48 protein-coding genes and 1 pseudogene (2 of these 49 running past the window's edge) are annotated in these 57671 nt (G+C 73.6%); 25 read left to right on the forward strand and 24 right to left on the reverse strand.

Features of this window, described 5'->3' with window-relative positions:
* The 5 genes from IO20_RS0129020 to IO20_RS0129040 all read left to right on the forward strand — a co-directional run.
* Window positions 1-1028, forward strand: partial view of a pre-peptidase C-terminal domain-containing protein gene (locus IO20_RS0129020; protein WP_030555158.1) — the 3' portion only. The gene continues 403 nt to the left of window position 1, outside the view; the window shows 1028 of its 1431 coding nt (coding positions 404-1431); its start codon lies off the left edge, out of view; the stop codon is at window positions 1026-1028.
* A gap of 130 nt (window positions 1029-1158) precedes the next feature.
* Window positions 1159-2397, forward strand: coding sequence for an MFS transporter (locus IO20_RS0129025; protein WP_030555160.1), 1239 nt, complete (start codon window positions 1159-1161; stop codon window positions 2395-2397).
* 67 nt (window positions 2398-2464) lie between these two features.
* The gene (locus IO20_RS0129030) at window positions 2465-2884 is read left to right on the forward strand and encodes a GlcG/HbpS family heme-binding protein (protein WP_030555162.1); all 420 of its coding nucleotides are present in this window, start codon (window positions 2465-2467) and stop codon (window positions 2882-2884) included.
* 131 nt (window positions 2885-3015) lie between these two features.
* On the forward strand, window positions 3016-3891 hold the full coding sequence (gene bdeA, locus IO20_RS0129035) for a bis(hydroxyethyl) terephthalate hydrolase (RefSeq protein WP_030555164.1): 876 nt from the start codon (window positions 3016-3018) through the stop codon (window positions 3889-3891).
* A 127-nt stretch (window positions 3892-4018) separates the two neighbouring features.
* Entirely contained in the window at window positions 4019-6700 is a 2682-nt protein-coding gene (locus IO20_RS0129040; protein WP_051874779.1) for a helix-turn-helix transcriptional regulator, read from the forward strand.
* A 34-nt stretch (window positions 6701-6734) separates the two neighbouring features.
* Here the strand turns inward: IO20_RS0129040 and IO20_RS0129045 are convergent, their stop codons facing one another.
* The 10 genes from IO20_RS0129045 to IO20_RS0129090 all read right to left on the reverse strand — a co-directional run bounded on the left by IO20_RS0129045 (window position 6735) and on the right by IO20_RS0129090 (window position 18675).
* Window positions 6735-7844: a hypothetical protein gene (locus tag IO20_RS0129045; RefSeq protein WP_030555169.1), complete on the reverse strand. Its 1110-nt coding sequence runs from the start codon at window positions 7842-7844 to the stop codon at window positions 6735-6737.
* 95 nt (window positions 7845-7939) lie between these two features.
* Window positions 7940-10006: a pectinesterase family protein gene (locus IO20_RS0129050; RefSeq protein ID WP_030555171.1), complete on the reverse strand. Its 2067-nt coding sequence runs from the start codon at window positions 10004-10006 to the stop codon at window positions 7940-7942.
* A 110-nt stretch (window positions 10007-10116) separates the two neighbouring features.
* Window positions 10117-11382 carry an alpha/beta fold hydrolase gene (locus tag IO20_RS0129055; protein WP_030555174.1) on the reverse strand — a complete coding sequence of 422 codons (1266 nt, stop codon included), beginning with the start codon at window positions 11380-11382 and terminating at the stop codon, window positions 10117-10119.
* Window positions 11383-11486: 104 nt separating this feature from the next.
* Window positions 11487-12170: a GntR family transcriptional regulator gene (locus IO20_RS0129060; RefSeq protein WP_037636470.1), complete on the reverse strand. Its 684-nt coding sequence runs from the start codon at window positions 12168-12170 to the stop codon at window positions 11487-11489.
* Between the two features lie 47 nt (window positions 12171-12217).
* Window positions 12218-13603, reverse strand: coding sequence for an aldehyde dehydrogenase family protein (locus tag IO20_RS0129065; protein WP_030555178.1), 1386 nt, complete (start codon window positions 13601-13603; stop codon window positions 12218-12220).
* Complete coding sequence (locus IO20_RS0129070) at window positions 13600-14604, reverse strand: proline racemase family protein (protein WP_030555180.1); 1005 nt, start codon at window positions 14602-14604, stop codon at window positions 13600-13602. The genes IO20_RS0129065 and IO20_RS0129070 overlap by 4 nt, the downstream gene beginning before the upstream one ends.
* 60 nt (window positions 14605-14664) lie before the next feature.
* Window positions 14665-15573 (reverse strand): dihydrodipicolinate synthase family protein, encoded by a 909-nt coding sequence (locus IO20_RS0129075; RefSeq protein ID WP_030555182.1) that lies wholly within the window; start codon window positions 15571-15573, stop codon window positions 14665-14667.
* Between the two features lie 100 nt (window positions 15574-15673).
* Window positions 15674-17170 (reverse strand): NAD(P)/FAD-dependent oxidoreductase, encoded by a 1497-nt coding sequence (locus tag IO20_RS0129080; protein ID WP_037636472.1) that lies wholly within the window; start codon window positions 17168-17170, stop codon window positions 15674-15676.
* On the reverse strand, window positions 17151-17465 hold the full coding sequence (locus IO20_RS0129085) for a (2Fe-2S)-binding protein (protein WP_030555187.1): 315 nt from the start codon (window positions 17463-17465) through the stop codon (window positions 17151-17153). The genes IO20_RS0129080 and IO20_RS0129085 overlap by 20 nt, the downstream gene beginning before the upstream one ends.
* A gap of 52 nt (window positions 17466-17517) precedes the next feature.
* Complete coding sequence (locus IO20_RS0129090; protein WP_030555189.1) at window positions 17518-18675, reverse strand: NAD(P)/FAD-dependent oxidoreductase; 1158 nt, start codon at window positions 18673-18675, stop codon at window positions 17518-17520.
* 200 nt (window positions 18676-18875) lie between these two features.
* On the opposite strand from IO20_RS0129090, the gene IO20_RS0129095 reads away from it, so the two are divergent.
* From IO20_RS0129095 to IO20_RS0129115, 5 genes are read left to right on the forward strand one after another with little or no spacing between them, the layout of a single operon-like run.
* On the forward strand, window positions 18876-20621 hold the full coding sequence (locus IO20_RS0129095; RefSeq protein WP_030555191.1) for an ABC transporter substrate-binding protein: 1746 nt from the start codon (window positions 18876-18878) through the stop codon (window positions 20619-20621).
* A gap of 29 nt (window positions 20622-20650) precedes the next feature.
* On the forward strand, window positions 20651-21613 hold the full coding sequence (locus IO20_RS0129100) for an ABC transporter permease (RefSeq protein ID WP_030555193.1): 963 nt from the start codon (window positions 20651-20653) through the stop codon (window positions 21611-21613).
* Window positions 21610-22596 carry an ABC transporter permease gene (locus IO20_RS0129105; RefSeq protein ID WP_030555195.1) on the forward strand — a complete coding sequence of 329 codons (987 nt, stop codon included), beginning with the start codon at window positions 21610-21612 and terminating at the stop codon, window positions 22594-22596. The genes IO20_RS0129100 and IO20_RS0129105 overlap by 4 nt, the downstream gene beginning before the upstream one ends.
* Window positions 22596-23600 carry an ABC transporter ATP-binding protein gene (locus IO20_RS0129110; protein ID WP_030555197.1) on the forward strand — a complete coding sequence of 335 codons (1005 nt, stop codon included), beginning with the start codon at window positions 22596-22598 and terminating at the stop codon, window positions 23598-23600. The genes IO20_RS0129105 and IO20_RS0129110 overlap by 1 nt, the downstream gene beginning before the upstream one ends.
* Window positions 23597-24613 carry an ABC transporter ATP-binding protein gene (locus IO20_RS0129115; protein WP_030555199.1) on the forward strand — a complete coding sequence of 339 codons (1017 nt, stop codon included), beginning with the start codon at window positions 23597-23599 and terminating at the stop codon, window positions 24611-24613. Before IO20_RS0129110 ends, IO20_RS0129115 begins: the two co-directional genes overlap by 4 nt.
* 56 nt (window positions 24614-24669) lie before the next feature.
* On the opposite strand, the gene IO20_RS0129120 is transcribed toward IO20_RS0129115, so the two are convergent.
* The 4 genes from IO20_RS0129120 to IO20_RS0129135 all read right to left on the reverse strand — a co-directional run bounded on the left by IO20_RS0129120 (window position 24670) and on the right by IO20_RS0129135 (window position 30022).
* Window positions 24670-25572 (reverse strand): ornithine cyclodeaminase family protein, encoded by a 903-nt coding sequence (locus tag IO20_RS0129120; RefSeq protein ID WP_051874796.1) that lies wholly within the window; start codon window positions 25570-25572, stop codon window positions 24670-24672.
* Between the two features lie 41 nt (window positions 25573-25613).
* Window positions 25614-26573, reverse strand: coding sequence for a proline racemase family protein (locus IO20_RS0129125; protein ID WP_030555203.1), 960 nt, complete (start codon window positions 26571-26573; stop codon window positions 25614-25616).
* Window positions 26574-26657: 84 nt separating this feature from the next.
* Window positions 26658-29054 (reverse strand): collagenase, encoded by a 2397-nt coding sequence (locus IO20_RS0129130; protein WP_030555205.1) that lies wholly within the window; start codon window positions 29052-29054, stop codon window positions 26658-26660.
* 200 nt (window positions 29055-29254) lie between these two features.
* Window positions 29255-30022, reverse strand: a complete 768-nt coding sequence (locus IO20_RS0129135) for an NPP1 family protein (protein WP_030555206.1) — start codon at window positions 30020-30022, stop codon at window positions 29255-29257.
* A 78-nt stretch (window positions 30023-30100) separates the two neighbouring features.
* On the opposite strand from IO20_RS0129135, the pseudogene mgt reads away from it, so the two are divergent.
* Window positions 30101-31367 (forward strand): annotated as a pseudogene (gene mgt, locus IO20_RS0129140) (macrolide-inactivating glycosyltransferase).
* Between the two features lie 93 nt (window positions 31368-31460).
* On the opposite strand, the gene secD reads toward mgt, so the two are convergent.
* Together secD and IO20_RS0129150 are read right to left on the reverse strand one after the other, a co-directional pair.
* Complete coding sequence (gene secD, locus IO20_RS0129145) at window positions 31461-33797, reverse strand: protein translocase subunit SecD (RefSeq protein ID WP_030555210.1); 2337 nt, start codon at window positions 33795-33797, stop codon at window positions 31461-31463.
* Between the two features lie 146 nt (window positions 33798-33943).
* A complete protein-coding gene (locus tag IO20_RS0129150; RefSeq protein WP_030555212.1) occupies window positions 33944-34372 on the reverse strand; it encodes a hypothetical protein in 429 nt (142 codons plus the stop codon).
* Window positions 34373-34559: 187 nt separating this feature from the next.
* Here IO20_RS0129150 and IO20_RS0129155 point away from each other — a divergent pair, with 187 nt between their 5' ends.
* From IO20_RS0129155 to IO20_RS0129190, 8 genes are all read left to right on the forward strand, one after another.
* The gene (locus tag IO20_RS0129155; protein WP_030555214.1) at window positions 34560-35222 is read left to right on the forward strand and encodes a lysophospholipid acyltransferase family protein; all 663 of its coding nucleotides are present in this window, start codon (window positions 34560-34562) and stop codon (window positions 35220-35222) included.
* Between the two features lie 184 nt (window positions 35223-35406).
* Window positions 35407-36144, forward strand: coding sequence for a cupin domain-containing protein (locus IO20_RS0129160; protein ID WP_030555217.1), 738 nt, complete (start codon window positions 35407-35409; stop codon window positions 36142-36144).
* Complete coding sequence (locus tag IO20_RS0129165; protein ID WP_030555219.1) at window positions 36141-37193, forward strand: hypothetical protein; 1053 nt, start codon at window positions 36141-36143, stop codon at window positions 37191-37193. The genes IO20_RS0129160 and IO20_RS0129165 overlap by 4 nt, the downstream gene beginning before the upstream one ends.
* Window positions 37194-37243: 50 nt before the next feature.
* Complete coding sequence (locus tag IO20_RS0129170) at window positions 37244-38293, forward strand: hypothetical protein (RefSeq protein ID WP_030555220.1); 1050 nt, start codon at window positions 37244-37246, stop codon at window positions 38291-38293.
* The gene (locus IO20_RS0129175) at window positions 38290-39192 is read left to right on the forward strand and encodes a hypothetical protein (RefSeq protein WP_078946206.1); all 903 of its coding nucleotides are present in this window, start codon (window positions 38290-38292) and stop codon (window positions 39190-39192) included. Before IO20_RS0129170 ends, IO20_RS0129175 begins: the two co-directional genes overlap by 4 nt.
* Window positions 39193-39235: 43 nt before the next feature.
* Window positions 39236-39781 carry a hypothetical protein gene (locus tag IO20_RS0129180; RefSeq protein ID WP_030555223.1) on the forward strand — a complete coding sequence of 182 codons (546 nt, stop codon included), beginning with the start codon at window positions 39236-39238 and terminating at the stop codon, window positions 39779-39781.
* 50 nt (window positions 39782-39831) lie between these two features.
* Entirely contained in the window at window positions 39832-41607 is a 1776-nt protein-coding gene (locus IO20_RS0129185; protein WP_030555226.1) for an asparagine synthetase B family protein, read from the forward strand.
* Between the two features lie 91 nt (window positions 41608-41698).
* Window positions 41699-43084 (forward strand): aldehyde dehydrogenase family protein, encoded by a 1386-nt coding sequence (locus tag IO20_RS0129190; protein WP_030555228.1) that lies wholly within the window; start codon window positions 41699-41701, stop codon window positions 43082-43084.
* On the opposite strand, the gene IO20_RS36995 is transcribed toward IO20_RS0129190, so the two are convergent.
* Window positions 43044-44021: a phosphotransferase family protein gene (locus IO20_RS36995; protein WP_051874781.1), complete on the reverse strand. Its 978-nt coding sequence runs from the start codon at window positions 44019-44021 to the stop codon at window positions 43044-43046. The two genes, IO20_RS0129190 and IO20_RS36995, sit on opposite strands and share 41 nt — an antisense overlap.
* Before the next feature lie 137 nt (window positions 44022-44158).
* Between IO20_RS36995 and IO20_RS0129200 the strand changes: the two genes are divergently transcribed.
* Window positions 44159-45256 carry a MerR family transcriptional regulator gene (locus IO20_RS0129200; protein WP_030555232.1) on the forward strand — a complete coding sequence of 366 codons (1098 nt, stop codon included), beginning with the start codon at window positions 44159-44161 and terminating at the stop codon, window positions 45254-45256.
* Window positions 45257-45306: 50 nt separating this feature from the next.
* Here IO20_RS0129200 and IO20_RS0129205 read toward each other — a convergent pair whose 3' ends face one another.
* The 6 genes from IO20_RS0129205 to IO20_RS0129230 all read right to left on the reverse strand — a co-directional run bounded on the left by IO20_RS0129205 (window position 45307) and on the right by IO20_RS0129230 (window position 51571).
* Window positions 45307-46230 (reverse strand): glutaminase, encoded by a 924-nt coding sequence (locus IO20_RS0129205; protein WP_030555234.1) that lies wholly within the window; start codon window positions 46228-46230, stop codon window positions 45307-45309.
* Window positions 46227-47321: an enoyl-CoA hydratase/isomerase family protein gene (locus IO20_RS0129210; RefSeq protein ID WP_030555237.1), complete on the reverse strand. Its 1095-nt coding sequence runs from the start codon at window positions 47319-47321 to the stop codon at window positions 46227-46229. The genes IO20_RS0129205 and IO20_RS0129210 overlap by 4 nt, the downstream gene beginning before the upstream one ends.
* 370 nt (window positions 47322-47691) lie before the next feature.
* Window positions 47692-48375, reverse strand: a complete 684-nt coding sequence (locus IO20_RS0129215) for a GNAT family N-acetyltransferase (RefSeq protein ID WP_030555239.1) — start codon at window positions 48373-48375, stop codon at window positions 47692-47694.
* Between the two features lie 286 nt (window positions 48376-48661).
* Window positions 48662-49369 (reverse strand): ribonuclease H family protein, encoded by a 708-nt coding sequence (locus IO20_RS0129220; RefSeq protein WP_030555241.1) that lies wholly within the window; start codon window positions 49367-49369, stop codon window positions 48662-48664.
* A 67-nt stretch (window positions 49370-49436) separates the two neighbouring features.
* On the reverse strand, window positions 49437-50360 hold the full coding sequence (locus tag IO20_RS0129225; RefSeq protein WP_078946208.1) for a phosphatase domain-containing protein: 924 nt from the start codon (window positions 50358-50360) through the stop codon (window positions 49437-49439).
* 2 nt (window positions 50361-50362) lie between these two features.
* Window positions 50363-51571: an RNA ligase gene (locus tag IO20_RS0129230; protein WP_030555245.1), complete on the reverse strand. Its 1209-nt coding sequence runs from the start codon at window positions 51569-51571 to the stop codon at window positions 50363-50365.
* 190 nt (window positions 51572-51761) lie between these two features.
* Here IO20_RS0129230 and IO20_RS37795 point away from each other — a divergent pair, with 190 nt between their 5' ends.
* The 4 genes from IO20_RS37795 (at window position 51762) to IO20_RS0129250 (ending at window position 55741) form a co-directional block, all read left to right on the forward strand.
* Window positions 51762-52055 (forward strand): hypothetical protein, encoded by a 294-nt coding sequence (locus IO20_RS37795; RefSeq protein ID WP_030555248.1) that lies wholly within the window; start codon window positions 51762-51764, stop codon window positions 52053-52055.
* Between the two features lie 163 nt (window positions 52056-52218).
* A complete protein-coding gene (locus IO20_RS0129240) occupies window positions 52219-52800 on the forward strand; it encodes a dienelactone hydrolase family protein (protein ID WP_030555250.1) in 582 nt (193 codons plus the stop codon).
* A gap of 240 nt (window positions 52801-53040) precedes the next feature.
* Window positions 53041-54213, forward strand: a complete 1173-nt coding sequence (locus IO20_RS0129245) for a YncE family protein (protein ID WP_030555252.1) — start codon at window positions 53041-53043, stop codon at window positions 54211-54213.
* A 145-nt stretch (window positions 54214-54358) separates the two neighbouring features.
* Window positions 54359-55741: an NAD(P)/FAD-dependent oxidoreductase gene (locus IO20_RS0129250; protein ID WP_030555253.1), complete on the forward strand. Its 1383-nt coding sequence runs from the start codon at window positions 54359-54361 to the stop codon at window positions 55739-55741.
* Window positions 55742-55782: 41 nt separating this feature from the next.
* Here IO20_RS0129250 and IO20_RS0129255 read toward each other — a convergent pair whose 3' ends face one another.
* A complete protein-coding gene (locus tag IO20_RS0129255; protein WP_030555255.1) occupies window positions 55783-56595 on the reverse strand; it encodes a L,D-transpeptidase family protein in 813 nt (270 codons plus the stop codon).
* A 229-nt stretch (window positions 56596-56824) separates the two neighbouring features.
* On the opposite strand from IO20_RS0129255, the gene IO20_RS0129260 reads away from it, so the two are divergent.
* On the forward strand, window positions 56825-57671 hold the 5' portion of the coding sequence (locus tag IO20_RS0129260) for an NAD(P)H-dependent amine dehydrogenase family protein (protein ID WP_030555261.1). 233 nt of this gene lie beyond the right edge of the window; the window shows 847 of its 1080 coding nt (coding positions 1-847); it begins with the start codon at window positions 56825-56827; its stop codon lies off the right edge, out of view.

The following is a 57671-nucleotide window of genomic DNA, read 5'->3' on the forward strand; positions in this document are numbered from 1 at the left end:
ACGCCGAGTTCGTGTACTTCGCCGGGGGCGACCAGTGCCGGTACGCCACCTGGAAGGGAACCGCCCTCGAAGCCTCCGTGGAGTCCGTGGTGGCCAAGGGCGGCGGATCGGGCGGGGGCAGCGCGGGCCACCACATCAACAGCCCCCTCGTGTACGACGCCTGCAACGGCAGCGTCACGAGCGGCGAGGCATTGGCGAATCCCTACGACCGCCACATCAGCTTCACCACCGGCATGTTCCAGTGGGCCCACTACGGCGGGGTCGTCAACGACTCGCACTTCGTGACGCGCGACCGCATGGGCCGCAGCATGGCGTTCGTCGCCCGGGCGGTGAAGGACGGACTCACCACGGGTGGCGCCGCCTGGGCCGTCGGGGTCGAGGAGGGCGGCGGCTCGCTGTTCATCGACCGCAACGGCATGGCGACCGAGTACGGCAAGGACGCCTACGTCATCCTCGCCGACCATCAGCCCGAGCAGGCCGTGGACCGCAAGCCGCTGACGTACTCCGACTTCAAGATCTGGCGCCTCACGCCGGGATCGACGTTCGATTTCAGGAACCGCCCCACGTGCGGCTACTACCTGCGCAGCGTCACCAACGGGGTCACCGACGCCAACCCCTACAACGGCACCCCCGTCACCGACTGCGGCCACCCGTCCGGCGACAGCCTGACGGAGACCGAACCGAACGACACCCGCGACACCGCGAACGATGCCACCGGCCTCTCCTCCCCCACCGCTCTGAACGGCAGCATGAAGTCGACCAGCGACCGCGACCACTTCAAGGTCACCTTGGCTTCAGGACAGAACGCGTCGGTGCAGTGCGCCGTCCCGGGCGCCTACGACGCCGACCTCTACTGGCTCGACTCCTCCGGCAGCACACTGGAGCGCTCCGTCAACGACGGCGCCGGCACCGACGAAGCCCTCACCTTCACGAGGACCGCATCCGGTTCGGGTACGTACTACGTGGACATCGAGGCCTACCGCGGCTCCGGCTCCTCCACCTACACCTGCGCTCTGACCAAGAGCTGACGAGCTTCCATCCCGCCCGGCACCCAGAACTCACATGAGCACGCTACCCGCGTTTGCGTTTATGGCGCGTCTGCAATTATTGTTGCAGCTCGTAAACAGCTTGCTCAAGCACATGCGGAAAGGTGGAGCCATGCCGCTCGCGCTCCTCGCTCTAGCCGTCGGGGCCTTCGGGGTCGGAACAACTGAGTTCGTCGTCATGGGGCTGCTGCCCGACATCGCCGCCGACTACGGCGTCTCCATCCCCACCGCCGGGCTGCTGGTCACCGGCTACGCGCTCGGCGTCGTCGTCGGCGCGCCGCTGCTGACCGTTCTCGGCGGCAGGGTGAGCCGCAAGCGGATGCTCATGCTGCTCATGGGACTGTTCGTGGTCGGCAACGTGCTGTCCGCCCTCGCCCCGAGCTTCGGGACGATGCTGGCCGGCCGTGTGGTCGCCTCGCTCGCCCACGGGTCGTTCTTCGGCATCGGGTCCCTCGTCGCCGCCGGCCTCGTGGCCCCGGACAAGAAGGCCGGCGCCATCGCCACCATGTTCACCGGCCTGACCGTCGCCAACATCATCGGCGTACCGCTCGGCACCTTCATCGGGCAGGCCGTCGGCTGGCGCACCACCTTCGCGGTCGTCGCCGCGCTCGGTGTCGTCGGGCTGCTCGGCATCGCCCGGCTCGTACCCGCCATGCCCCGCCCCGAGGGCGCCCGCCTGGACCGGGAGCTCAGGGCGTTCCGCAACCCGCAGGTGCTGCTCGCCATGGCGATGACCGTGCTCGGCTTCGGAGGCGTCTTCGCCGCCATCACCTACATCGCACCGATGATGACCGAGGTCGCCGGCTACTCCGAAGGCGCGGTCACCTGGCTGCTCGTCCTCTTCGGCGTCGGCATGTTCCTCGGCAACCTCATCGGCGGCCGGTACGCCGACCGCGCCCTGATGCCCCTCCTCTACGCCACCCTCGGCGGGCTCGCGATCGTCCTCGCGCTGTTCACCGTCCTCGCCCACGACAAGGTCCTCGCCGCGGTCGCCGTCCTGCTCGTCGGCGCGCTCGGCTTCGCCACGGTGCCGCCGCTGCAGAAGCGCGTCCTCGACCAGGCGCACGGCGCGCCGACCCTGGCCTCCGCCGTCAACATCGGCGCCTTCAACCTCGGGAACGCGCTCGCCGCCTGGCTCGGCGGCGTCGTCATCGCCGCCGGCTACGGCTACACCGCCCCGAACTGGGTCGGTGCCGCCCTCGCCGCGGCCGCCCTCGGCCTCGCCTTCTGGTCCGCCGCGCTGGAGCGCCGGACCCCGGCGGCCGGCGTTCCTGGCGCGGAGCCCGTCGCCGCGGACGCCGTCCGCGCCGGTGGCACCGGCGCCGAGGCCCGTACCCCCGTGCACCACTGACGCCCCTCTTTCCCCCACCGCAGTACACCGCCGTACACCGCCGTATCCCGCCCCGAGGAGAAGCACCATGAGCACCACCGCCGTCACCCCGCTGACGACCGCCGACGCGGACCGCCTTGTCGCGACCGCCCGCCGCGCCGCCGAAAGCACCGGGGTCACCGTCAGCGTCACCGTGCTGGACGCCGGCGGGCACCCGCTCGCCTTCCGCCGTGACGACCGCGCGGTGCTGATCTCGGGCGAGACCAGCACCCGCAAGGCGTACACCGCCCTCCAGCTCGACGCACCCACGGCCGACCTGGTCGACCTCGTCAAGCCCGACGGCCCCTTCCACTCGCTCACCACCGCCCTCGACCGGCCGCTGCTCTTCATCGCCGGCGGCGTGCCCATCCACCGCGACGGCCGGCTCATCGGCGCCATCGGCGTCGGCGGCGGCGCCCCCGAGCAGGACCACGCCTTCGCTCTCACCGCCGTCGAGGCCCTCGTCTGAGCGGAGACCGGTGGTTCTGCCGATGCCGTCGTGTCGTGCCGCGCCGACAGTGACCGGGCCAGTGCAGGACGCGCCGCCCTCCGGTTCCCCCGGGGGGCGGCCGTCACACGACACGAGAGGACGACTCCGTCGTGAAACGACACATCGCCGCAGCCGCCACCACCGCCGCCGCCTGCCTCACCCTGCTCCTCACCCCGAGCGCCGGCGCCGCCGGCACCGCCGCCAACCCGTACGAGCGGGGCCCCGCCCCGAGCCAGTCGAGCATCGAGGCCCTGCGCGGCCCGTACGCCGTCTCCCAGACCTCCGTCTCCTCCCTCGCCGCCACCGGCTTCGGCGGCGGCACCATCTACTACCCGACGTCCACCAGCGACGGAACGTTCGGCGCGGTGGTGATCTCCCCCGGCTTCACCGCCTACGAGTCCTCGATCGCCTGGCTCGGGCCGCGCCTGGCCTCGCAGGGCTTCGTGGTGTTCACCATCGACACCCTCACCACCCTCGACCAGCCGGACAGCCGCGGACGTCAGCTCCTGGCAGCGCTCGACCACCTGACCGAGCGCAGCTCCGTGCGGGGCCGGATCGACTCGACCCGCCTCGGTGTGATGGGCCACTCCATGGGCGGCGGAGGAACGCTCGAAGCCGCCAAGAGCCGGCCCTCGCTGCAGGCCGCGATCCCCCTGACCGGGTGGAACACGGACAAGAGCTGGCCCGAGATCACCACGCCCACGCTGGTCATCGGCGCGGACGGCGACACCGTCGCCCCGGTCGCCAGCCATTCGGAGCCCTTCTACCAGAGCCTGCCGAGCTCGCTCGACAAGGCGTACCTGGAGCTGAACGGCGCCACGCACTTCACCCCGAACACGTCGAACACGACGATCGCGAAGTACAGCATCTCCTGGCTCAAGCGCTTCATCGACAACGACACCCGCTACGAGCAGTTCCTCTGCCCGCTGCCGCGGCCGAGCCTGACGATCGAGGAGTACCGGGGCACCTGCCCGCACGATTCCTGACGATCGACCGGTCCTGCGGCGGCGCCCTGTGCGCCGTCACAGGACACGGCTCCCGGGTCTGGGCCACGGCCCACGCCCATGCCCGGGAGCCTTCCGCCGTTCCCTACGGGTCGGTAACGTCACCGCCGTGAGCGGATCGACGCAAGCCGCCGCGACCGGCCCGCGGCTGTACGACCGTCCGGCCGAACTCGCCGCGGTGACCAGGCTCTCGGCCCGTGCCGGCGCCGGAGCCGGCGGCGTCCTGTTCGTCACCGGCGACCCCGGCGAGGGGCGCACCGCGCTCCTCGCGCGGGCGGCCCACGACTTCCCCGGCACGGCCCACCGGATCGCCGCGCCCGCGCACCGGGGCGCCTGGAGCGGGGTGCGGGCCCTGTGCGCCGCCCTCGCGCCCCACCCGTCCGCCGGTCGTCGGGCGCTGCGGCTCGCGCGGGGCGAGGACGGTGTGACCGCGGCCGTCGACGGTCTGACCGGTGGTCTTCCGGTACTGATCTGCCTGGACGACCTGCACCTCTGGGACGCCCACTCGCGGGCCGCTCTCACCACGGCCTGGCGGGAGCCCGGCCCCCGGTCGGGCAGGACGGCCTGGCTGGTGTCGGCGGCCCGTCACCACCGCCTTCCCGAGGTGCCCGAGGCGGAGACCGTACGCCTCGGGCGGCTCTCCCGGGACGGTGCGCGGGCGCTCCTGGGCGATCTGTGCGCGGTGCCGCCGCCGGCCGCGGTCGCGGAGCGGCTGCTCGACGAGGCCGCCGGGCACCCCGGTGTGCTGGCCTCGGCGGTACGGCGCCTCGCGACCGGTCCCGCGCACGGCTCCGTACCCCCGTCCGGGCCGCTCGTCGACGGCACCGTCCTCGCCGAGGTGTACGGCGGTCTGGTGGACGGTCTTCCGGTGGACTCCCGCCGGCTGCTCGCGGTGGTGGCCCTGGCGGGCCGGGGCGACGAGGGGTCGCAGGCCTTCGCGGCAGGTCCCGAGGTGTTCCAGGCGTACGAGGTCACGCTCGGCGCCGTTCTCGCCACCGCGCGGGCGACCCGCACCTCCGTCGAGCCGCTGGACGGTCTGATCACGGACGGTCTGCTGTGCCGCAGGGGCGACGCGCTCCGCTTTGAAGACCCGTTCCTCGGCCGGGCAGCACTCGCGTCCGCCCCCGCGTCCTGGTACGCGGGGCACGAGCGCGCCGCCGCCTGCGACCGGACCACGCCGGCATCCGCGCAGCCCGCGCCGGCCGCGCCGGCGCCGCACTCCGTGCCCGTCGCGCGTCCCTCCGCACCGGTCGACCCCGCGCTCGCCCGCGGCGAGGGGCACCGCGCCGACCGGCTCGGCCCGCCGGCCGCCGTACGCGCCCTCGCTCCGGTGGTCCGCGGCCGTTCCCAGCTCGTCCGCGGTCTCGCGGCGCTCGGCGGCGGCCCCGTCATGGAGGCGCACGAAGTACTGCTGCAGGCCGCCGAGTTGCTCGACGACCGGGAGCCCGCGGAGGCGTCCGACGCCCGGTTCCTCGCGATGGAGGCCGCCTGGGCGGGCGGCGACGTCGCCGCGTGCCTGGCCGCCCTCGGCTCGGGGGCCACGCCCCGGGGCACCGAGCGCGACTTCGTCGAGGGGCTGCGCGCCGCCCTCACCGTACGGCTCGACCAGGCCCGTTCCGCCCTGGCGCGGGTGGTCGCCCGGGACGGCGCCCTGGACGATCCCCGGCTGCTGCTGCGGGCGGGTTCGGCCGCGCTCGTGCTCGGCGACACCGTGGCGGCCTCCCGGATCCACGCCCGTGCGCTGGCCCGCGCGCGGGCCGAGCACCGTACCGCCCTGGTGCCACGGGCCCTGGAGCACCTCGCCTACGCGGAGCTGCGCGCCGGCCGGTACAGCGGGGCCGCGCGGGCCGCCCGGGAGGGGCTGCGGGCGGCCGAGCTGACCGGCCAGTGCAACATCGCCGCCCATCAGCACGCCGTCCTCGCCCTGGTGGCCTCGGTGGCCGGTGACGGGCCGACCGTCACGGAGCACGCCGGGCGGGCCCTCGACACGGCGCTCCCGCACGGGCTCGTCCAGGCCGCGACGCTCGCCGAATGGGCTTTGTCCCGGGCCGAGTTCGGGCGGGGTCTGGCGGCGCAGGCGGCGTCGCGCCTCGCGCCGCTCGTCCGGCCGGGTCCGCGGGGCGGCCACTTCGCGCTGCGGATGCTGGTGATCCCCTGTTTCGTGGAGGCGGCCGTCGCGTCCGGGCGGCGCGCGGAGGCGCGGGTGGCGGCCGAGGAGTACGCGGTCTGGGCCGTCCAGGGCATCGACGGCTCGGCACCTGCCCAGCTGGCCCGCTGCCGGGCGCTGCTCGCGCGGGGCGAGGAGTCGGCGTACTGGTTCGGTGAGGCCGTGCGCCGTCACGACAGCTGCGGCAACGACTTCGAGCGTGCCCGTACCCTCCTCGCCTACGGCACGTGGCTGAGGCGCCGTCGGCGGCCGGGCGACGCGCGTGGTCCGTTGAGCGACGCCCTGGTCACCTTCGAACGCGCCGCGGCGGACGGCTGGGCCGAGCACGCCCGTTCGGAACTGCGCGCCACCGGGGGCACCACGGGCGGGGTCACGGATCCGGCGGCGCTGGGGCGGCTGACGCCGCAACAGCAGCGGATCGCCCGCCTCGTCGCCGGGGGCGCCACCAACCGGGAGGTCGCCGACCGGCTCACCCTGAGCCCCCGGACCGTCGACCATCACCTCCGGAGCGTCTTCGCCCGGCTCGGCATCCGCTCCCGGGTCGAACTCCCCGCGGTGGTCGGACTGTGGGACGCCCAGCGGGAACCCGACACCGGCGTTCCCGCCCGGCACGCGCGCGCGTGAGCCGGGTCCTCAGGCAGGACTTCCGGACACGGCCTTACGAGCGCGTCGCCGTCCTGCAGCCGCCGTCGGGGGACTGCGGGCCCTCGTCCATCGACGTGCTGCGGTCGTACGGGTCGACGGTGGCGCCGCCGGCCGTGCCGGTGTCCTGGCCTCCCTCGCCGAACTCCGGGGTGAAGTAGCCGGTGTGGGTGTCGCAGCCGCCGTTGGTCATGTCGACCTTGTACGAGACGAGGGAGAAGGTCCCCGGCGCGGTGACGACCTTCGAGGGGTCGTGCCAGTCCAGGACCACCTCGCGCCGCGCGATCGTGCGCACGATCTCGTCGCCCCCGCCGGCCGCGGCCGCCCGTACGACGGGATACACGTAGGTGACGTCGGTGGTCACCCGGAGGGCGCCGTTCGCGCCTTCGCCGTAGGTGATCCGGCCGCGGGTCCTGACCACGTCGCCGACCACGCGCGCGTGCGTCGTGTCGAACCGGCTGAAGAGCAGCAGCGGGTCGTTCTCCGCGGTCGGCGTGCGGAACGCGGCGGCGAGGAAGTCCTTGACGTCCCGCTGGTGCGGGTTGATCAGGGCGATCGCCTTCGTGGGGCGTTCCCCGGCCAGCACGGCCGGGTCGAGGTTGGACGCGGCGAGGAAGTCCCGGGTCTGCCGGAGGGCCTTCTCCACCTGCGCGGTGCTCATCCATCCGGTGGCACGGGCCGCCGGGACCGTGATCCCGGCGGTTCCGTCCGCCCAGCGCGCGGCGGGTGAGCCCTTGAACGGCTGGTCGAGCGTGGGCCGCCCGGCCGGTTCGACGGGCGGGGCGCCGTCCGGGCGCTCCGACTCCTGGGCGAGCGGCGGCCCGGGCGGCCCGTCGCCGTCGGTCGAGCCGATCATCCGCCACGGGTCGAACGCCACGACCAGGAGGGCCACGGCGGCAAGCAGCCCGACCACGTACCAGCCCTTCTTCCGCCGGGGCGGGGGCGGGGTGTGCGTACGCCATCCCCCGCTGCCCGCGGGCTCGTCGCGCAGGCGTTCCGTGACGAGCCGGGCGCGCGCCGACGGTTCCTTGGGCGCGTCGGCCACGCCGTCCACCGACTCCCGGAGGAACCGCTCCCACACGTCGTCCGGCACGGACGAACCGTCCTGGTCCCCACCCGCGTTCACACCGCACTCCTTCTACACCGAGTATCTGTTCGACCCCACCCCTGGGCTCCCGCATGATCGCACAGCCACGGCGGGCCCCCTGGGGCGGTTCGGCGTCAGCCCGCCGTCGGCGTCCAGCCGTCGAGCCAGTGCGCGGTGTCCTGGCCGGCGGCCTGTGCGTCCGTCAGGTGGGGGCGGTCCGGGTGGGAGGGGCCCGAGCCGGGGCCCGTGTTGCGGTACTCGGCGAAGCGGTCGTCCTTCCAGGAGAAGCCGCTCATGTCGGTCCAGGGGGTGGGCTTGACGGCGGCGCTGAGGACGCTGTCCCGGACGGTCGTCTGCGGGTCGAGGGTGGCGTCGCCGCCCGCGTGCCAGGGGCGTCCGAGGTAGAAGGTGCCCGGGCTGACGTCGCCGTTGACGGTGGAGCGCGTGATGAGGAATCCCTTGCGGCCGGCGGGGGTGCTGGGCGCCGTCACGTATCCGGCGGACGTGCCGTCCCAGCGCTTCTTCAGGGCGAGGACGGACCTGTCGATCACGGCCGTGGCCCGGCCGAAGACGAAGTCGACGTTGCCGATCACGTACGAGTTGGTGACGTACACCCGGCCGGTCCTGTCCTTCGCGGCGGTGTCGAGGAGCAGGGTGTCCTGGTCTCCGGTGATGATGACGCCGTCGAGGAACACCCGGTCGGCGGCGGTGCGCAGGGCCACGGCCTGGTGGCCGTTCAGGTTCCTGTTCGCCGCCTCGTCGAAGTCGTTGGAGAGGGTGAGGTTGCGCGCCTGGAAGTCGTCGGCCTCGACGGCGACGGTGGCGCTGCCGCCCGTTCCGTACGTGCCCGAGCCGTCGGGCCTCGTCATGCCGGAGGCGTGGCCCTCGACGATGACGGTGTCCTTGCGGCTTCCGCCGGTGCCCTCGATCGTGACGTGGGGCTTGTTCGAGGGGACCTTGACCGTCTCGCGGTAGACGCCGGGGGCGACCCGGATCACGACGCGGGAGGTGCTGCCGGCCGGTACGGCGTCGACGGCCTTCTGCACGCTGGTGAACCGGCCGCTGCCGTCCTTCGCCACGGTCAGGACGGTGGCGGCGGCGGTCGGGGCCGGAGTGGTGCCGAGGGTGGAGCGCGGGCCGGCGCCGGACCTGAGCAGGTCGGGCACGGCGGCCGTCGGGTCGGGGGTGTACGGGTAGTACGCCCTCGGGTCGAACGCCGTTCCGCCGCTCTCGTTGCGGCCGGTGGTGCCGGAGAAGACGTTGCCGCGCTGGACGAGCGCGGCGGTGGCGTCCTTGATGACGGGGTTGTTCACGCCCTGGAAGACGCTGTTCTCCAGGACCATCCGCGTCCTGCCGCGCGCGTAGTTCCCGTAGGACGAGGTGATGCCCGTGCCGGGGTCGTCCTGGAGCAGGTTGTTGTAGAGGTGGGCGTGGGCGACGTTGTCGGTGGAGGGGTTGCGCTGCTCGGTCTCGCGGATCCAGTTGTGGTGGATCGTGAGGTCGGCGGTGGCGTTCTCCGTCCAGCCGATGCCGAAGGTCTTGTTGTTGTGGCCGAGCCTGTTCCAGGAGACCGTGACGTACGTCGTGTCCTTGCGGCTGTCGATGAGCCCGTCGGCCATGTGCCGCAGGTCGTTGTGGTCGATCCAGACGTGGTGGGCGCCGTCCATCTGCACCGCGTCGAAGTCGTGTTCCTTGTCGTTCCAGACGCCCTGGTAGGAGTCCCGGATCGTCAGGTTGCGGATGATGACGTTGTGGACGCCCTGGCCGAGGAAGAAGCCTCCGCCGACGATGTGGCCCGAGGTGCCGGAGCCGATGATCGTCTTGTCGGAGGCGACCCTGATCTCCTTGCCGGTGGGGTTCACGGTGATCGTCCCGGCCACGACGATGACGTACGGCTCCGCGGCCGTCGCGTACTTCTCCAGGTCGGCGAGCGTCCTGACGGTGACCGTCCGCCCGTCGCGTCCGCCGTACGTGCCCTTCTGTCCGAGCGCGTCGACGGACGCGAAACCGTCGGCGACGGCGCTCGCCCACGCGGGGGCTGCGGCGCCGGCGGCCTTCGCCTCGGGCCGGGCGTCCGTGCCGAACACGTCGAAGGCCGTGCCGTACGCCAGGACCCCTGCCGCGGTGAGCGCCGCCGGAGCACCGATCGCCAGAGCCCTTCCGCGCCTGCGGTGCCTCGCCCTGCCTCGCGTCTCGGTCATGTCGTACGTCCTTCCGTCCGTGGGGGGTGCCCGCCGGGAAGGGCGGGCGGACGGTAGTCGCCGCCGGGGCGCGAAAGGTTGCCCCGGGTCTCGGGCGTTCCTCGGCCGGATCAGGCGCGGCCGGCCGCCAGGTCCGTCAGGCGGGCGAGGACGCGGCCGCCCGAGGCGGAGAGTCCGTCGTGCTCCCACTCGTTGGTGACCCAGACGCGGGTGGCTCCGATCTCGCGCGCCGTACGCAGGGAGAGGCCCGCGTCGACGTACATGTCGTCGTGGTGGACGATCGCGGCGAGCGGCACCCTGTTGGCGGCGAGGCGGTGCGGGTCGTACAGGGGCGGCCAGTCGGAGCGGGCGGCGAGCAGATCCGCGGCGTCCGCGAAGGGGCGCAGGCCCGCGATCTCCCGGAACATCCAGGGGTACATCATCTCGCCGGTCAGCAGGAGCGGATCGGCGTCCCCGGCGAACTCGGGGAAGGCCGCCAGGGCGCGGGAGGCGGCCCAGCCGGTGGGTCCCTCGCCCTGCCCGTACAGCGATTCCTGGAGGACGGCGAAGAGCGGGTCGCCGGTGAAGCCGGTCAGGGACATCACCTGATGGAGGAAGGTGTCGCTCAACTCCCCTGCGGCGTCGAAGGCTTCGTCGAGAAGCCAGTGGACGCGCTCGAATCCGTCGCCCATGCCGAGCGCGAGTCCGAGGGTGCGCAGCCGGTGGGGGGTGAGGCGGTCGCCGTTCGGCAGGCGGATGTCGTCGGACGCGAGGAGGTCGGCGATCCTCCGGAGCCGGGCGGCGTCCTCGGGGTAGCGGGCGTAGAGGCCGAGGACCCGGTCGCGGACGCGGGGGTAGGTGCGGGCGTACACGTCGTCGGCGGTGGCGGTCAGGCCGGGGAGGCCTCCGGCGACGTAGCAGGCGCGTAGTCCCGCGGGTGCCTGGGACAGGTAGGTGAGGGTGATGAAGCCGCCGTAGCTCTGCCCGAGCGTCTCCCAGGGGGCGTCGCCGCAGAGGGTGCGGCGGATCAGTTCCGCGTCGGCGACGATCGCGTCGGCGCGGAAGTGGGAGAGGTGCGCGGCGAGTCGGTCGGGCGAGGCGAACCGGGCGGCGGAGCGCGCGGTGACCGGGGTGGAGCGGCCGGTGCCGCGCTGGTCGAGGAGCAGCACCCGGTGGGTCTTCAGCGCGTGGGGCAGCCAGCCGGGCGAACCCGCCGTCGGGCGGGGCGACTTGCCGCCGGGACCGCCCTGGAGGTAGAGCAGCCACGGGAGCCGCTCGCCGGCACGGGACGGGTCGGCGACCTCGCGGGCGAAGACCTCGATGGTGGGCCCTCCGGGGGCCCGGTGGTCCAGGGGGACGGTGAAGGTGTGGTCGACGGTGGCGTACGCGGGGTTCATGGGTTCCTTCCACGGCCGGGGAACGGCCGGTCGGATGTGGCAGGTCATCGGAGGGTGGCCGTCGTCCGCCCGCCGAGAGGAACCCACACCCTCCGCCGGCCGGTCTACCGGCCCCCGGCCGGCCCTTCGCCCTTCGCCCACAGGGAGCGGACGTGGCCGAGGTGCCGGGTCATGCACTTCTCCGCGCCCTTGGCGTCACCGGCGAGCATCAGGTCGAGCAGCTCCAGGTGCTCCTCGGCCGACGGGATGAGGTCGCCGCTCTCGTCCAGGGCGGTGAGCCCGTACAGCCGTGACCGCTTGCGCAGTTCGCCGACGGTCTCGACGAGGCGTTCGTTGCCCGCGAGGCCGAGCAGGGTGAGGTGGAAGAGACGGTCCGCCTCCAGGTAGCCGATGAGGTCGTGCTCGCGGGCGGCGCGGACGATGTCCTCGGCGACGGGCCGGAGTGCTTCGAGGTCCTCGCGGGCGGCGATCCGGGTGACCCTGCCGACCATGGGGATCTCGATGAGCGCGCGGATCTCGGTGTACTGGTCGAGGTCGCGCTCGTCGACCTCGGTGACCCGGAACCCCTTGTTGCGCACGGGCTCGACGAGGCCCTCGCGGGCCAGGTCGAGCATGGCCTCCCGGACCGGGGTGGCCGAGATGCCGAAGTCCTCGGCGAGGGTCGGCGCCGAGTACACCACCCCGGGCCGCAGCTCGCCCGAGATCAGGGCGGCCCGCAGGGCGTGGGCGACCTGGTCGCGCAGCCGCTCCCGGGAGGCGTTGAGGTCGCGGTGGGTCAGGTGCCCCATGACGGTGGTGATCCCTTCGTTCCGGTTGACATCACCACCGTACGATGTCACGCCGCGGGGCCCGCCGGTGCCAGGGTGTAGGTCCGGCCGGAGGTGTAGAACTCCAGGGCCGCCCCGCCCTGCTCGCGCGCCCCCTGGCTGGACTGCTTGGCGCCGCCGAACGGCAGGTGGAAGTCGACGCCGGTGGACGGGGCGTTGATCCGGATCATGCCGGTGTCGAGCAGGTCGAGGCCGGTCAGGGCCGTGTTCAGATCGGCGGTGTGGACCGAGGTGACCAGGCCGTACGGAACGGAGTTGGTGATCCGGACCGCGTGGGCGAGGTCGTCGGCGGCCAGCAGGGAGGCGACGGGTCCGAAGACCTCCTCGCGCAGCAGCCGGTGCCCCGGGTCGACCTTCTCGACGAGGGTCGGGGCCGTGTACCAGCCGGTCCTGTCGGGCACGGTGCCGCCCGCGAGGACGGAGAGTCCCCGGCCGGCCTCGGCGGTCCGGTCGCGGGCCGCCTCGTGGATGAGGGGCCCGCACACGGTGGCCGGGTCGGCCGGGTCGCCGACGGGGAGGGCGCGCAGCGCCTCGGAGAGCGCCTCGCGCAGCGGGTCGAGGGCGGCGCCGACCGCGACGACGCGGCTGGTGGCGGTGCACTTCTGGCCCGCGTACCCGGCGATGGAGGCGGCGATGTGGGCGGCCGCCTGTCCGATGTCCGCGTCCGGCAGGACGAGGGCCGCGTTGAGGCCGCCCATCTCGGCCTGTACGGGGATGCCTCGGGCGGTCGCGGCCCGGACCACGGACCGGCCGACGGGGGTGGAGCCGGTGAAGGAGACGACGTCGGCGGCGGAGACGACCGCGTTGCCTTCGGTCGCCCCGCCGGGCAGGACGGTGAACACCGACGCGGGCAGGGCCTGCCGCACGATCTCCGCCAGGCGCAGGGCGCACGCCGTGGCCTCGGGTGCGGGCTTGAGGACGACCGTGTTCCCCGCGGCGAGGGCCGGGGCGGCCTTCCAGGTGGGGATGGCGAAGGGGAAGTTCCAGGGGGTGACGAGCCCGGCCACGCCGTGGGGTCGCCGGCGGGTCAGGAGCAGTCCGGGTCCCGCCGCGGTCTCGTGGACGGCGCCGGTCGCCTCGAACGGGGCCTGGGCGTAGTACCGCCAGATCGCGACGGTCCTGGCCACCTCCGCCCTCGCCTCGCTGAGCGGCTTGCCCACCTCGCGTACGGCCAGGTCGGCCAGTTCACCGGCGGCGGACTCGATGCCGGCGGCGACGGCGGCCAGGGCGGCCGAGCGGGCGGCGGCGCCGGCGAGCAGCCAGCCCGGCTGCGCCGCCCTGGCCCGTTCGACGGTGTCGACCGCCGCGAAGGCGCCGGGTGCCGGGATCCGCAGGAGGACGTCGGCCGGGTCGGCCGGGTTGTGGGAGGTGACGGTGGGAGCTGCGTCGGTCACAGGAGGAAGCCTCCGGGGAAGGGGTCGTGCGGGTCGAGGAAGTACTGCGCGGTGCCGGTGATCCAGGCGCGGCCGGTGACGGTCGGGACGACCGCCGGGATGCCGCCGACCTCCGTCTCGGCGGTGAGCCGGCCGATGAACCGGGTCCCGATGAAGGACTCGTTGACGAAGTCCCGGCCGAGCGGAAGCTCGCCCCTGGCGTGCAGCTGGGCCATGCGTGCCGAGGTGCCGGTGCCGCACGGGGAGCGGTCGAACCAGCCGGGGTGGATGGCCATCGCGTGCCGTGAGTGCAGGGCGTCCGAGCCGGGCGCGGTGAGGTGGACGTGCTTGAGCCCGGCGATCTCCTGCCGCGTCGGGTGCGCGGGCCGGTCGGGCGAGGCGTTGATGGCGTCCATGACGGCGAGTCCGGCGGCGAGCAGGTCGTCCTTGCGGTCGCGGTCGAAGGGCAGGCCCAGGTCGTCCAGGGAGACGAAGGCGTAGAAGTTGCCGCCGTAGGCCAGGTCGTAGGTGACCGTACCGTATCCCGGGACGACCACCTTCCGGTCGAGACCCACGCAGAACGCGGGCACGTTGGTGAAGGTGGCCGACTTCGCGGCGCCGTCCTCCACCTGGACGTCGACGCTCACGAGTCCCGCCGGGGTGTCGAGCCGGACCGTCGTCACGGGTTCGACCACCGGCACCATGCCGGTCTCGACGAGGACGGTGGCGACGCCGATGGTGCCGTGCCCGCACATCGGCAGGAGCCCGGAGACCTCGATGTAGAGGACGCCGTAGTCGGCGTCGGGGCGGGTGGGCGGCTGCAGGATCGCGCCGCTCATCGCCGCGTGACCGCGCGGCTCGAACATCAGGAGCGTACGGAGGTGGTCCATGTGCTCGATGAAGTGCAGCCGCTTCTCGGCCATCGTGGCACCGGGAACGACCCCGACGCCGCCGGTGATGACCCGCGTGGGCATGCCCTCGGTGTGCGAGTCGACGGCGTGGAAGACATGACGCGTACGCACGGGGTTCCTTTCGGTGGAGGGGGTGCCGTGACCGTCGACGACGGCGGTCGGCGGCGGCGGTCAGCGGTGGCCGTCGGCGACGGCCTTCTCGGTCGCGGTGCGCACACCGCTCTCGATCGCGCCGGTGAGCGGGTGCCTCGGCGGACGGGTGGGACCGCCCCGGCGGCCCGCGATGTCCATGGACAGCTTGATGGACTGGACGAACTCGGTCTTGGAGTCCCAGCGCAGGAGGGAGTGGAGGGACCTGTAGAGCGGCACGGCGGTGGCGAGGTCGCCCGCGACGGCCGCGTGGTAGAGCTGGGCGCAGCTCGCGGGGAAGGCGTTGGGGTAGCCGGCGATCCAGCCGACGGCGCCGGCCACGGCCAGTTCCAGGAGGACGTCGTCGGCGCCGATGAGCAGGTCGAGTTCGGGGGCGAGTTCGGCGATCTCGTACGCCCTGCGGACGTCACCGCTGAACTCCTTGACGGCGACGATGCTGCCGTCGCCGTGCAGGCGGGCGAGGAGGTCGGGGGTGAGGTCGACCTTGGTGTCGATCGGGTTGTTGTACGCGACGACCGGGATGCCCGCGCCCGACACCTCGGAGTAGTGGGCGCGCACGGCCTCCGGGTCGGCGCGGTAGGCGTTGGGCGGCAGGAGCAGGACGGAGCCGCAGCCGGCCTCCGCGGCCTGCTCGGCCCAGCGGCGGGACTCGGCGCTGCCGTAGGCGGCGACGCCGGGCATGACCCGCGCGCCGTCGCCGGCGGCTTCGACGGCGGTACGGACCACCTGGGCGCGTTCCTGGTCGGTGAGGGTCTGGTACTCGCCGAGGGAGCCGTTCGGGACGACGCCGTCGCAGCCCTGGGCGATCAGCCAGGCCACGTGCTCGGCGTAGGCGTCGTGATCGACGGTCAGGTCCTCGCGGAAGGGCAGGGTGGTGGCGACCATGATGCCGCGCCAGGGACGGGTGGGGCTCCAGTTGGTGTCGCTCATGTCGAGGACCTTTCTATAGCGTGTGACATTTCACAAGGGGGGGAGGAAGGGGCCGCTCGGCCCCTTCCTCGAGTTCGGTCTTCGGTCTTCGGTCTTCGGTCTAGGGAGTGCAGGGGCGCGGCGCGGTCGCTCCGGCGGCCTCGGTCTCCGCCCCACCGAGCGCGGCCAGGGTCGCCAGCGGTACGGGGACGGCGAACGGGCGCCGCTCGGCGGGCGGTTCGGCGGTTCGCCCGTCCGCCGCGAGGCAGGCCACGGCCGATCCGCACATCCGGCCCTGGCACCACCCCATCCCGGCCCGGGTCAGGAGCTTCACGGTCCGCGCGTCCCGCGCCCCGAGATCGGCGACCGCCTCGCGCACCCGCCCCGCGGTCACCTCCTCGCACCGGCACACGTCCGTGTCGTCCTCCAGCCAGGCGGACCAGCCGGGGCCCGGGGCGTGCGCGGCGGACATGACGTCCGCGAAGACCCGCATCCGGTCCCGGCGGCGGCGGAGTTCGCCGACCCGGCCGGCGTCCGCCCGGCGGCCCTTCAGCCGTGCGGCCACCGCCCGTCCGGCCAGCTCCCCCTCGGTGCGGGCGAGTTCGGCGCCTCCCACGCCGCCGGTCTCACCCGCCGCCCACAGTCCGGGCACCGAGGTCTCCTGGAGGTCGTCCAGAGCGAGGCCGAGGGTGCCGTCGGGCAGCGGACGGGTGTCGCAGCCGAGGGCGGTGGCCAGCTCGATCTGGGGGACGAGGCCGTGCCCGACGGCCAGTGCGTCGCAGACGATCCGGCGGCCCGTCCCCCGTACGGGCCGCCAGTCGGCGTCGAGGCGGCTGATGGTGACGGCCTCCACCCGGTCGGTGCCGTGCACCTCGGTGACCGCGCTGCGCGGCAGCACCCGCACACGGTGCCTGAGCAGCGCGGCCCCGTGCACCAGGGCCTCGGCGGCCTTCGCCGGGTTGGCGGCGAGCACCCGGGGGCTGCGGGCGTACCGCAGATAGCCCGCGGCCTCGACCACGGCCGGCACCCGCGCGCCGGCCGCGGCGAGCGAGGAGGCGACGGCGAGCAGCAGGGGGCCGCTGCCCGCGACGACGACGCGCCGTCCGGGCAGCACGAGCCCGGACTTGAGCATGGCCTGCGCTCCCCCGGCGCCGACGACGCCGGGCAGGGTCCAGCCGGGGAAGGGCAGTTGACGCTCGTACGCGCCGGTGGCGAGGAGCAGTGTCCGGGCGCGGATCAGGGCGGGCGCCTCGGCCGTCCCGTCGGCGCCGGTGACCGCGTGCACGGACCAGGTCCCGTCGGCCTCGCGCACGGTGGACCACACATGGTGTCCTGAGAGGTGGTCGACGGTGCTCTCGGCGAGGCGTCGCCGCAGGCCGGAGAAGGCGGACCAGGCGTGGTGCAGGGCCTCGGGGCGTACCGCGCCGAGGGCGGGTGCCGGGTGCCGGTAGAACTGCCCGCCGGACTGTGGCGAGGAGTCCAGCAGGGCGACGGAGAGTCCGAGTTCGGCGGCGGTGACGGCACCGGCGAGTCCCGCGGAGCCCGCGCCGACGACCGCGAGGTCGTACGGTGCGCGCGGGTCGCGGCCGGTTTCCGCTTCAGACGGTGAGGCGGTCATGGCCGTGCCCTTCCTGGGTGGTGATCGCGTCGCCGGGACGGGCGGGGACCAGGCAGGCGCGACGGTTGGGTTCGCCGTTGACGGTGGCGAGGCAGTCGTAGCACTGGCCGATGCCGCAGAACGCGCCGCGCGGCCTGCCGCCTTCCCTGGTCGTGCGCCAGGCCAGGATGCCGGCGCCCCAGAGGGCGGCGGCGACCGTCTGGCCGGGCAGCGCGGTGACGCGCCGGCCGTCGAAGGTGATCTCGAACGGCGGATCGGGCTGTGCCCCGACCAGGTCGGCGGGCGTGCGGGCCACGGGCCCTCCTCTCATGACGGTGACGGTACGGACCTGCCCGTGCGGGCGGGCTTCAGGGCGCGGGGGTGGTGAACCGGTCGGGCCGGAACGGACGGATGTCGAGGGGCGGCCGGTCGCCGGTCAGGCAGGCCGCGACGATCAGGCCCGTCACCGGCGCCAGGCCGATGCCCGCTCCCTCGTGACCGCAGGCGTGCAGCAGCCCGTGGACGCGTGGGTCGGGGCCGATCGCGGGCAGGTGGTCCGGCAGATAGGGCCGGAAGCCCAGGTAGGTCCGGATGGCCCGTACGGTGCCGAGGACCGGGAACAGCCCGACCGCCCCGGCGGCCAGGCGGCCGATGACCTCGGTGGAGAGCGTCCGGTCGAAGCCGACCCGTTCGCGGCTCGCGCCGATGAGGACCGGTCCCGCGGGGGTGCCCTCGACGACCGCGGAGGTCTGGAGGGCTGCGGAGTCGCTGGCCACGTCGGCCACGTAGTCGGCGGCGTACACCTTGTGGCGCACCACGCGCGGCAGTGGTTCGGTGACGAGGACGAAGCCTCTGCGGGGCAGCACCGGGAGGTGCACGCCCGCGAGTTCGGCGAGGGCGCCGCCCCAGGTTCCTGCGGCGTTGACCACGTACGGGGCGTGGAGTTCGCCCCTGGCGGTGCGCACTCCGCGGATCTCTCCGGCCGCGCCGGTGAGGAGGCCGGTGACCTCCTCGTCCAGGCGCAGCCGGACGCGGTCGCCGCCCGCCCGCAGCAGCTGGGCGGCGGCGTGGGCGGGCATCACCTGGGCGTCCTGCGGATAGAGGAAGCCGCCGGCGAGCCCGGGAGCGAGGTGGGGCTCCAGGTCGTGGAGCCGGTCCCCGGGGATCTCCCGGGCGGTGACGCCCGCCTTCTCCTGGCGGGCCGCGAACTCCCGCAGGGCCCGTGTCCCGGTCTCGTCCGCCGCGACGACGAGGCCGCCCTTGGTCTCGTACTCGATCCGTGAGGGCAGTACGTCGGCGAGCTCCCGCCACAACGAGGTGGCGAGGAGGGCGAGTTCGAGTTCCGGGCCCGGTTCCTTGTCGGAGACCAGGAGGTTTCCCTCGCCCGCTCCGGTCGTTCCGCCGGCGACGGAACCACGGTCGACGACGGTGACGGAGAGGCCGGCGAGGGCGGCGTAGTAGGCGCAGGCCGCGCCGACGACGCCGGCGCCGACGATGATGACGTCCGAGGGTTTTCTCGTGGGCACAGCAGTAATATTTCACATGGCACTGACGTTGCCAAGACCCCGCGTCGGAGCATTCCAGCCCCCGGACCTCCCCTCACGCACCATCCGGACACGGATGGGTAACGGAGTCCCCGATGCCTTGTCAGTGCAATTTCACATTACTATGTTACAGGTCACATTCCAGCCCTCGGCTGTCCGACCGCTCTCCCGGAGTGACCTTCATGAACAAGCGCACACGCGTCCTCGCCACCGCTCTGGTGACGGCCCTGGCCCTCGGTGCGACCGGCTGCGCCGGCGGCGAGAAGCCCGACGGCTCCCGGGACCGCGGGAAGAATCCCGCCCTCGCCAACAGCGGCGCCGTCCTCGGCGGGACCCCGCAGAAGGGCGGCACGCTGACCATCCTGTCCAACCAGGACTTCACCCACCTCGACCCCGCCCGCAACTGGGTGATGGGCGACATGGACTTCGGCACCCGCCTGCTCTACCGCACCCTCCTCACCTACAAGGCGGAGCCCGGCGCGAAGGGCGGGGAACTCACCACCGACCTCGCCGAGGACCTCGGCGTCTCCTCCAACGGCGCCAAGACCTGGACGTTCACGCTCAAGCCGGGGCTGAAGTACGAGGACGGCACCCCGATCACCGCCCAGGACGTCAAGTACAACGTCGAGCGGTCCTTCTCCCCCGACCTGCCCGGAGGCCCCGACTACGCGGCCCGCTACCTGGTCGGCGCCGAGGGTTACCAGGGCCCCGCGCACGGCAAGCACCTCGACTCCGTGAAGACCCCGGACGACCGCACCATCGTCTTCGAACTCCGCAAGCCCTTCGCCGAGTTCCCCTACGCCACCGTGCTCCCCACCTTCGCGCCCGTCCCCAAGGCGCAGGACAAGGGACCGCAGTACGACAACCGGCCCTTCTCCTCCGGCCCGTACAAGATCGAGTCGTACGCCCGCGACAAGCAGCTCGTCCTCGTGCGCAACACGCACTGGAACGCCTCGACGGACACCGTGCGCAAGGCGTACCCGGACCGGATCGTCGTCACCATGGGCCTCAAGGCCAACCAGATCGACGACCGTCTCATCACCGCCGCCGGCGCCGACGCCTCCGCGGTCTCCTGGGACAAGCTGCGCCCCGAGTCCACCCCCAAGGTGCTCACCAAGCCCGACGTCAAGGCGCGGCTCCTCGCCGAGTCGACCAACTGCACCGAGATGCTCCAGATGCACACCGGCCGCGCGCCCTTCGACGACGTCAGGGTCCGCCGGGCGGTGCAGTACGCCCTGGACCGCGAGGCCGTCCTCACCGCCTCCGGCGGCCCCGCCCTCAACGACCCGGCCACCGCCCTCATGCCCGGCTCCCTCTTCAGCGGCGGCAAGCAGCCCGACACTCTGAAGATCCCCCTCACCGGCGACGTCGAGAAGGCGAAGCAGCTCCTCAAGGAGGCGGGCAAGACCTCCCTCACCACCAGCATCACCGTCTCCAACGGCGACAAGGCCGTCGGCGAGGCCATCCAGCAGTCCCTGGGCCGCGCCGGGATCAAGGTCACCATCGAGACCGTCGACCCCTCCGCCTTCTACGACACGATCGGCGACACGAAGAACCGCACGGACCTCGCCTACACCGGCTGGTGTCCCGACTTCCCCTCCGGCTCGACCTTCCTCCCCTTCGTCTTCGACGGCCGCTACATCAAGGAGAAGGGCAACTCCGGCAACCACTCCCTCTTCCGTGACGACGCCACGATGAAGCGCATGGACGAGATCGCGGCGATGACCGACGCCGAGCAGGCGAACAAGGCCTGGCAGGAGCTCGACGCCCAGATCCTGGCCAAGGCCCCGACGGCGCCCGCCGTCGTCGAGCGCAGGCCCCTCCTGGTCGGCACCAACATCGCCGGTGCCTTCGGCCACACCTCCTTCGGCGGGCAGATCGACTTCGCCACGGTCGGCCTCAAGGACCCCGCGAAGAGCGCGAGCTGAAGGAAGGCGAACCGAAGGAAGCCGCCCCGATGAACACCACGTCCAGCACGTCCACCGCCGCCCCTCCGAAGGCCGCCCCGCCACCCGTGCCGGCGGGCAGCGGTCCCTGGCAGCTCGCCCGCGCGGAGCTGCGCCGTCGTACGTCCGTGAAACTCTCGCTCGCCGTGGTCGCGTTCTTCGCGCTCATGACCGCGGCCGCCCCGCTGATCAGCGCGCTGGGCGGCTGGGGTCCCGAGGAGTTCGACAAGACCGCCGTCGACCCGTACCTGGGCGGCCTCCCGATCGGACCGCTCGGCGGCGTCTCGGCCGAGCACTGGCTCGGCGTCGAACCCGTCACCGGGCGCGACCTGTTCGCCCGGGTCGTGCACGGCGCCCAGGTCTCCCTGCTCATCGCCTTCTCGGCGACGGCCATCGTCGTCGTCGCCGGGACCGCGGCCGGCATCGCCGCCGGCTACTTCGGCGGACGCGTCGACACCGTGCTGTCCCGCCTGATGGACCTCACCATGTCCTTCCCCTCCCTCATCTTCATGATCGCGATGATGTCGGTGGCCCGGGACGTCAACCGGATCGTCCTGATGACCGCCGTCATCGGCCTCTTCGGCTGGCCCGGCATCGCCCGGGTGGTCCGCGGCCAGACCCTCTCCCTGAAACACCGCGAGTACGTCGACGCCGCCCGCGTCGGCGGCTCCGGACCCTGGCGGATCCTCGCCCGTGACATCCTGCCGGGCGTCGCAGGGCCGGTCATCGCGTACACGACGCTGATCGTGCCGGGGATGATCGCCACCGAGGCGGCCCTCAGCTACCTGGGCGTCGGCGTGCGTCCGCCCACCCCCTCCTGGGGTCAGATGATCGCCGAGAGCGTCGCCTATTACGACACGGACCCCATGTACTTCGTCGTGCCGAGCCTCTGCCTCTTCCTCACCGTGCTCGCGTTCACGCTGCTCGGCGACGCGCTGCGCGACATCCTCGACCCGAGAGGCAGCGGCACGTGATCCTCTACCTCGGCCGCCGGCTCCTGGGCGTGCTCGGCGTCCTCGTCGCCATCGCCGCCGTCACCTTCACCATCTTCTACGTCCTCCCCTCCGACCCGGCGGCCGCCGCCTGCGGCAAGTCCTGCAGTGCCGAACGCCTTGAGGCGATCCGCGCCCACATGGGCCTCGACGCGCCCCTGTGGCGGCAGTTCGCCGACTTCGTCACCGGCATCTTCACCGGCCGCACGATGGGCTCCGGCCAGTACGCCCTGCACTGCGACTTCCCGTGCCTGGGCTACTCGTACGAGAACAGCCAGGGCGTCTGGGAGCTGCTCGTGGACCGGCTGCCCGTCTCCGCCTCGCTCGCCCTGGGCGCCGCCGCGATCTGGCTGCTCCTCGGGCTCTCCGCGGGCGTCACCGCGGCCCTGCACAAGGACACCCTCACCGACCGGGCCCTGATGGTCGGCGCGGTCGCCGCCGCCTCCCTGCCCGTCTACTTCACCTCGGTGCTGCTGATCTTCGGCCTCATCCGGGTCGCCGGGCTGCTGCCCTATCCGCAGTACACCGCCTTCGGCGACGACCCGCTCGCCTGGGCCACCAACCTGCTGCTGCCCTGGCTGGCGCTCGCGATCCTGTACGCCGCCATGTACGCGCGGCAGAGCCGCAGTTCGATGATCGAGTCCATGGCGGAGCCGTACATCCGCACCGCCCGCGCCAAGGGTCTGCCGCGCCGCACGGTCGTCGTCAAGCACGGCCTGCGCGCCGGCATGACCCCGATCCTGACCATCTTCGGCATGGACCTCGGCGGGCTGCTCGCGGGGGCCGTGATCACGGAGTCCATCTTCGGCCTTCCCGGCATCGGACGCCTCTTCTACGGCGCCCTGTCGACGGGGGACCAGCCGGTCATCCTCGGGGTCACGCTGCTCGCCGCCACCTTCATCGTCGTCGCCAACCTGACCGTCGACCTGCTGTACGCCGTCGTCGACCCGCGAGTGAGGTACTGATGGCCGACGCCACCTCCCTGTTGTCGGTACGGGACCTCACGGTCACCTTCCCGACGAAGCGCGGCCCCGTCCGGGCCGTCGACACCCTCTCCTTCGACGTGTTTCCCGGCCGCACCCTCGGCATCGTCGGCGAGTCGGGTTCCGGCAAGTCCGTGACCTCGCTCGCCGTCATGGGCCTGCACACGGGCGCCGAGGTCTCCGGCTCCGTCACCCTCGACGGACGCGAGCTGGTCGGACTCCCCGGACGCGAGCTCAACGGGCTGCGCGGCCGGCGGATGGCCATGATCTTCCAGGACCCGCTGTCCAGCCTGCACCCGTACTACACGGTCGGGGAACAGATCGCCGAGCACCACCGGGTCCACTTCGGCTCCCGCCGCGCGGCTGCCCGCGCACGGGCCGTGGAGGCGCTCGGCGAGGTCGGCATCCCCGAACCCCGCCGCCGGGCCGGCGAGTACCCGCACCAGTTCTCCGGCGGCATGCGGCAGCGCGTGATGATCGCGATGGCCCTGGCGTGCGAGCCGGACCTGCTGATCGCGGACGAGCCGACGACCGCGCTCGACGTCACCGTCCAGGCCCAGATCCTGGAGCTGATCACCCGGATCCAGCAGGATCGGGGACTCGCCGTCGTCATGATCACCCACGATCTGGGGGTGGTCGCCCGGGTGGCCCACGACGTCCTGGTGATGTACGGCGGCCGGGCCGCCGAACACGCCCCGGTCGACGCCCTCTTCGCGTCGCCCGCCCACCCCTACACCCGTGGCCTGCTCGACTCGCTTCCCCGGCTCGACGATGACGACGACGCCCCGCTGCGGGCGATCCCCGGCAGCCCGCCGTCCCTGCTCGAACCGGCGCCCGGCTGCGCGTTCGCGCCCCGCTGCCCCCGGGCCGCCGCCGGCTCCGAGGAGGAACGGGCGCGCTGCGCGGGCGAACGCCCGCTGCTCGGCGGCCCGGACGGACATCCGGCCGCCTGCCACTTCCCCGCGTACGAAGGCGTCGCCCCATGACCACGACCACCACCGCGACCGCGACCGCGACCGGCGGCACGACAGCCGCGCCCCTGCTCAGCGTCCGCGACCTGACCATGACCTTCCCGGGGCGCCGGGCCCGTTCCGCGCCCGTCCGGGCCGTCGACGGCATCGGCTTCGACGTGGCGGCGGGCGAGACCCTCGGCCTCGTCGGCGAGTCCGGCTGCGGCAAGTCGACCACCGGCCGGATGATCGTGCGGCTCCTGGAACCGACCGCCGGCTCCGTCTCGTACGACGGGCGGGACATCAGCCACCTCTCGCAGCGGGAGCTCAAGCCGCTCCGGCGCGACCTCCAGATGGTCTTCCAGGACCCGCACTCCTCCCTCAACCCCCGCCAGACCGTGGCCCGGATCATCTCCGACCCGCTGATGGTGCAGGGGAGTTCGGCGTCCGAGGCCCGCGGGCGGGCCGCGGAGCTGATGGATCTGGTCGGACTCATCCCGGAGCACATCGACCGCTATCCGCACGAGTTCTCCGGCGGCCAGGCCCAGCGCATCGGCATCGCCCGCGCCCTGGCCACCGGCCCCCGGCTCGTCGTCGCCGACGAACCCGTCTCCGCCCTGGACGTCTCCGTCCAGGCGCAGATCGTCAACCTGATGGAACGGCTCCAGCGCGAACTGGGGCTCGCCTACCTCTTCATCGCCCACGACCTGTCGGTCGTCAAGCGGGTCTGCGACCGGGTCGCCGTGATGTACCTCGGCCGGATCGTGGAGATCGGCGTGAAGGAACGGGTGTACGCGGCCCCCGCGCATCCCTACACGCGGGCGCTGCTCTCCGCCGTACCCCTGCCCGACCCCGCCGCCGAACGGTCCCGGGAGCGGATCACCCTGCTCGGCGACCCGCCGAGCCCGGCCGCTCCCCCGCCGGGCTGCACGTTCCACCCGCGCTGCCCCAAGGCGCAGGAGATCTGTCGGACGGAGGCGCCGCTGCTGCGGATCGCCGCCCCCGGCGAGGCCCGCCAGGTCGCCTGCCACTTCCCCGAGGGCTCCTGAGCGCGTGAACGCCCCGGCCCCCGCGCGTGCGCGGGGGCCGGGGCGTTCGGCTTCGCTCAGGCGGTGCGGGCCGCCCGGTGGAGGGCGACGGCGACGGCCAGGTCCTCCCAGGCCATGCCCACGCTCTTGAAGAGCCGCGGGCGCCCGGACGACGGGACGCGCGGTCCGTTCACGAGCTCGGCGAGGTTGCCCGCGATGTGGTTCTCCTCGATCGCCCCCTCGGCCGTGGGGACGAGCAGGTCGCCGGCCTCGCGCAGCGCGGCGGAGCGGGCCTCGACGTACACCTCGGACCGGGCGACGAGCGCCGTGTCGGTCTCGCGGGCGGTCGGCTCGTGCGAGCCGACCGCGACGACGGTGGCGCCGGCGGCCACCAGGGCTCCGTCGAAGAGCGGTTCGCGGGCCGTGGTGCAGCAGACGACGAGGTCGGCGCGGCCCACGTCGTCGGGTGTGCCGGGACGGGCGAGGGCGCCGAGCTTCCGCGCGTATCCGGCGAGGGCACGGGCGCCGACGGGGTTGCGGCCGACGACGATCACCTCGGCGAGTTCACGGACGGCGAGGACGGCCTCCAGGTGGCCGTACGCCTGGGGTCCGGTGCCGAAGAGGACCAGGCGCAACGGCCTGTCGTCCGGGGTCAGATGGCGCACGGCGAGCGCGGAGACGGCCGGTGTGCGCAGCTCGGTGAGGGCGGCGCCGTCGAGGAGGGCGACCGGCCGCAGGGTCTCGCCGTCGAGGAGCAGATAGGAGCCGGTGATGCGGGGCAGGCCCGCGGCGGGGTTGCCGGGGGCGACTCCGGCGATCTTCACGCCGGCGTGGTTGCCGAAAGCGGCGGGCATGAGGAGGAGTTCGCCCGCCGGGACGGGGACGGCGGAGCGGGCCGGGGCGGTCTCGGGGTCGAGTCCGGCGCGCAGGACGTCGGCCAGGACGTCGGTGACCGCCGCCGGGCCGAGGAGGCGCGCCATGGTCGTCGCGTCGATCTGGAACAGGTGGTTCACAGGAGGGTTCACAGGAGGAACCCCGTCCCCAGGTCGTCGTGCGGGTCGAGGAGGAAGGTGTGGGTGCCGGTGCGGTACGTGGAGCCGGTGACCTCGGTGATCCCGCCCGGCAGCAGCCGGCCGGTGAACACCGTGCCGGCCACGGACTCGTGGGTCAGGGTGTCGCCGGGGGCGAGGCGCCCGTCCGCGGCGAGCAGGGCGAGCCGGGCGGAGGTGCCGGATCCGCAGGGCGAGCGGTCGATCTGTCCGTCGGCGAAGACGGTGATGTTGCGTTGGCGAGGCCCTGACGGGGTGTCGGGCAGGTCCGTGTACAGGATGACCCCGTAGACGTCGTACGCCGGGAGGGCGGCGCGGATCTCCCGTCCCGCCCGGACGAGCGCGGGCAGTGAGGCCCTGGTCGTGTCGACGCCGAGGTCATGGGCGGCGACGGAGGCGTAGCAGGCGCCGGAATCGGCGAGGTCGACGTCGACGGCTCCGAAGGAGGTCGTGACGGGCACCTTGCGTGCGGTGACACGGGTCGGGACGTTGCGGAAGGTGACGCCGGTGGTGCGGCCGGCGGCGCGGTGCACGAGGGCGGTGACGCGACCCGAGGGGACGTCGATCCGGACGGTGGCGTCGCCGTCGTCGGGGGCCGGGACGCGGCCGGTGTCGACGGCCCAGGCGCCGAGCGCCATGGTGCCGTGGCCGCAGGCCGTGGAGTAGCCGTCCTTGTGCCAGAACAGCACGCCGAAGTGGGCGCCGTCGTCGTCGGCGGGGACGACGAACCCGCCGTACATGCCGGAGTGGCCGCGGGGTTCCCGGACGAGGAGGCGTCGCAGCTCGTCGAGGGGTTCGAGGCGGGGTGCGAGGGCCCGGCGCTCGGCGACGGTGTCACCGGGGATCGGGGGGAGGTCCTCGTCGACGATCCTGAACGGTTCGCCTGCGGTGTGGTAGTCGGTGGTGCGGACCGGGTGCGGGACGGTGCTCACGAAGTACTTTCTCCAGGAGGGGGAGGGACGGCGCCGGGCCGGCCCCTCCCCCCACGGGTGGGACCGGCCCGGCGAGCGGGGCTGTCAGCTGCGCAGGGGGCCCTCACAGCTGAAGCTCGACGTGCCCGCGACCTTCGTGGACCAGATCTCGACCGGCCCGAAGGAGCAGTTCATGTCGGCGAGGTTGTTCGAGGCGGCGCCCGCGCGGTCGAGGATGAAGTAGTCGACGGTCTCGGACATGTCCTTGAAGTTCTGGTCCTCGCTGGCCCAGTTGGACAGGTTGGCGGTGATCCGGCCGGTGCAGGTGAACCGGCGCTTGCCCGGGTCGCCGTTCTCCACGCAGTCGGGGGTGTTGTAGGTGGCGGCGGCGAACGTGGACTTGACGTTCGCGAGCGCGGAGTCGCGCAGCTGCTCGTTGGGCGTGTACGTGGTGTTGGGGACGAAGAGTTCGTCGACCTTGGCGATCTGCGCGTCGAGGAAGCGGTCGTAGTCGCGCTGGAGGCCGGCGTCGGCGCCGAGCCGCGTGCGCCAGGCGTCGTACGCACGGACGTCGTCGGCCCGCAGGTGCCGGTACATCTCGCGGAGCAGCGAGGGCTTCTCGGTCCAGAGGTACTCGAAGAAGGTGCCCGCGTAGCTGTAGAAGCGGAAGCCGTCGCCGTCGTAGGTGGCGTTGAGGATCTGGCGGACGCTCATCCGGGGCCCGCCGGCCGAGGTGTCGTTGATGATGCTGCGGACGAGGGACTTGCGGACGGCGATGCCGTTGTCGCGGGTGGCTCCGTCGAAGAACTCGGCCGTGCCCTCGTCCATGAAGGTGGTGCGGTCGTTCTGGTACCAGGGGCCCTCGCCGAAGAATCCGTGGACGGCGTAGCGGCCGTTGAGGTAGTGGGTGTACTCGTGGCGGAACAGCTCTTCGAGGGTGAGCGAGGAGTCCTGAGGGACGCGCCGCTGGTACGTGTAGAAGGTGGCGCCGCGTTCGATGTAGATGCCGCCGTTGTTCGTGTCCATCCCGGTGAGGATGGGGTGGTAGTTCTCGTAGTCCGCGCGGGAGCCGTAGAGGACGATGTTCAGGCTGGTGTTGGGGTCGCCGGTGAGCGCCTGCTCCGTGCCGAGCACGCGGTGGTACTGCGCCTTGACCAGCTTGCTGGCGTAGTAGAGCTGGTCGACGGTGGCCCGGTCGAGGCCGGTGCGGACCTTGATGGCGCCGTTGTCGTAGGTGTACGTGTACGGGAAGATCTGCTTCTCGATGTCCTCCTTGCACACCCCGTACGGCCGGCAGGCGTCGTAGTAGTTGAGCCACGAGACGATCTTGGCCCACTGCTGGCTGCCCTGGCCGAAGGTGTTCACGACCGTGCCCAGGAGGCCGCCGAGGTCGGCGACGATGCCCGTCCTGAGGCTCGCGATCTCACCGAAGCGGCCGTACTCGCCGAGCGCGTCGCGGGCGACCCAGGCGTTGACGGTGCCCTTCAGGTGTCCGTAGGTCGCGAAGGCCTTGAAGACGGCGCGGTACGACGGGTCGGCGGCGACGGCCGTGTGGAAGGCGGTGTCCTGGTTGCCCGGGTAGACGCCGAGGTAGTTGACGGAGAGCCCGGCGAGCGCGGCGCCCGCCCAGGCGGGGTCCAGGTGGGTGGCGGGGTGGGACGGGTCCATGGTGGCCAGGACCCGCTTGATCAGGCCGAGTTGGTGGTGGCGCAGGCCGGGGCCGCTGGCGGCGTAGAGGGCCTCGCGCAGGGTGTTCGCGTTGGTCTTGGTGACGTCGAAGGTGCGCGCGGCGTTGCCGAAGGCGGTGACGGCCTGGGTGATCGCGTTCACGGTGGGCGCGTCGGTGACGTCGATCTCGCCGCGTGAGAAGTCGTGGTACACGACGGCGTGCAGGTACGTGAACATCTCCTCCAGGTGGGAGGAGTTACGGCCGTCGTGCGCGGCGGCCAGGCTCGATATGCGCCGGGCGACGGCCTGGACGTGGGCGTCGGACATCACGGGGGTGAGCCGGGCGTCCCAGGTCCAGATGAGTCCGCTCAGACAGCCCTGCGCGGTGACGGCCGGGTCGGCGAGGAAGTCAGCGAACTGCTCCGGGGAGAGGCCGGTGATCCCGTCGAGCGTGCAGGGCACGCCTGCCGCGGTGGTGGCGGCGACCGTGGCGGACGAGCGTGCGGCGGCGGTGGCGTCGGCCTTGGCGGCGGACTCTGCGGTGGTGGCCTTGGCCTTGCCGGGTACGCGGCCGGCGGCGAGGCCGCCGGGGGCGGGCGCGGGTCCGAAGGTCTTGCCGGGAGCGGTGGCGAGGTGCTCGACCTCGTCGAAGGGGTTGGTCGCGGGCTCGGCCCGCGGGCCCGCCGCGCCGGCCGCCGGGGCGGAAGGAGCCGCCGGGGCGCGCTGGTCGTCCGCGTCCGCGGCCGAGACGGCGGACTGGCCGGCGGAGGCCAGGAGGGTGACGGCTATGGCGGAGGCGAGCAGGGACGAGCGCACACGTCTGTGGAGAGACAACAGAACTCCTGCTGATGAGGGGGGTGGCTGGGTGGGGATCGGAACGGCAACTGCCGTGGTTCGCACGGCGTATGACCGCGGTTCATCTCACCGTGTGCGCTGTAACATAGTAATGTGAAATTGCACTGACAACCCCTTTGGCGCCCCCACTTTGCGGCGAGGGGCCGCTCCCCCGTCACCGGGAGGAGCGGCCCCGCAGGTCAGGCGTAGGGATCGAAGGGGATGCCGGCGGGCTTGGCCTTGGCCAGATGGGCGGCGAAGTTGCCGTCCTTGAGGCCGAAGACCGCGCTGCCGAAGTCGGCCTGGCTGAGCCTGTCGCGCAGACCCGCCGGATAGCCGTTCCAGCCGACGAGGCTCGGGAACTGCCAGGTGTGCTGGTGATTCTCCGGCGGCTCGTCGTTGGTGTTCGCCGGGCGGAAGCAGTGGGTGCCGATGCCGTCCTTGTGGTAGACGATCTTGGGGTGGGTGCCGTCCCAGCGGATCCGGTCACGGCCGTGGATGTCGAAGTCGCCGTGGGCGGACGTGGAGACGTACTGCGCCTGGTTGTTCTGCACCCACACCACGACGTGCTCCCAGTCGTGACGGTGTCCGCCGATGCTGGTTCCGGCCAGCGCCTGGTCCTTCTCGAAGTACAGGCCGTAGAGGATGGCGCACCAGCCGTTGTTGCACTTCGCGCGGGAGTATCCGTTGGTCTGGGTGAGGTCCCAGGAGTCGCGGCACTGGCCGTTGAGAGCCCCGGACGGGTTGAGGCCGCCGTTGATCGTGCCGTCGGACCCGATCGCGGGCGTGGGATAGCAGCCGTCCGTGTCGTAGTCGTAGGCCGGCTGGAAGGTTTGCTCCAGGCCGTCGGCGTTGGCGGGCAGGGCGGGCGGCGGTGCGGCGAAGGCGCTGGTCGGCAGGGCGATGATCAATGCGAGGGCGCCGGCGAGGGCGAGTGCGCCCCGGGTGGCGTACGCCTGTGTCTTCACTGTGTCCCCTGGGTCGGACTGCATGGACGCGACAGGCGCCAGTTTGACATGAACAGTTCATCGCCAGGAGGCACCCCGATGAACCGGACGCGTCACCCGAGACAAGTAGACGATACGTCTCGTCTCGTTTACAGTGGTCGTCATGACCACCACCGCGCGCCCCGCGCACATCGCCATGTTCTCCATCGCCGCCCACGGCCACGTCAACCCCAGCCTCGACGTCATCCGCGAGCTCGTCGACCGGGGCCACCGCGTCAGCTACGCCGTCCCCGCGTCCTTCGCCGAGAAGGTCGCGGCGACCGGGGCGACCCCCGTCGTCTACACCTCGATCCTCCCGACCGACGACGACCCCGACGCCTGGGGCACCGAACTCATCGACAACCTCGAACCGTTCCTGAACGACGCCGTGCAGGCACTCCCCCAGCTCGCCGCGGCCTTCGACGCGGACCGGCCGGACCTCGTGCTCCACGACATCACCTCCTATCCGGCCCCCGTCCTCGCCCACACCTGGGGCGTCCCCGCCCTCTCCCTGTGGCCGAACCTCGTGCCGTGGGAGGGGTACGAGGAGGAGGTCGCCGAGCCGATGACCGCCGAGCTCAAGGCCTCACCGCGCGGCAAGGCGTACTACGCGCGGTTCGAGGCCTGGCTCGCCGAACACGGCCTCGACACCGAACCGGACAGGTTCGTCGCACGCCCGCGCCGCGCGCTCGTCCTCATCCCGAAGGCGCTCCAGCCGCAGGCGGACCGCGTCGACGAGACCGTCTACACCTTCGTCGGCGCCTGCCAGGGCGAGCGCGCCGAGCAGGGCGCGTGGCAGCGCCCCGCGGACGCGGAGAAGGTGGTCCTGGTCTCGCTCGGCTCCGCCTTCACCAAGCAGCCCGGCTTCTACCGGGACTGCGTCGAGGCCTTCGCCGGGCTCCCGGGCTGGCACGTCGTCCTGCAGATCGGCAAGTTCGTCGACCCGGCCGAACTCGGCGCGGTGCCGCCGAACGTCGAAGTGCACTCATGGGTGCCCCAGTTGGAGATCCTGCGGCAGGCCGACGCGTTCGTGACCCACGCCGGCGCCGGCGGCAGCCAGGAGGGCCTGGCCACGGCCACCCCTATGGTGGCCGTCCCGCAGGCCGTCGACCAGTTCGGAAACGCCGACATGCTGCGGTCCTTGGGGGTGGCGCGGCACCTGCCGATGGACGAGGTCACCCCCGAGCGGCTGCGGAAGGACGTGCTCGACCTGCTCGGCGACCCCGAAGTGGCACGCCGGGCGCGGGAGATCCAGGAGTCGATGGCCCACGAGGGCGGGACGCGCCGGGCCGCCGATCTGATCGAGGCGGAACTCGCGGGGTCCTGACGGGGACGGCGTGCGACCGGTGGGCGCGAGGGCACGGCGCGGCCCGTCACCCCTTCTCGTACGAGAGGGGGACGACGGGGCGCGCCGGCGGGGTCAGACCACGGCGCCCGAACGGTCCCGGTCCGCGCCTGCCCGCCGCCCCGGCCCCGAGCCTCCGCCGACGGCCGGGGTCCTGACCGGCCGCCGGGTCTCCAGCGCCACGGCCAGCGGCATCGCGGTGAACACGGTGGACGCCATGCCCAGGACGACGCCCGCGAGCAGCGCGACGGAGAAGTCGGTGAGCGAGTCACCGCCCAGGACCGCGAGCGCCACCAGGACGAAGAGCGCCCCCATCCCGGTGTTGACCGTACGGGGCAGGGTCTGGGCGACGGCCCGGTCGGCGAGGTCGGGAAGCCCGACGCCCCCGCCGCGGCGCCGGAGTTCCCGCAGCCGGTCGAGCACGACGACGGAGTCGTTGACCGAATAGCCGACGACGGTCAGGAGCGCGGCGAGGAAGACGCTGTCCACCGGCTTGCCGAGCCAGGCGAACAGACCCACCACGAGCAGCACGTCCTGGGCCATCGCCGCCACCGCCGCCGTCGCGTACGTCCAGCGGAACCGCACCGTCAGATAGAGGAGCTGGGCCGCCACCGCGAGGCCGAGCGCGAGCAGCGCGTGGGTGCGCAGCTCGCCACCCAGGCTCGGGCCGATCAGGTCGTCGCGCGTCACCTCCACGGGGCCGGCGACCCGGGTGAGCGCCTCCCGGATCTCGTCCTGTTCGTCGTCCCCCGTCTCCCGGACCCGTACCGACACGTCCTCGCCGTCGGACCCGCCACCGTCGCCCGTCGTCCGCACGACCGCGTCAGGGAAGCCCGCCGCGGCGATCGCCTCGCGTGCCGCGTCGGCGTCGACCGGGCGCTCGGCCGCGTACTGGACGACCCGGCCGCCGGTGAACTCGACGCCGAACTCCAGGCCCCGGACGCCGATGCCGGCGAGTGCCGCCATCAGGAGCCCGGCGCAGGACATCAGCCAGCGGCGCCGGTGGGTCATCAGCCGGGGGACCCGCCGGGTCAGCCGGGTCCGCAACCGGCCGAGGCCCGCGATGCCGGTGACGGGCGGCCGGTGGCGCACCGCGCGCAGCCGCAGTGCCAGATCGGCGAGGAGCCGGGTGATCACCATCGCGGTGAGCAGCGAGGTCACGACACCGATCGCGAGGGTCACGCCGAAGCCCTTGACCGGGCCCGTCGCGAAGACGAACAGCAGGCCGGCCGCGAGCAGGGTCGTGATGTGGGAGTCCGCGACCGCGCTCCACACCTTGTCGAACGCCGTCGCCAACGGACGCCGGGGATCACGCCCGGCGGTCCGGCCGAGCGCCGCGTACTCCTCCCTCGCCCGTTCGAAGACGAGGACGTTCGCGTCGACGGCGATGCCGACGGCCAGGACGAAGCCGGCCAGGCCGGGCAGCGTGAGTGTGGCCCCCAGGGCGACCACGGCGGCGTACGAGACCAGCCCGTAGAGGAGGAGGGCGACCGTGGCGAGGACGCCGAGGAGCCGGTAGACCACCATGACGAAGAGTCCGGTGCAGGCGAGGCCGATCAGCGCGGCCAGGGCGCTCGCCCGGATCGCCTCGGCGCCGAGCGTCGGTCCCACGGTGCTCTGTTCGACCGTCGTCACCGGGACGGGCAGCGCGCCGCCCTCCACGAGCGCCGCGAGATCACGGGCCTCCTGGGCGGAGAACCCGCCGGTGATCTGCGCGGAGCCGCCGCCGATGCCGGCGCCGCAGGGGACGCCGGACTGCATGCCGGGCGCGGAGACGACCCGGTCGTCGAGCACGATCGCGACCCTGCGCGCCGGGTCGGCGGGCGCCGCGCAGGCCGCGTCGCCGGTCAGCTCGGCCCAGGTGCCGGCGGCGCGGTCGCGGAAGGAGAGGTCGACCGTCCAGCCCCGGCCGTTCGTGGTGTCGAGGACGGCGTCGGCGCTCTCGACGCCGTCACCCGTGAGCGCGGGCGCGGCGAGGGCGAGGAGGCGTCCCGGCGCGTCGGGGTCGGCGAGGACGCGCGTCCCGTCCGGCGCGGCCGGTCCCGCGGGTCCCCGGGCCTCGCCGGTGACGGCGTGGAAGGTGAGCTGCGCCGTACGGCCGATGACGTCGGCGGCCTGGCGCGGGTCGCGGAGCCCGGGGAGTTCGATGACGATGCGCCGTTCGCCCGAGCGGGCGAGCGACGGTTCCGCGACGCCGAGGCCGTCGACGCGCTTGCGGAGCACCTCCAGGGCGCGGTCGGTGGCGGCGGCGTCCGCACGGGTGGCGGGTCCGTCCTCGGTCTGCAGGACGATACGGGTTCCGCCGCGGAGGTCGAGTCCGAGACGGGGCGGGGTGGTCAGGGTGATCCAGAGGGAGAGCGCGACGACGGCGAGCGCGAGCAGCGCGCGCCAGAGCGCGGAACGAGAGGTCACGGGTACTCCACGGGCAGCGCACGGCGACGGCGCGCGTCCACGCGGAGGGTGGGAACGCTCGTCGGCCGTGCCGGACGTACGGTCGGATGCGCGTCGTCGACCGGTCCGGGGCATGCCGGGGGCCCGGACGGCGACGCGGGGGAACGTCAGCTGTGCCGGGCGGAGGGAGGGCCGCGGGGAGCGCGCGGTGCGCGGGGTCCGGCGGGGGGCGCGCGCTCCCGGCGGGGGTCGCCGGCGAGGACGCCTCGCGCGGGTACGGACAGGTCGGCGGGAACGACGGTGGTGGCCGGGGGCGTTCCGGGGAACCGCAGGGGGTTCTCGACGGCGGCCGGGAGTCGTACGACGGCGGTGGGCGCGAAGTGCGGCTCGGGCGACGAGGCCCGCGCGGGGCCGTGAGGCGGGCTGTTCCCGGGAGCGTGGTGCGCGGCGCCGGGGGCGGCCGGGAAGGCGGCGGTGACTGGGTGGGGCGTCGGGGCGAAGTCCTGCGTCGCCGGTGCCGGGAGCACGAGCAGGGACCAGACCGCGCAGAGCAGCGCGGGCAGCAGGGTCGCGAGTCGCCGGGCCGAACGTCCCACCGCCCCTCCCCTCCCCGATCCGCCTGTGGGGCCCAGCCTAGACCGGGAGGCAAGGCCGCCGGCCACCGGGCCGCTCGGCCACGGCTGTTGGGTACGACAGCTGAGTACGCGTGCTCATGCGGGGCGGGGCGCGGTCTCGCACGATGGGCGGGTCAGTGCTTCGTCCTCGGATCCAGGGGGCCCGCCCGTGCTCAGCCGTATCGCCGCCCATGTCGTCCCGTTCTTCGGGCGGCTCACCGTCACCACCGACCCCGGAGCCCGGATCGAGCCCGGCAGCATCCTGGTCGTGAACCACACCTCGACGGCCGACCCGGCACTCGTCCTCGCCGCGCTCCGCAAGCGGCTGGCCGTCGAGCCGGTCCTGCTCGCCACCGCCGGGCTCTGGCGGGTCCCGCTGCTCGGCCGGGCCCTGACCCGCGAGGGCCACGTGCCCGTCCACCGCAACTCGGCGCACGCGGCCGCCGCCCTCGACCACGCCGCCGTCGCCCTCGCCTCGGGCCGGCACGTGATGCTGTACGCCGAGGGCCGCATCCCGCCGCGTCCGGACTCCGCCGAGAATCCGCCGGAGGCGTTCCGCACCGGCCTCGCCCGGCTGGCCGGTGTCACCGGGGCGCAGGTGGTGCCGATCGGTCAGGCCGGTGCCCGCCGGATCACCTCCGGCGGGCGCGTGAAGCAGATCGCGGGCGTGCTCACGGCACCCGTACGCAGGCCGTGCCTTCATGTCCACATCGGGACTCCGCTCCGGCTGCCGGACGACGTGGCCGCCGCGACGGCGCTGGCCCACGGGGCGGTCACGGAGGCATGGCGTACGGCGGCCGGGGCACTGGGCGAGCCCTCCGCGCGCGGCTGACCGGCGAAGCCCCGTCGCCGGGGTCGCCGCCGGGTCACACTCGGCGCGAGGCGCCGTACGACGTCGGGCGTTCACCTCCGGACCGCCCGGGAGTCACGCCGAGGACTCCCGCTGTTACCGAACGGCGTTCTACGATGCGCTGGTTGGGCGTGAGCACGTGCAACGGGCGTCAGGGGGAGGCGCGATGGCGGAACGACCCGTACGAGCGTGGGACCGGGTGCCGGAGGACATGCCCGGCGGGGTCCCTCGGGACCTGCCGGGCGGAGTGGAGCTGTACCACCTGAGGCCCGACGGCGGCATCCTGCTCGCCGACCGGGAGGGCCGCAGGGAACTGGGACCGGAGCGGGAGTTCCTGCGGTTCATCGACGACGGGCAGTTCGCCCACTATCTGGTGGGGGACGCGGCCACCTCGCCCGAGCGGCCGTCCAACGCCACCGTCAAACTCGGGGTCGTGGGCCCGCGCAGCGCCTTCACCCCGCACGCGCACGGCGGGGAGCACTTCGTCCTCAGCCTCGGCCACGCCGCCTGCGGGCTGTACGACGAGGCCCGGGCACGCGTCGTCGACGTCCCGCTCGTGCCGGGCATGCTGATCCGGATCCCGGAGATGATGCCGCACTCCTTCGCCAACCGCTCCGACGTACCGCTGACGATCCTGGCCGCGAACACCGGCTACGGGATCGATCACGAGGACTACGCGATCACCGCGGCCGAGGCCGAGCGGCGGGCGGAGGCGCCCGCAGGCGGCCCAGGCGGCGGCACCGCCCTGGCCGCCGGGGCGCTCACCGACCACCGGGCCCTGGCCGCCGCGCTCCGCGACATCGAGCGCGCCCAGCGGGTCCGCGGCATCGCCGCCACGACGGTCCGGGAACGGCTGGCCGCCCGGCTGCGCCGGATGGCCTCCGCCCTGGAGGTGCCCAGGTGATCTGCCCGCACTGCGAACGCAGCCTGCTCCGCAGGGAGCGCACCGGCAACCGCTGCTCCCACTGCCACCGCTCGTACGCGCTCGACCCCAAGACCAACCCGCTCGGTCTCAACGACCTCCGGGTGCGCCGGATCACCACCGCGCTCACCGACGGGGGCCGCGTCCGGATCACACCGGACCAGCTCTGGTACGCCCTGTCCCGCAAGCGCCTCCGGGACGACGCGTTCGCGCCGGGCTGCGTCGGTCCGGCGGTCGGAGTGGCCGTCATCGCCACCATCGCGGCCGCCGTCAGCGAGGTCCCGCAGGTGCTGTTCCTCACCGCCGTCATGCTGCTCGTCGCCCTGGGCATCGCCGCGGCCCGAGCCGCGGGGGTCGGGAAGGGCATCCCGACCGTCCCCCGCGAGGCCTTCCCGGCCCAGGTGCTCGCCGAGTGGCGGAAGGTGTACGGAGCCCTGCCGGCCGGTGTGCTGGACGCCGGGGACTCCGCCGGGGCCGGGGCGGCGGAGCCGGGCGCCGTCTTCGGGGTCCTCGTCTGCCCCGACCCCGCCGTCCTGGCCTTCCTCGTCGCCGACGGGCTGCCCGCCCGGTACGGCCTGGTCCCCGCCCGGAGCCCCGAGGAGGCCCGCGCGGTGCCGTCGAGCGGTCCGGTACTGGTGCTCCGCGACATCGACGCGTACGGCGAACTCCTCGTCCTGCGGGTCCGGGACGCCCTGCCGGGCCGTACCGTCGTCGACGCCGCACCGCCGCTGCGTACGGTACGGGCCCTGCCGCAGGCCGTTCCGTACCGGGAATCGGGGCGGAGGCCCGGCGCGGAGGACATGCGGCTCCTCGCCGGACTCGGCACGTTCACCCCCGAGGAACTGAAGTGGCTCGCGAAGGGCTGGCGGTTCCCGCTCGTCGGGCTGCCGCCCGCCCGGCTGCTCACCGTCGTCGAGCGGGTCGCGGGACAGCTCACGCGCGGGCTCGACGCCGACCGGCGGCGCGCCGCCGACCTGGGCTTCCTGACCTGGCCGGACACGGCGGCACCCGACCTGGCGGGTGACCGGTGACCTGCCCGCACTGCGCCGCCCGCCTGTTGGCCAAGGAACGGACCGGGCAGGTGTGTTCGCGCTGCACCAAGCGGTTCGCGCTCGACCCGAAGATCCACGGCCGGGGCATGAACGACCTCCGGATCCGACGGATCGCCGCGAAGGCCACCGAGGGCGGCCGGCTGCGGATGACCGTCACCCAGCTCTGGTACCTCAGCCGCACCTACAGCAGCTGCCGGGAGGCGAAGCCCGCCCGCGGGATCAGACCCGGCGTCCGGTGGCTGGTCGCCCCGCCCCTCGCCCTGCTCCTGCTCTCGACCGGCGCGCTCACCCACGGCCCGCCGGGCACGATCACCGTCACCGCCGTCGCCGTCGTGTTGGTGGCGGCCTCGGTCATGCGGTACAGGCCCGCCGAAGCCCCCCGGTCGTACATCAGCCCCCCGGAGGGCGAGTTCCGTCAGATGATGGCCGGCCCCTGGCAGGCCGCCTACCGCAAGCTGCCGCCGGGTGTGGTGGACGACGGCCCGCGCGCCCCGGCACCCCGCGAGGCCCCGGTGGACCGCCCCGAGGCCGTGATCCTCTGTGCCGACCACGCGGTCGCCGTGTTCCTCCGGGTCAACGGCATCCCCGCGAAACTGAAGGCGCTCCTCGTCGAGGGCCGGCCGTCCGCCGCGCACGAGGCACTCGTGGACGTCCCCGAGGGGCTGCCGGTCGTGGTGCTCCACGACGCGAGCGCCCTGGGGGCGCTCCTCGCCCCGCTGCTGCGCCAGGCGCACCCGGACAGGGTCGTGCTGGACGCCGGCCTTCCCGCGGCCGCCGTCCGGACGCGGCGCGGAGCCGTCCACCGGGTCGCGAAGGCGCCCAGGGCGAGCGCCGCGGACCTCCGTTCCGTCGCGGGCCTGTCCGAGGCGGACGCCGCGTGGCTGGCCCAGGGGTTCTGGAGCCCGATCGCCGCCGTTCCGCCGAGCCGCCTGGAGGCGGTCGTCACCGCGGCGGTACGGCAGGCGCTGGCGGCGAGGGCCGCCGAACTCCGCTCCCCCGACGGCTTCCTGACCTGGCCGGCCGAACCGTCGGCGCCGGTCGGCGAGACATCCCGAACGAAAGGCGCCCCGGCCGGATGAGCCAGCGACACCTTCCTCCCGCCGCCCCGGTCGCCCTTCCCGGCCGCCGCCCCGGACACGGCATCGCCGCCCGGGCGGCCGGCCGGGCCGTCGCCGTGGCCGCGGACCGCGCCGCCGCGCCCGGCGGGCTGCGTTTCACCGAGCGGCAGCTCTACTACGAGACCTGCCGCGTCCTGAACCCGGGAGCGGCCCTCCTCGGCCGGATCCCCGGCACCCCGGCCCCGGTCCTGCGCCTGCCCGCCTTCACCCGCGCGCTGGACGCCCTCGGCCGGGAGAACGTCCCGGGTCTCCTCCCTCCACCGGCCGCGCCGCGCATCCCGCATGCGGGCGAACCGTCGGAGCCGGACCTCTACGACTACGGGCTGCCCCGGCTGCTGATCTGCCAGGACCGCTCGATCGCCGGGATGCTGCTCGCCAACCACGTCCACCTGGAAGCGGCGTGTCCGGTCCTCGCCGCCCCGGACGCCCTGCCGCTCGACCCGCGACTGCTCGCCGCCCTGGAGCGGGCCGGCGGCGCCACCGTGCACGTCCTGCACGACGCCGGCCCGTCCGGGATCGCGCTCCCCGCCCGGGTCAGGGCCGGCCTCGGGCCGGTGCCCGGCGTCCGGGTGGTGTCCCTGGGCCTCGTGCCCCGGCACGCGGCAGCCCTGCGCCTGCCCTCCGGCCGAGGACCGGCTCCCGGACCCGACGCCCTCGCGGACCGGCCCGCCGCCCTGCGGCCACGGGAGACCGCGTGGCTGGCGAGCGGACGGTTCGCCCAGGTGGCCGCCGTGCCACCGGCCCGGCTCGTCCGCACGGTCCTGCGCCTGACCCGGGGACCACGACCACCCCGCGACTCCCTGTGGAGCGGCCTGCGCGGACTGCGCGGAACCGGCTTCATGACCTGGCCCGCCGCGTGACCCGCCCCCGGCGCTCCCTTCCACACACCCGAGGTACGCACACATGATCCGTCCCGAAGAGATCGGCTACGCGGACGAACTGCTCGCCGACGGCACCGTCCACCGCACCTACGAGGACGGCCTGGAGGAGTGGCGGCGCCGCACCACCGGCCGCCCGCACCTCGTGTCCTGGCACGACAACCGCGGCGCCTCCGGCACCGACGAGCTGCTCGGCGACCGCATCATCAAACGCACCCTCGCGGACGGCACCACCACCTACGCCCGGGACATCGGCTACGGCCGCACGCTGTGGGCGCGCGGCGAGAAGGTCCTGGTCAACCGCAGCTCCTTCGGCGGCCGGATGGGCGTACTGCTCACCGGCCTGGGGGTGGCGACCCTCGCGATCACCGCCGCCCAGCTGCCGCCGCTGAGCATGTCCCCCGAACAGGAGGAGGCGCTGCGGCAGCAGCAGGCGCAGGCCAACCAGTCCTCCGGAGGCGGCGGCGACAGCGGGGGCGGTGGCGGCGAGGAGGGGGCCGGCGACGGGAACGACTGGGACGCGAACTGGGACGGCGACGGGGACGCCTGGAGCGACGACGACTTCGGCTGAGCCGGGCACGCACCCCACGAGAACAGCACGAGAAGAAGAAGGAGCCGTACGTGGCACGTCTGTGCGCCTGCCTGGCCGCGACCACCGGGCAGGCCCGCGCCCATCTCGACGCGATGGGCGCCCTCGGACCCGGGCACACACCGGCCGGGGTCCCCGGCGCCGAGGTGTCACTGCTCACCGGCGAGACCGGCCACGCCGAGGGCCCGTTCACCGCGTACGGCCGGACGGCGGTCGGAGAGGTCACCCTGCACAACCGGCCGATGCTGCTCGCCGCCCTCGCGGAGCGGTCCGCGCCACCGCCGCCAGGCTGCTCGGACGGTGAACTGCTGCTGCGCTGCTGGGCGTTGCTCGGGGACGCGGGGGTGGCACGGGCCGAGGGGATGTTCGTGCTCGCCGTCCTCGACGGTCAGGACCTGGTCCTGATCCGCGACCACGTCGGTGCCCGCACCCTGTTCTACGCACGGGCCGACGGCGCCTGGGCCGCCTCCACCTCCCTGCGCGCGCTGCGCCGCTGGCCCGCGCTCGGCACCTCGATGAACCTGTCCGCCGTCCGCTCCTTCCTCACCTTCGCCTATCTGCCCGGGGAGGAGACCCTGCTCACCGGCGTACGGGAGCTGCTGCCCGGACGGGTGCTCCGACTGCACCGGGACGGGACGTCCACCGAGACCGTCCACTGGGAGCCCCGCGAACGGATCGAGCAGCCCGCGCCGGAGGACCCGACCGGTCATGTCCTGGAGCTGCGGGCCCTGTTGGAGCGGGCGACAGCGAGCCGGCTGCCCGTCGCCGAGCCGGCCGCCGTGCTCCTCTCCGGCGGGATCGACAGCTCGCTGGTCACGGCCCTCGCGACGAAGCTCCACAGCCACCCGGTGCACACGTACTCCATCAGCTTCGGCGACGACCTGCCGAACGAACTGGGGTACTCGGGCCTGGTCGCCACGCACTGCCACACCCGCCACCAGGTCCTGAACGTGTCGGGCGAGGCCGTGGCCGCGCGGCTCGCCGAGGCTGCGGCGCTCCTCGACAGCCCCGTCGGCGACCCGCTGACCGTGCCGAACCTGATGCTCGCCGAGGCCGTGGCCGCCGACGGCGCCTCCGTCGTCCTCAACGGTGAGGGCGGGGACCCCGTCTTCGGCGGCCCGAAGAACCTCCCCATGCTGGTCCAGGAGATGCACCGGACGCCGGGCGCGCCCTGGGACGAGGACCGGGCGACCGCCTACCTCCGCTCGTACCGCAAGTGCTGGACCGACCTGCCTGACCTGCTGACCGCGCCGGCACTCGCGGCCCTGCGGGACGCCCCGCCGCTGGAGCGGCACGTGGCGCCTTACCTGACGGCGGACGGCGGTGGCCCGTACCGGATGGGACACCTCCTCAACCAGCTGCTCCACTGCAACCTGCGGACCAAGGGGGCCCACCACATCCTCACGAAGGTGGAACGGCTGACCTCCTCGCAGGGGGTGGAGGGCCGGTCCCCGCTCTTCGACCGGTCGGTCGTCGACCACGCCTTCGCGACCCCGCCGTCCTTCAAGCTCCGGGGGACGGCGGAGAAGTGGATCCTCAAGGAGGCCGTCCGGGACCTCCTCCCGGACACGGTGGTGGACCGTCCCAAGAGCGGGATGCGGGTGCCGGTGCAGCAGTGGCTGACGGGGCCGCTCCGCGACCTCGGCCAGGACCTGCTCCTCGGCCCCACCTCCCGGGAGCGCGGGCTGTTCCGGCCGGAGACCGTCCGTGCCTGGCTGCGGGGCGACGGCGCCCTGCTGCCCCGGCAGGGCGGGAAGCTGTGGCTGGTGCTGACCCTGGAGCTCTGGCTGAGGTCGTACGAGGTGTGAACCGCCTACGGCAGACCGACCCACCCGCCCGCCGGTCCCTCCCGTCCCCCGATCCCGCGATCCCCGGTGCACCGATTTGCGAAAGGCCCTCATGAGCACCAGCTCCTCGACTCCCCCCATCGACCTGACCGACCCCCGCACTGGGGCGCCGCGCGGCACCTCCGTACGGTCCCGGCAGCCCGAGGTCCTGGCCGCCGTCGCCGCCGGGCGCGGCGCGCTGTCCGCCTGGAGCGGGCTCACGCCCAAGGACCGCGGGCGCCGACTCGACCGCCTCGCGGGCCTGGTCGAGGAGCACGCGGCGGACTACGCGGCCCGCGAGCGGGCCGGGACGGGCAAGCCCGAGGCGGAGGTGGCGGGCGAGATCGAGCAGGTCGCGGACCTGTTCCGGTTCTTCGCCACGGCGGCCAGGACGCGCACCGCCCCGGCGGCGGGCCGCCTCGTGGCGGGTCACGAGAGCTGGGTGCGCTGGGAGCCGATCGGCGTCGTGGGCGCGGTCGTGCCCTGGAACTACCCGCTGCTCATGGCGGCCTGGCGCTGCGCTCCGGCCCTGGCGGCCGGGAACACGGTCGTCGTGAAGCCCGCCGAGACGACCCCCGACAGTCTGCTGCTCCTCGCCGAGCACGCCGGGTCCGTGCTCGGCCCCGCCGTGCTCCAGTGCCTCACGGGCGACCGGGAGACCGGCCGGCTGCTCGTCGGGGCGGCGGTGGACATGGTGGCGTTCACCGGCAGCGGGCGGGCCGGTGCGGACGTGGCGGCGCGCACGGGCACCCGGCGGGTCAGTCTGGAACTGGGCGGCAACGCTCCGGCGATCGTCCTGCCGGACGCGCCCGGCGACACCTGGTCGTCCCTCGCGGAGGCGGTCACGTACAACGCGGGTCAGAGCTGCGCCGCCCCGGCGCGGGTCATCACCCTGCCGGAGAACTACGAGGCCGCCGTCGAGGGGCTCGCGGCGGCCCTGCGGTCCCGGGTGGCGGGCCGTGACTTCGGGCCGCTGAACAACCCGGACCAGGCGGAGCGCTACGACCGGCTGGTCGCCTCCTCCGCCGCCAAGCGGAACCTCGTCGCGGACATCGCCCCGGGACCGGGTGAGGAGGCGGGGCACTGGCGTCCCGCCCGGCTGCTCGCGGACCTCCCGGACGACGACCCGGCCGTCACCGAGGAGGTGTTCGGCCCGCTCCTCACCGTGCAGCGGGCCGAGGGGGTCGACGCCGCCCTCGCCCTGGCGGGCAGCGTCCCGCAGGCGCTCGCGGCGAGTGTGTGGACCACCGACCTCGCGGCGGGACTCGAGCTGGCCGCCGCCCTGGACGCGGGCGAGAGCTGGCTCAACTGCCATCTCGTGCAGACGGCGGAGCTCCCGCACGGCGGCCGCGGCGCCTCGGGCCACGGCACCGACCTGAGCACGCTGGCCCTCCAGGAGTACCAGCGGCCCAAGACGGTCACGGTCCGGCTGCGTCCAGGCGCTGGAGTTGGTCGGTGAGCCGGTCAGTGGCCCAGCGGTACGTGGGTCCGTACGCGACGGGATCGTAGGCGCGTACGGCCGGCTCCGTGACGAGGATGAGCCCGAGGTAGACGTTGTACAGGGTCAGCCGCAGGTGTTCCCGGTCGGTGAGCGCACGGCCGAGGAATCCGTCGAGCACGCCGGGCACCGCGCCGGGCTCCTGGAACATCAGCAGGGACACCAGCTCCGCGAGGGGGTCGGCGTACAGGGCGCGCTCCCCGTCGATGATCCCCTCGATGCCCAGCTCGTCGTCGACGAAGACGTTGCCGTCCCAGAGGTCGAAGTGCACCAGCGCCGGGCGCGTGACGTCGTCGAGGAGAGGTGCGTGGCGGCGGACCAGCGCGGCGATGTCGCCCGCGGCCATGGGCAGCGGCCGCTCGTACTCGACCGCGTCGGCCAGGATGTCGTCGACGATGTCCAGGAACGAGGTGCGCCAGCTGGTGGAGCGGGTGTGGCCGTCGCGGCGCGGGTAGCCGAACAGTTCGCCCGTGACGGTGGTGATCCTGGCGCTGATCCGGCCGAGCTCGCGGCGGATCGGGTACAGCTGCTCGGGGGTGAGCCGCGGGGCGAGGGCGTGGAGGGAGGTGCCGTTCAGCCGGTCGAGCAGGAGGTAGCCGCCGTCGAGGTCGGCGTGGCGGAGGGTGGGCACGGGAACGCCCGCCTCGGCCGCTCGCCGGAAGAACTCGTACTCCGTGCGCATGAGGTCGACCTCGTACCGCAGCAGCTTCAGCTCCGGAGGCGGGGCGGCCTTGAGGACGAGGCGGGTGCCGTCGGCGAGATCGACGCCGTGGACGGCGTTGAAGAACCCGTCGGTGAACTCGTGCAGCGACGTGATCTCCGCCGTGGGACCGAGGGCCGCGCCGACGACCCGTCGTATCTCGGATCCGTCCAGGTCTCGTTTCGTGGCACTGTGCACGCGCCGATCATGGCAAGCGCTGTCTGCGGGGGGCAAGGCCCCGGCCGCGTGCGGCTCTTGACCCTCACGTGACGTCAGGCCGCATAGTCGCCGGCGTGGAGGAAGGCGGGGAGGACGGCGTGGAAGATCACTGGACCGTGGGACGCGTGGCCGAGCTGGCGGGCGTGAGCGTCCGCACGCTGCATCACTACGACGAGATCGGGCTCGCGCGCCCGTCGACGCGGACCGCGGCCGGCTACCGGGCCTACTCGGCGGCCGACGTGGAGCGGCTCAGGGAGGTGCTGGCCTACCGGCGCCTCGGCTTCGGTCTGCGCGAGGTCGCGGAACTGGTCGGCGACCCGTCGACGGACGCGGTCGCGCGTCTGCGCCGACTGCGCGGGCTGCTCGTCGAGCGGCGTGACCGCGCCGAGGCCATGGTGACGGCCATCGACAGGGAACTCCAGGTACGGGCGAAGGGGCTGCGGGTGACACCGGAGGAGCAACTGGAGATGCTCGGCGCACGGCTGTACGACGAGATCGGCGGCGCCTACACCGCGACCCGGCGGACCGATCCGCGGATCGCCGCGCAGATCCTGGAGGCGCTCGGGGACGCGCGGACGGTGCTGAACGTCGGCGCGGGCACCGGCTCCTACGAGCCCGCCGACCGCCATGTGACCGCGGTGGAGCCTTCGGCGGTCATGCGGGGTCAGCGGCCCGCCGGCGCGGCGCCGTGCGTGGCCGCCACCGCGGAGAACCTGCCGTTCGGGGACCGCTCCTTCGACGTGGCGATGGCCGTCTCCACCGTCCACCACTGGGGCGACCCGATGGCGGGGCTGCGCGAGATGCGGCGCGTGGCCCGCCGGGTGGTGGTGCTCACCTTCGACACCGACGAGCCCGGCTGGCAGGACCGGTTCTGGCTCACCCGTGACTACCTGCCCGAGTTCGCCGCCCTCCTCGCGGACTTCCCGTCCCTCGCCGGGATGGCCGACGCGATCGGCGCGCGCGCCGAGACGGTGCCCGTTCCCTGGGACTGCGCCGACGGCCTGTTCGAGGCGTACTGGCGCCGGCCGGACCTGTACCTGGAGGAGCGCGTACGCCGTGCGATGTCCGTGTGGACGAAGGCCGGGCCCGAGGCCGAGCGGCGGGCGGTGCGGAGCCTCGGTGACGACCTCCGGTCGGGCCGGTGGGCCGAACGCAACGGAGACCTGGCCTCTCTCGACGCGGCGGATCTCGGCCTGCGCCTGCTCGTCGCCTGAACGGCGAAGGCGCTGGGGCGGTGGGTGCGCGGGCAGTGGGTGCGCGGGGCTCAGAACACGGACAGGCCCGTGATCGTGGTGAAGCGGTCGAGCGCCGTCACGCCCGCCACCGAGTTGCCCCGGCTGTCGAGGCCCGGGCTCCAGACGCACAGGGTGCAGCGCCCCGGGACCACGGCCACGACCGCCCCGCCGACGCCGCTCTTGCCCGGCAGGCCCACGCGGTAGGCGAAGTCACCGGCCGCGTCGTAGGTGCCGCAGGTGAGCATGACCGCGTTGACCTGTTTGGCCTGGCTCCGGGTCAGCAGGCGGCTGCCGTCGGCGCGCAGGCCGTGCCGGGCCAGGAAGCCGGTGGCCAGGGCCAAATCGGCGCAGGAGGCTTCGAGGGAGCACTGGCGGAAGTACTCGCGCAGCAGGTCGGGGACGGGTCCTGTGATGTTGCCGTACGAGGCCATGAAGTGGGCGAGGGCCGCGTTGCGGTCGCCGTGAGCGGCTTCCGACGCGGCCACGCCGGTGTCGAAGGCGAGGTCCGGGTTGCCGCTCTCGGCCCGGAGGAAGGCGAGCAGGCTGCCCGAGGCGTCGCCGGTCAGCCGGTGCAGGCGGTCGGTGACGACGAGGGCGCCGGCGTTGATGAAGGGGTTGCGGGGGATGCCCTGTTCGTACTCCAGCTGGACGAGGGAGTTGAAGGGGTCGCCGGAGGGTTCCCTGCCGACGTGGTCCCAGAGTTCCTCGCCCTCCCCGGCAAGGGCGAGCGCCAGGGTGAAGACCTTGGTGACGGACTGGGTGGAGAAGGGGCGGCGCCAGTCCCCCACCCCGTAGACGGTGCCGTCGAGTTCGGCGACGGCCATGCCGAAGTCCGTCGGGTCGCCCGCGGCGAGGGCCGGGATGTAGTCGGCCGGGGTGCCCCGCTCCGTGAGTCCGGCGATCTCCTCGGCGATGCGGTCGAGCACGGGCTGGAAGGAGGTGGTCGTGGTCATGCGCCGGCCCGGGCTCCCCGGTCCTCGCGGGTCCGGCGGGCGGCGGCGAGGCCGAGGTCGCCGCCGGGGGGCGCGGTGAAGCAGCGCGCGACGTCCTCGTCCGTGACCTCGTCGAGGCGGGCCGGGGTCCAGTGCGGGTCGCGGTCCTTGTCGACGACCTGGGCGCGGATGCCCTCGACGAGGTCGGGGGTGGTGAGGGCGGCGCAGGAGACCCTGAACTCCAGGTCGAGGACCTCTTCGAGGGTGGCGAGGGTCCGGGAGCGGCGGAGGGTGGCCAGGGTGGCCTTGAGCGCGGTCGGGGACTTCGTGAGGAGGGTGGTCGCCGCCTCCTTGGCGGCGGGCAGCCCGGTCTCGAAGAGGCGCTCCAGGACGGTCTCGACGGTCTCGGCCGGATAGCAGGCGTCGATCCACTCCCGCTGCTCGGCGAGGACGCCGGGCGGGGCCGTGGCGGTGTGGAGGGCGACGGCCTCCTCTGCGGGCAGGCGGGTCAGGTCGCGCAGCAGGGCGGGGAGTTCGGCGGAGGGGACGAAATGGTCGGCGAGGCCCGTGAGGATCGCGTCGGCGGCGCCGACGTGGCCTCCGGTGAGGGCCAGATGCGTGCCGAGTTCGCCGGGGGCGCGGCCGAGGAGGTGGGTGCCGCCGACGTCGGGGACGAATCCGATGCCGGTCTCCGGCATGGCGACCCGTGAGCGCTCGGTGACGACGCGGACGGATCCGTGCGCGGAGACGCCGACGCCGCCGCCCATGACGATGCCGTCCATGAGCGCGACGTAGGGCTTGGGGTAGCGGGCGATGCGGGCGTTGAGCCGGTACTCGTCGCGCCAGAACGCGGCCGAGGCGGTGCCGCCGGCGCGGGCGTCGTCGTGGATGGCGCGGATGTCGCCGCCGGCGCAGAGACCGCGTTCCCCGGCGCCCTCGATGACGACGGTGGCGACCGCCGGGTCGTGCTCCCACTCCGTGAGGGCCGCGTCGACGGCCAGGACCATGGGGTGGGTGAGCGCGTTGATGGCGCGGGGGCGGTTCAGGGTGATGATCCCGGCCCGGCCCTCCGTCCGGAGGAGTACGTCGGCGGTTCCGGTCGGCACGATCACTCGGTCCCTTCGGCTGGCGCGGCTCGCTGTCGCGATCACCGTACCGGGCGGGTGCGGAGGGACGAGCGGCAGGCGGTCCTGTCACCGGGGGTGCCGGGGGCCGAGGCCTGGGGCAGCAGGGACACGAGGGCGGGACGGGCGCGAGGGCGGGAAGGACGTGAGGGGTGGGACGTGAGGGAGGAAGGACGAGAGGGGGGAGGCACGCGAGGGCGGGAAGGACTCATCCGCTTCTCGCGGATCCGGATTGCACGGTGCGCGGTCCGTGAGGGCCGCTACCCCGTGTCCTCACTGTGGAGTCCTTCCCGTCACTTCCATGGAACCACTCCTCCGACGGGGGCGCGAGCCCCCGCCGGAGCGGTGACGGAAGGGTTCAGGCCGGGAGCAGGTCCTGGGGGACGCGCACCTGGCGGGGGGTGGACAGGCGGAGCTCGATGATGTCGCGGACGGTGGGCCATTCCTCGTCGAGGATCGAGTAGAAGGCCGTGTCGCGGACGGCTCCGTCGAGCCCGCGCGAGTGGGCGCGGCGGACGCCTTCGCAGCTCGCTCCGAGGCGTTCGATCGCGATTCTGGAGCGGGTGTTGCGGGCATCGGCGCGCATGGTGATGCGCCGGACGCCCCAGGCTTCGAAGGCATGCCGGAGCATGAGGTACTTGGCCTCGGTGTTGATGCCGGTACCCCGGGCGTCCCCGGCGATCCAGGTGTTGCCGATCTCGGCGGCGTCCGGCACGGAGGTCAGCGGATCTCCGTGCGGCATGCCGGGTAGGGGGGGCCAGGTGAGCGGGCCCCTCCAGTAGTCGAGTTCGAGGAACCGGGTCGAACCGATGACTCGTTCGTCGGCCGTACTGACCAGGGCGAAGGGCAGGGATCGTCCTGCCGCCTGATCGGTCAGGGCACGGGCGATGTAGTCGAGGGCCGATTCGAAGCCGTCGGGTACGGGGGTGAAGGCGTAGGCCGCTCGGTCCGCCCCGCCGGCCCGGGCGAGGGCTTCGGCGTGCCGCATCGCCAGCGGCTCCAGGCGCACGGAGCGCCCGGTCAGGAGAACAGGTACTGGCACGGAACCTCGGGTCTTTCACGGGCAGGGAGAGCTTCCGCCGTGGGGTGACCGCGGCGGTAGCAGGGGGGAGGTTCTCGCCGGTGTCGATCTTGTCGTGAGAGCGACAAACAAGCAGGTAAAACGGTTCGTCACCGGTGCGAGGAGGACAGTATGCAGCCACAAGCGCTCGGAGAACAGAACCCCGGGAGAACCCGGGTACACGCGCGGGTGAAGGCTCGCGCGCGCCCGGGTCGGACCGGTCTCAGACAACGGACGGGGCCGCCCGCCAGTCGGACGGCGAGACGGTTCAGACGCAGGTGGGATGGCCCCAGCCGTCGGGGTTCTTGGAGATGGTCTCGCCCTTGTCGTAGGCCTTTCCGCAGCGGCAGCGGCCGGCGAATCTCGCCTTGAGCGTGGCGCCCGACGGGCGTGTCCCGCGCGCGGAGGGACGACCGGAGGAGGCGCCCGCGGAGCCGGAGGGCGCGGAGGAGCGCGCGCGGGGCGTGGAGGCGCGTGTCGGGGCCTCCGGCGGCGGCGGCAGCGGGGCACCGGCGTCCGAGCCCGTGGGCTCCTGGGTGCGGGCGGTGTGGCTGGCCGCGCGGTCGGCCGCGTCGTTCAGGGGGTCGCCGTCGACCTGGTGCGCGGGCACGTAGACGAAGTCGACGTCCCGGCCGGCGAGGAGCGCGTCGATCCGGACGACCAGCTCCTTGTTGGCCACGGGGCTGCCGGAGGAGGTCTTCCAGCCCTTGCGGCGCCAGCCGGGCAGCCAGGTCGTGACGGCCTTCATGGCGTACTGCGAGTCCATCCGGACCTCGACGGGCACGGCGGGGTCGAGCGCTTCGAGCAGCCGTTCCAGGGCCGTGAGTTCGGCCACGTTGTTCGTCGCCCGGCCGAGCGGGCCCGCCTCCCAGCGGTCGATGCCGCCGTCGGTCCTGCCGATGACCCATGCCCAGGCCGCGGGCCCGGGGTTTCCCTTCGACGCGCCGTCGCAGGCCGCGATGATCTTTTCCACCATCCCACGATCCTGACACGACGGCGGGGGTGGGCCGTCCCACCCCCGCGTCGCGACGGCCTCGCCGGCGTCAGAAGGCGCCGTAGTTCACCTGCCAGGTGGGCAGGCCCATGCGGCGCCAGAGAGCGACGACGCGGTCCCGGTCGTCGAGGGAGACGCGGACGGCGTACCGGTGGCGTACGTGGGCGTCGAACAGCTCCGCCTTCACCACGTCGTCGCCGCGGCCGTCGCCGGACGCCCGCATCCACAGTTCGTCGTAGGGCACCTCGTGGCGGGCGAGCCAGCTCTCGGTGAGGGCACGGTGGTCCTCGCTCCGGCCGGAGAGGAGGACGATCCGGTCCCTCTCGCTGTGCCGGAAGGCGCGCAGGGCGTCACGCACGGAGACGTTGAGCAGGTCGCGGTCGCAGCGCGTGAAGTCGTACGGCCCCCGGTCGACGCGCAGGGCGAGGGTGCCGTCGATGTCGCACATGACGGCGGTGGGCAGGCCCGGATCCGCGACGTAGGGCTCGACCGTCGGCTGGTCGTTGAGCCAGTCCGCGGTGAGCCGCCAGCCGCCCCGGGTGGCCTTGGCGTGCTTGTCGGCGAGGATCCGGATGATCTCCTCGCCGACGGGCCGCTCGCGGGCGGCGTCGCGGCGGACGCACTCGTCGACGGGCACGGACGTGAAGTCGTGGACGGCGAAGGTGGCCAGGCCGGCGACGGCGGCCTTCAGCCGCTTGGGGATGTGCGGGGTCAGATGCGTGTTGTCGACGACGACGTCGAAGCCGTCGTCGACGGCCGCCCGAACGGCGGCGTCCTGGATGCCGAGGACGGTCTGCTCGTGGGTGCGGGAGTGGCCCCGGTCGGCCGAGCCGGTCGCGGGGAGGTCGAGCATGGCGCGGAGGTCGTCGAGGTTGACGCGGCGCACGCGGCCCTCGGCGGCGGCCTGGAGGGCGCGGGCGGCCGTCGTCTTCCCGGAGGCCGGGAGGCCGGTCATGACGTGAACGACGGGCACGGTCAGTTCTCCTGGTCGGTGGCGAAGGGGTCGGCGGTCTCGGGGCGCAGCTGCCGCCACACGAGGAGGTCGGTGGGGCGCCCGTCGAGGCGGAGGAACAGGGCGGCGCGCAGCCCGCGGTCGGACACGCCCGCGGCGGCGCGGGCGAAGGCGCCGCGGTCGCCGGCGAGGTGGGCCAGGCGGGCGTACGCCTCGTCGACGGCCCGCTCGCGCTCGGCGGCGGCCGCTTCCAGGCCGGCGATCACCTCGCGCACCCAGGCGTCGAACTCGTCCGGCACCTGTTCGAGGAGCGCGTCGAGGGGCTTGCCGCCGGAGGCCTCGACCTCGGCGAGGGCGCAGCCCAGGCCCTTGGCCAGTTCGGCGGCGGGCAGGGCGGCGAAGCGCTGGATGCCGTGGCCGCGCCAGATGTCGCGCTCGGTGACCCCGGTGAGCACCTTGTGGAGGCGGACGTACTCGGCGAGCTTGGCCTTCGCGCGCAGGCCGGAGGCGAAGCGCAGGACGAAGCCCTCGGCGTCGGTGCCGGTGGCCCGGTGGCCGCCCGGCAGGGTGTTGGACTCGGTGAGGGCGACGAGCTCGGCGACGCTCATGGCGGGCCAGGTGCGGACGATCGAGCCGACGGGGTCCCAGCCGGTGGCGGCCTCGGCGAGGGGAATCTCGGTGCCGTCGTGGCCGAAGGCGGCGAGCAGGACGAGGTCGCGGCGCTCGCCGTAGTTCACGACGATGCGGTTCCCCGGGTACAGGATCTCGGCGAGGTACGTCACACCGGGCGTGAGGCCCGTGGTGTCGGCGGCGTCGAGGCGGCGCTGTGCCCAGGTCGCCTGGGCGCTGGTGAAGGAGCCCTTGGAGGCGACGTGCCAGCGGTCGTCGTAGTGGAAGACGACGGCGAGGCTGCCGTCGACCTTGTCGTACACCTCGAAGGGCTCGTCGGGCAGCGGCGGCGCGTAGGGACGCCCGGTGGCGTGTTCCGAGACGTTGAAGAACTTGGGGAGGGGGAGGGCGACGATCCGTCCGGTGCTGTCGTCGGCGACGAGGCCGCGGCAGCGCGTGGTCGCCCGGTTCCAGTGCTGGGCGTACTGGCACGCGCGCGTGTACGTGTAGATCGACAGCGGCAGCGCGGGGTGTCGTTTGCGCGTGACGTGCCCGTCCGCGAGCGCGGTGGCCAGTTCCTCGGACGGCATCAGGTCGTGCAGAGTCAGGGTCGCCTGGCTCATGGGGTCCCTCCCGGGTGTTCGATGATCCATTCTCGGTCGGCGGGGCCGGGGAGAACAGCGATTTTCCGGGTCCGGGCCGGGAAGGGAGGGAATGTGCGGGCTCCCGATCCCGGGCGTGTCGGTGGTGCCCCGTAGACTCGCCGTCTCCCCGCCGGTGACGTCGCCGGCGCAGACGAAGGAAGCGAGCCCCATGAACCACGCGGACGGCACGGCACCGATCTACGCCGAGCTCATACGGGAGCGGGGGGATGTTCCGGGTGACGTCCGCCAGGTCGCCGAGGAGGTTCTGCGTGACCTGAGCCGGGTCATCCAGGTACCGCCGCAGGGCGTCGCGGGACCGCAGGGTGCCGTGGCGCACACCGGCGCCCTCGCGCACACCGGGCCCGGCGGGCAGATGGGCGTCGGCGGGCAGATGGGCGTCAACGGGCACGCGGGGGTCGTGGGCCAGGCGGGCGCCGTGCTGCCGCACCGTCCGATGCGGTAGGCCTCCTCGCGTCGGCCCGGCCGGTCCGGTGGCCTCACGACAGCCCTCCGCTCCGCCCCGGTCCGCCGGGTTCCGGGCGTTGTCAGTGCCGTGCGCCATGCTGCTGCCCGGACGGCCCGTGCCACGGTGGGGCGGGCCTCGCACGGGATCAGGGGATGACGACATGGCCGAGGTTCTGCTGTTCCACCACGCGCTCGGGCTGACGCCGGGCGTCGGCGCGTTCGCCGACGAGCTGCGGCGGGCCGGGCACACGGTGCACGTGCCCGACCTGTACGACGGGCGGACGTTCACCGACCTGGAGGCCGGCGGCGGATACGCCCAGGAGATCGGCTTCGACACGCTCGTGGCACGCGGCGAGCGCGCCGCCGAGGGACTGCCGGAGGACATCGTCCTCGCCGGGTTCTCGCTCGGTGTGCTGCCCGCGCAGAAGCTGGCGCAGACCAGAGCGGGGGCGCGCGGCGCCCTGCTGTTCGGGGCCTGCGTGCCGGTGACGGAGTTCGGCGGGTCCTGGCCGGACGGCGTGCCCGTGCAGGTGCACGGGATGGACGCCGACCCGTACTTCGTCGACGAGGGTGATCTGGCGGCGGCCCGCGCGCTCGTGGCGGACGCGGCGGACCGGAGGCTGTTCCTGTACCCGGGCAGCGCGCACCTGTTCGCGGAGGCCGGGGCGCCGTCCCACGTGCCGGAGGCCGCCGCGCTGTGCGTCGAGCGGGTGCTGTGCTTCCTGGGCGGAGTCGATCGCTGACCGCGGCGAGCGCCGGCCGCGTCGGGCGCTGACCGCGGCGGACGCTGACCGCGGCGGACGCAGAGGGCTCCGGGGGCCGGGCGGGTCAGCCGATCGGCCGACCCCGGTGTCGTCCGTCCCGCCGCGCACCGGGGGCCGCCTGTCGGACCGTACGGCGCCGTGCGCGGTCGGAGGATCGGGGCAGGGTGCGGCCCGGCTCCGGACGGGACCGCCCGTGTTCGCCGTACCGAGGAGTCCGACATGACGAAGTACCGCCGTACGTCCCGAACCGCCCGGGTCCTGTTGCCCGGAGCGGCGGCCGTGGCCCTGCTCGCCGGGTGCGCGCTCGGATCCGGAGGGTCGGCTTCGGCGTCGGGCTCGACGCCACCGGCCGGGACGTCCCCCACGGGAGCCTCCTCCGTCACGGTGACGCCCGCGCCGGCCGCGCCCACCGGGAAACCGGCGCCGGGCACGCTCCTGGTCGGCGACTTCGGCTCCGACACGGTCACCTTCGTCGACCCCGCGCGCGGTGCCACGGGTTCCGTGAAGGTCGGCACCGCGCCGTACGGCCTGGTGGTCGGTGCGGACGGGCGGGCCTGGGTGGCGACCGCCGAGGGCGTGGCGGTCGTGGACACCGCGACCCGGCAGCGGCTCGCGCTCGTTCCGTACGAGACGGACGCCGGGCCCGTGACCACGGGCGAGTACCGGGGCGGCGGGATGGGCATCGCGCTCGCGCCGGACGGACGACGGGCGTACGTGGGGGTCAACGTGCCCGGCGGGAACGGCACCCTGGAGGTGATCGACACGGCGACCCTGAAGGTCACGGACACCGTGCCGGTGGGCCGGCGCCCCTTCGACGTGGACGTGTCGCGGGACGGCGCGGAGGTGTACGCGACCAACCACGACTCCTTCGACGTCACGGTCGTCGCGGCGGGGACGCTGGAGCCGCGCCGGGTGGAAGTCGCCCCGTACGGCACCGAGGGCGGGCTCGGCTCCTGGCTCAAGCCGCACTACACGGCCGTACGACCCTCGGACGGCAAGCTGCTGCTGCCCTTCGAGGGCGAGCGCCTGGCGGTCGTCGACCCCCGCACCGGCCGCACCACGATCGAGCCGATGACGGCGAACACGCATCAGCACGGGGCCACGGTGACCGCCGACGGGACGCTCCTGACCGTGGGCACGGGGCCGATCGACCCCGACGTGGACCGCGGGCCCTCCCTCACGGTCCGGACTCCCGGCGGGGCCGAGCGGGTCCACCCGCTGGAGGGGCCGCACGAGAGCGTGGCCGTGTCGGAGGACGGAGAAACCGCCTACGTGACCGGTGGATTCACCCGGAACGGGTACTGGGACGGTCTGAGCATCGTCGACCTCGACTCGGGCGACACCCGGCGCCTCGCCGCGGGCTCGCGTCCGCTGGGGATCGCGGTCCTCTGACCGGGGCCGCGTTCACGCCGAGGAGCGATACCGGCGCAATGGCGATAGAAAGGGTGAACGACTGAGAGTCGGCGAAAACTGCCACATGGGCTTGTCGAGCCGTATCCGATGGCTCCTTGCACGCTCCTACGGAAGGGCGGACAGCGTGACGCGACCGAGGATTCTCGTGGTGGGCGCGGGATTCGCCGGAGTGGCCTGCGTACGGAGGCTCGAACGGCGGCTCACCGAGCGGGAGGCGCACATCGCGCTGCTCTCGCCGTTCTCGTACCAGCTGTATCTGCCGCTCCTCCCCCAGGTCGCCGCCGGTGTCCTGACCCCGCAGTCCGTCGCGCTGTCGCTGCGGCGCAGTGAACGGCACCGCACCCGGATCGTGCCGGGCGGCGTGGTCGGGGTGGACACGGCGGCGAAGGTCTGCGTGGTGCGGACGATCTCCGGCGAGTACGTGACCGAGCCGTACGACCATCTCGTGCTCGCGCCCGGCAGCGTGACCCGCAGCTTCGACATCCCTGGGCTCGCCGAGCACGCGCGCGGGATGAAGACGCTCGCCGAGGCGGTGTACATCCGCGACCACGTCATCGCCCAGCTGGACCTGGCGGACGCGAGCAACGACGAGGCGGAGCGGGCGGCCCGGCTGCAGTTCGTCGTGGTCGGCGGCGGATACGCGGGCACGGAGACGGCGGCCTGTCTCCAGCAGCTCACCCACAACGCGGTCAAGCGGTACCCGCGCATCGACCCCCAGCTCATCAAGTGGCATCTGGTGGACATCGCGCCGAAGCTCATGCCGGAGCTGGGCGACAAGCTGGGCGCCGCCGCGATGGACATCCTGACCCGGCGCGGGATCGAGGTGTCGCTGGGAGTGTCGGTGGCCTCGGTGGACGAGGAGACGGTCACGCTCACCGACGGGCGGGCGCTGCCGAGCCGGACGCTGATCTGGACGGCCGGGGTCGCGGCGAGCCCGCTGATCGGCACGCTCGGCGCGGAGACCCTCCGCGGCCGGCTCGCCGTCTCGGCCGAGATGGCGGTGCCGGGCTTCGACGGGCTGTGGGCGCTGGGCGACGCGGCGGCGGTGCCCGACCTCGCCAAGGGCGAGGAGGGCGCGATCTGTCCGCCGACCGCGCAGCACGCGATGCGGCAGGGGAAGGCGGTCGCCGACAACCTGGTCGCGACGCTGCGCGGGGAGCGGACCCGGCCGTACGCGCACAAGGACCTGGGGCTCGTGGTGGACCTCGGCGGGCTGGACGGCGTGTCGAAGCCGCTCGGCGTGGAGCTGCACGGCATGCCCGCGCAGGCCGTGGCCCGCGCGTACCACTGGGCGGCCCTGCGGACCAATGTGGCCAAGACCCGGGTGATGACGAACTGGCTGCTGAACGCCGTGGCCGGGGACGACTTCGTACGGACCGGGTTCCTGGCGTCGAAGGCGGGCACGCTGCGGGACTTCGAGTACACCGACGCGTACCTGACACCGGAGCAGGTCCGCGGCCACACGGCCTCGTTCCGGGGGGCGGTCGGGACCGGCGGGAAAGGCTGAAGCCTGGTGGGGCCCGGTGGGGCCCGCCGGTCGCGGCGGGCTCAGCGGGCGAGGTCGGGGGCCGGGCCCATGACGACGACGGGTTCCGCGGCCGGGTCGAGTGCGCGGATCAGTTCGCGCAGGGCCTCGCGTTCCAGGGCCACGCAGGCCTGGGTGGGTCCGCCGTGGTCGACGTGGATCCAGACCCCGCCGCCCTTCCCCGCGCCGAGCGGGCGCTCCTTGTCCAGCGGCGTCCTGCCCGGTACCCGGTTGTAGTCGATGGCGATCACGTGGTCGAAGGAGCCTTCGAGGGGCTCGCCGGAGAAGCCGGTGCCGCTGATGGCGAACTCCTGGTCCTGGTCGTACGGGAAGCGCGCGCCGGGATCCGGCAGCCGGCCGCCGGTGTCACCGATACGGAAGACCCCGATCGGGGTGCGCAGGTCACCGGCCCGGTGATCGGCGGTCCAGCCCTTGAGCGCGTTGTGGGCGGGCCACGGTCCCGCGGCCTCGGTCCAGACCCCGCCGGGGCTCCGCTCGTACAGCGTCGCGGTGGAGGTGTTGTCGTCGGCGGTGGCGCCGGTGACGACGAGTGCCTGGGTGGTGCCGTCGGGGACGAGGCCCTGGGTGGCGGGGCCGACGCCGGGAATCCGGGGCACGGGTACGGCGGCGGAGGCGAGGCTGCTCGCCGCCTCGCCCGCGGCACGGGGTGGCGCGCCTTCGGGGCGGGAGTCGCCGGCTGCGGGCGGGGACGTGACGGCCGGCCCGCCGGACGCGGCGGGGGCGGACGGTGCGCCGTTCGCGCAGCCGGTGAGCAACAGTGCCGCGCACAGTGTGCCGGCGCTCAGCAGCGCGGGGGCGCCTTTGCGGACGGACATGGACGGATCCTCCTGGCCGGGGGCAGTGCTGCGATCCGTACCCGTTCGGCGTGCGGCGCTGCCGCGCCGCCGGTGCCCTCACCCGTACGGCCGTGTCGTCCGCGCACCGGAAGGCGGTCGACCGGCGGCACGGGGCGCGCCCTTCTGCCCGGACAGCCGACCTGACGGTGCATCAGATGGCCTCGTCGTAGGGCTGGGAACCTTCGGTGCCCGGCGCTACCCTCCGCGCATGATTCGGACGGTGGTGTGGGGTACCGGAAATGTCGGGCGCGCGGCGATCCGCGCCGTGGACGCCCATCCAGGTCTTGAGCTCGTGGCCGTGCTGGTCGCCGATCCGGCGAAGGTCGGACGGGACGCGGGGCGGCTCGCGGGTCTCGGGCACGATCTCGGCGTGGTGGCCGTCGACGACGTCGGGGCGGTGCTCGACGGGCGGCCCGGGGCGGTGGTGTACGCGGCCTCGGGCGACACCCGGCCCGACGGAGCGCTCGACGACGTGGCCCGTGCGGTGCGGGCGGGCGCGGTGGTGGTCACGCCCGCGCTCTATCCGCTGTACGACCAGCGCAACGCGCCGCCCGAGTTCCGGGATCCGGTGCTCGCGGCGGTCGCCGAGGGAGGCGGCTCGCTGTTCGTGTCGGGGGTCGATCCGGGCTGGGGCAACGACGTCCTGCCGCTGCTCGTGAGCGGGCTCGGCAGCACCGTGGACGTGATCCGCTGTCAGGAGATCTTCGACTACTCGACGTACGAGCAGGAGGAGTCGGTCCGGGACCTGATCGGGATGGGCCGGCCGATGGCGTACGAGCCGCCGATGCTGCTGCCTTCGGTGCCGACGATGGTGTGGGGCGGTCAGGTGCGGCTGATGGCACGCGCTCTCGGCGCGGAGCTCGACGAGATCCGCGAGACCGTGGACCGGCGCCCGCTGGAGTCCACCGTGAAGACCCGGACGATGGGCGTCTTCGAGGCGGGTACGCAGGGCGCGATCCGCTTCGAGGTGCAGGGGATCGTCGGCGGCGAGCCGCGGATCGTGATCGAGCACGTGACCCGTATCCATGCCTCGTGCGCGCCGGACTGGCCGGTGC

This window comes from Streptomyces exfoliatus (assembly GCF_000725545.1).
In the GTDB taxonomy this organism is placed as follows: Bacteria; Actinomycetota; Actinomycetes; order Streptomycetales; family Streptomycetaceae; genus Streptomyces; species Streptomyces exfoliatus.

Coding starts and splice junctions, on each gene's coding strand:
- IO20_RS0129230 (WP_030555245.1), bottom strand. CDS start 51,571: ATGAGCCAGGCGACCCTGACTCTGCACGACCTGATGCCGTCCGAGGAA.
- IO20_RS0129050 (WP_030555171.1), bottom strand. CDS start 10,006: ATGACCGAGACGCGAGGCAGGGCGAGGCACCGCAGGCGCGGAAGGGCT.
- IO20_RS0129025 (WP_030555160.1), top strand. CDS start 1,159: ATGCCGCTCGCGCTCCTCGCTCTAGCCGTCGGGGCCTTCGGGGTCGGA.
- IO20_RS0129060 (WP_037636470.1), bottom strand. CDS start 12,170: ATGGGGCACCTGACCCACCGCGACCTCAACGCCTCCCGGGAGCGGCTG.
- IO20_RS37795 (WP_030555248.1), top strand. CDS start 51,762: ATGAACCACGCGGACGGCACGGCACCGATCTACGCCGAGCTCATACGG.
- IO20_RS0129205 (WP_030555234.1), bottom strand. CDS start 46,230: ATGACCACGACCACCTCCTTCCAGCCCGTGCTCGACCGCATCGCCGAG.
- IO20_RS0129075 (WP_030555182.1), bottom strand. CDS start 15,573: ATGAGCGACACCAACTGGAGCCCCACCCGTCCCTGGCGCGGCATCATG.
- IO20_RS0129175 (WP_078946206.1), top strand. CDS start 38,290: ATGAGCCAGCGACACCTTCCTCCCGCCGCCCCGGTCGCCCTTCCCGGC.
- IO20_RS0129100 (WP_030555193.1), top strand. CDS start 20,651: ATGAACACCACGTCCAGCACGTCCACCGCCGCCCCTCCGAAGGCCGCC.
- IO20_RS0129095 (WP_030555191.1), top strand. CDS start 18,876: ATGAACAAGCGCACACGCGTCCTCGCCACCGCTCTGGTGACGGCCCTG.
- IO20_RS0129240 (WP_030555250.1), top strand. CDS start 52,219: ATGGCCGAGGTTCTGCTGTTCCACCACGCGCTCGGGCTGACGCCGGGC.
- IO20_RS0129255 (WP_030555255.1), bottom strand. CDS start 56,595: ATGTCCGTCCGCAAAGGCGCCCCCGCGCTGCTGAGCGCCGGCACACTG.
- IO20_RS0129120 (WP_051874796.1), bottom strand. CDS start 25,572: ATGGCGCGCCTCCTCGGCCCGGCGGCGGTCACCGACGTCCTGGCCGAC.
- IO20_RS0129160 (WP_030555217.1), top strand. CDS start 35,407: ATGGCGGAACGACCCGTACGAGCGTGGGACCGGGTGCCGGAGGACATG.
- IO20_RS0129115 (WP_030555199.1), top strand. CDS start 23,597: ATGACCACGACCACCACCGCGACCGCGACCGCGACCGGCGGCACGACA.
- IO20_RS0129245 (WP_030555252.1), top strand. CDS start 53,041: ATGACGAAGTACCGCCGTACGTCCCGAACCGCCCGGGTCCTGTTGCCC.
- IO20_RS0129030 (WP_030555162.1), top strand. CDS start 2,465: ATGAGCACCACCGCCGTCACCCCGCTGACGACCGCCGACGCGGACCGC.
- IO20_RS0129055 (WP_030555174.1), bottom strand. CDS start 11,382: ATGAACCCCGCGTACGCCACCGTCGACCACACCTTCACCGTCCCCCTG.
- IO20_RS0129080 (WP_037636472.1), bottom strand. CDS start 17,170: ATGACCGCCTCACCGTCTGAAGCGGAAACCGGCCGCGACCCGCGCGCA.
- IO20_RS0129180 (WP_030555223.1), top strand. CDS start 39,236: ATGATCCGTCCCGAAGAGATCGGCTACGCGGACGAACTGCTCGCCGAC.
- IO20_RS0129110 (WP_030555197.1), top strand. CDS start 22,596: ATGGCCGACGCCACCTCCCTGTTGTCGGTACGGGACCTCACGGTCACC.
- IO20_RS0129220 (WP_030555241.1), bottom strand. CDS start 49,369: ATGGTGGAAAAGATCATCGCGGCCTGCGACGGCGCGTCGAAGGGAAAC.
- IO20_RS0129190 (WP_030555228.1), top strand. CDS start 41,699: ATGAGCACCAGCTCCTCGACTCCCCCCATCGACCTGACCGACCCCCGC.